Below are 55433 nucleotides of genomic sequence, written 5' to 3' on the forward strand. Positions count from 1 at the left end.
GCTTCAGCGTGAAAGAATCGTGTTATGATCGTACCCTCAGAAAAATGAGCCGCAGCCGGGTCGAAGGCTCATTTTTCTGAGGGTACGATCATGCAATATGACACCGGCAAACACTGCGTCTTCTATCACCGCTACCACATCGTCTGGTCGACCAAATACCGTTACAAGGTGCTGACCGGGGCATTGCGACTGCGGGTGCGCGACATCTGCCGGCAGGTGTGCCGCGAGAACGAGGTCGACATCTTGCGCGGGGTGCTGTCGAGCGATCACGTCCACATGTTCGTCTCGGTGCCGCCGAAGCTCGCGATCGCGGATCTGGTGCGCAAGATGAAGGGCCGTTCGTCCCACAAGGTGCAACGGGAGTTTCCAGCCATCCGAAAGCGCTACTGGGGCTGCCGGTTTTGGGGGCGAGGGTACTTTTCAACCACTAACGGTGCCATCACCGAAGACATCGTACTTCAGTACCTGGAACAGCACATCGCTGATCCTACCGGCGCCAGCCGGTAGTCGTTCAGTTAAACGCGGTCGCCTCGTCTGACGCTTGACCTTACCGCCTGTGACGCCTAAGACAGCACAAGCCGCCGTCCGGTGGTCCTGAAATCCCCATATGATCCGTCCCTGGCCCTCACGGGTCCCGGCACCAATCGAGGCCTGTCATGTCCGAAGACCGTTTGAATCTCGCCGAACTCAAGGCGATGACCGCCAAGGACCTGCTCAACATCGCCGAAGAGCTGGAGATCGAGAACGCCTCGACCATGCGCAAGGGCGAGATGATGTTCTCGATCCTCAAGGAACGTGCCGAGGAAGGATGGGTGATCTTCGGCGACGGCGTACTCGAAGTGCTTCAGGACGGCTTTGGCTTCCTGCGCTCGCTCGAGGCCAACTACCTTCCCGGGCCCGACGATATCTACGTCTCGCCCGACATGATCCGGCAATTCTCGTTGCGCACCGGCGATACGATCGAGGGCGAGATTCGTCAGCCAGACGACACAGAGCGGTATTTCGCGCTTACTTCCGTCACCCAGATCAACTTCCAGGATCCGGATCGCGCGCGCCACAAGATCGCGTTTGAAAACCTCACGCCGCTCTACCCCGATGAACGGCTTCGGATGGAGATCGAGGATCCCACGATCAAGGACCGTTCCGCGCGGCTCATCGACCTTGTCGCGCCCATCGGCAAGGGGCAGCGCTCGCTGATCGTGGCGCCGCCGCGCACGGGTAAAACGGTGCTGTTGCAGAACATCGCCAACAGCATCGCGCATAACCATCCCGAGTGCTACCTCATCGTGCTGTTGATCGATGAACGACCCGAAGAGGTCACTGACATGCAGCGCTCGGTCAAGGGTGAGGTCATCAGTTCGACCTTCGACGAACCCGCCACGCGCCACGTTGCTGTCTCCGACATGGTCATCGAAAAGGCCAAGCGCCTTGTCGAGCACAAGCGCGATGTGGTCATCCTGCTCGATTCGATTACGCGCCTCGGCCGCGCCTTCAACACGGTCGTGCCGTCCTCGGGCAAGGTGCTCACCGGTGGTGTCGACGCCAACGCCCTGCAACGGCCCAAGCGGTTCTTTGGTGCGGCGCGCAATATCGAGGAGGGCGGATCGCTCACCATCGTTGCCACCGCCCTGATCGAGACCGGCAGCCGCATGGACGAGGTGATCTTCGAGGAATTCAAGGGCACCGGCAACTCCGAGATCGTGCTCGACCGCAAGGTGGCCGACAAGCGCGTGTTCCCGGCGATCGACATCCTCAAGTCCGGCACGCGCAAGGAAGAGCTGCTTATCGACAAGCTTGAGCTGCAAAAGACCTTCGTCCTGCGCCGTATCCTCAACCCGATGGGCACCACCGACGCGGTAGAGTTCCTGCTCGGCAAGCTCAAGCAGACCAAGTCGAATGCCGAATTCTTCGATTCGATGAATACCTGAGCATAGGCACGTCATCGCGATGGAGACGATCTTTGCCCTCTCCACGGCCCCCGGGAAGTCGGGTATCGCGGTCATTCGTCTCTCCGGCCCAGAGGTCGCATCCGCCGCGCGCGCGGTCTGCGGCGGGCTGCCCGTCCCCCGGCAGGCGAGCTTGCGCGTGCTGCGCGATCAGGACGGGGCGCGGCTGGACGAGGCGGTTGTGCTCTACTTTCCCGAAGGCGCGAGTTTCACTGGCGAGTCGGTGCTCGAGTTTCAGACGCATGGCAGCGCCGCAGTCATTTCTGCCTTGCTGCGCCATCTTGGCGCCCTGCCCGGTCTGCGCGCCGCGGATCCCGGAGAGTTCACGCGCCGCGCGCTGTCCAACGGTCGCCTCGACCTGACGCAGGTCGAGGCGTTGGCCGATCTTCTGGACTCGGAAACCGAGGCGCAGCGGCGCCAGGCGATGCGCGTATTCTCCGGCTCCCTCGGTAAGAAATGCGCCGAGTGGCGCGCGGCCCTGGTCCGGGCGCTGGCGCTTCTGGAGGTGACCATCGACTTCGCCGACGAGGAAGTGCCCGTCGATGTCTTTCCCGAGATACGGACGTTGCTCGCCTCGGTCAAATCCGGCCTCGACGCGGAAATTTCCGGCTTCGCCGTGGCCGAGCGTATCCGCTCCGGCTTCGAGGTGGCAATCCTCGGCGCGCCGAATGCTGGCAAGTCGACCTTGCTCAACACGCTTGCCGGGCGCGAGGCGGCGATCACCTCCGAGCATGCCGGCACCACCCGTGACGTGATCGAGGTGCGAATGGATCTCGGCGGCCTGCCTGTTACGCTTCTCGACACGGCCGGTCTTCGCGAGACCGCCGATGCGGTGGAATCCATCGGCATCGCCCGCGCCCGTGACCGCGCCGCCGCCGCCGATCTGCGGGTGTTTCTCGACGACGGCACCCACGATTTCGATGACTTGCGACAGGCGGATGACATTACCTTGCGGGCCAAGGCCGATCTCGCCCCCGGAGAGGGTGAGGGCGTATCCGGCCTCACCGGGCTGGGCGTGGATCGCCTCGTCGCCCGCGTTGCCGAAACCCTCGGGGCGAGGGCGCAAGGCGGCGGCATGGCCATCCGCGCGCGCCACGAATCGGCCATGCGCAGCGGCAGCGCGGCGCTCGACGCGGCGCTCCTTGCTCTTGACGGGGGCGAGACCGCGACCGATATCGCTGCCGAAGAGGTTCACGCCGCTGTCCGCGCGCTCGATTCTCTGGTAGGACGCATCGGTGTGGAGACGGTGCTCGGCGAGATTTTCGCGAGCTTCTGCCTTGGCAAGTGAGAGGTGTTTCACGTGAAACAATTCGATGTGCTCGTCATCGGTGGCGGACATGCCGGCGCGGATGCCGCCGACGCCGCGGCCCGGATGGGCGCGCGCACCGCCCTTGTCACCCTGTCGCGCGACGGGATCGGCGTGATGTCCTGCAACCCGGCCATCGGCGGCCTCGGCAAGGGCCACCTCGTGCGCGAGATCGACGCGCTTGATGGCGTGATGGGCCGCGTCGCGGATCGCGCCGGGATCCAGTTTCGCCTGCTCAACCGCCGCAAGGGCCCCGCCGTCCAGGGCCCCCGCGCGCAAGCTGACCGGCGCATCTACCGCGAGGAGATGCAGCGCGCCCTCGCCAGCCGGAACGACCTCGAGATCATCGAGGGCGAGGCCGCGGATTTCCGAATGAACGGCGACACCGTCACCGGCGTGATCCTCGCCGACGGCAGCGAGATCGCGGCGCGTGCCGTGATCCTCACCACGGGCACCTTCCTGCGCGGCGTCATCCACATCGGCGATGTCGCGCGCCCTGGCGGCCGCATGGGCGATCCGCCCAGCCTCCGCCTTGCCCAGCGCATGGACAGCTTCGGCCTTCCCCTCGGGCGGCTCAAGACCGGCACCCCGCCACGCCTCGACGGGCGCAGCATCAACTGGGACGGCCTCGACATGCAGCCCCCGGATGACGACCCGGTGATGTTCTCCTTCCTCTCCGACGCGCCCACGGCGCGGCAGGTTTCCTGCGGCATCACCCATACCAATGCCCGCACCCACGACATCATCCGCGACAATCTCGACCGCTCGGCCATGTATGGCGGGCATATCGACGGCATCGGCCCCCGCTATTGCCCCTCGATCGAGGACAAGATCGTACGTTTCGCTGACAAGACATCGCACCAGATTTTCCTCGAACCAGAGAGCCTTTCCGATTCGGTAATCTACCCGAACGGTATTTCCACTTCGTTACCGGTCGAGGTGCAGGAGGCGTATGTGCGCTCCATCGCCGGGCTGGAAAACGCTGAAATCCTTCAGCCCGGCTATGCCATCGAGTACGACTACGTCGACCCCCGGGCGCTCGACCACCGCCTCGCGCTGCGCGACGTGCCGGGGCTCTTTCTTGCCGGGCAGATCAACGGCACCACCGGCTACGAAGAGGCCGCGGCACAAGGGCTCGTTGCCGGGCTCAACGCCGCGCGGTTCGCGCGCGAGGAAGAGCCCGTCACCTTCAGCCGCACCGACAGCTATATCGGCGTGATGATCGACGATCTCACCACCCGCGGCGTGACCGAGCCCTACCGCATGTTCACCTCGCGCGCCGAGTTTCGCCTGTCGCTGCGCGCCGACAATGCCGACCAGCGGCTGACATCGCTCGGGATCGACGCCGGGTGCGTGGGCGAGGATCGCCGCCGGGCATTCGAGGACAAGATGAGCCGTCTCGACGCCGCGCGCAGCCTTCTCGACGCCGAGAGCTACACCCCCCGTGACCTCTCTTCCGCCGGGATCGCGGTCAACCAGGACGGCACGCGCCGCAACGGGATGCAGGTTCTCGCCTTCCCCGGTACCGAGATGGCCGACCTCGCGCCCCTCACCCCGGCCCTCGCCGATATCGCCCCCGACATCGCCGCCCAGCTCAAGAAGGACGCGACCTACGCCAATTACATCGCCCGACAGGCCCGCGACGTGGAAATACTGCGCCGGGACGAGGGCGTGGCCATCCCCGACGGGCTCGACTACGGCGGAATCGACGGCCTCTCCAACGAGCTCAAGGCCAAGCTTTCCGCCGCGCGCCCCGAAACGCTCGCCCAGGCGGCGCGCATCGACGGCATGACGCCTGCGGCGCTCGCGCTGATCCTCGTCTGCCTGCGCCGGGGCGAGCAGGCACAGAGCGCATGATCCTCCGGGATGTTTCACGTGAAACAAGGGAGCGGTTAGACCTCTACGCCACGCTCATTGAAAAGTGGAACCCGCGCATAAACCTCGTGTCGCGCGCCTCCCTTCCCCATCTGCAAGCCCGCCATTTTGAGGATTCCGCGCAGCTTCACGCCCTCGCCCCGACTCCCGTCGCCCATTGGGCCGATCTTGGCTCCGGTGGCGGCTTTCCGGGGCTCGTGATCGCCATCCTCGCGCACGAGACCGGCTCCCCCGCCCGCGTCACCCTCGTCGAATCGGACGCGCGCAAATCCGCCTTCCTGCGCACCGTGATTCGCGAGACAGGGATCGCTGCCACCGTTCGCACCGAGCGAATCGAGAAGATGGACCCGCTCGCCGCCGATGTGCTCAGCGCCCGCGCGCTCGCCGACCTCTCTGCGCTTCTTGGCTACGCCGCGCGTCATCTCGCCCCCGGCGGCACGGCGCTCTTTCCCAAGGGGGCAACATGGCGGCAAGAGCTGACAGAGGCGCAAAGCAAGTGGCATTTTACCTCCCGGGTTGATAAAAGCAGGACAGACCCCGAAGCCGTCATCCTGCGCGTCACAGGAGTATCCCGTGCCTGATTCCAGCCCGATTACCGCCCCCCGCATCATCGCGGTCGCCAATCAAAAGGGCGGCGTGGGCAAGACCACGACAACCATCAATCTTGGCGCCGCGCTCGCGGATTCCGGTGCGCGCGTGCTGATCGTCGATCTCGACCCGCAGGGCAACGCGTCCACCGGGCTCGGGATCGAGGCCAGCGCGCGCGATATCACCACCTACGATTTCCTGCTCGACGAGGCCACGCTCGACGAGGCCGTGCAGCCCACCAATCATGACCGGCTGTCGATCATCCCCGCCACTGTCGACCTGTCCTCGGCGGATATAGAGCTTTTCTCCAATGAAAAGCGCAGCTTCCTGCTGCACGATGCGCTGCGCCAGCCGGGGATGGAGGCGCTCGCCCCCGATTACGTGCTGATCGACTGCCCGCCCTCGCTCAACCTGCTGACGGTCAACGCGATGGTCGCGGCGCACTCGGTGTTGATCCCGCTCCAGGCCGAATTCTTCGCCCTCGAGGGCCTGTCGCAGCTCATGCTGACGATTCGCGAGGTGCGGCAAAGCGCCAATCCCGACCTGCGCATCGAGGGGGTTCTGCTGACGATGGTGGACGGGCGCAACAACCTCTCCGCACAGGTCGAGGCCGATGCCCGCGACACGCTCGGCGATCTCGTCTTTGCCACGCGCATCCCACGCAACGTCCGGGTGAGCGAGGCGCCGTCCTACGCCATGCCGGTCCTGACCTACGATAGCACCTCCAAGGGTGCGCAGGCCTACCGCGATCTCGCGGGCGAGATTGTCCGCAGGCACGCGCGCGTCGCGGCATAAGAAAAAGGAGACGAGGCGGTGAGCACGAAAAAATCCCAGCAACGCGGCCTTGGGCGCGGCCTCTCGGCGCTAATGGCCGATGTCCGCGAGACCACCGAGAGCCCCGAGAGCCAACCGCCGCAGCCCGACATGCGCGTGCCGGTGGAAAAGGTCCATCCCAATCCCGACCAGCCACGCCGCCATTTCGATGCCGACGCATTGGCCGATCTCGCGCGCTCGATCGCCGAAAAGGGCATCATCCAGCCCCTTATCGTGCGCCAGAGCCCCGGCAAGCCCGGTGAATACGAGATCGTCGCCGGCGAGCGTCGCTGGCGTGCCGCGCAAATGACCAAGCTGCACGAGGTGCCGGTCCTGTTGCGCGACTTCACCGATATCGAGGTGCTCGAGGTCGCGATCATCGAGAATATCCAGCGCGCCGATCTCAATCCGGTCGAAGAGGCGTCAGGCTACAGCCAGTTGATGACAAAGTTCGGCCACACCCAGGAAAAGCTGGCCGATGTCCTCGGCAAGAGCCGCAGCCACATTGCCAACGCCGTGCGTTTGCTCAACCTGTCCGAGGATGTGCAGGACCATCTGCGTAACGGCCGTCTGTCGGCGGGCCATGCGCGTGCGCTCATCACCGCGCCCGACGCGTCGGCCCTCGCCCGCAAGATCATCCAGAAGGGGCTTTCGGTCCGCGAAACCGAGAAACTCGCCAAGGCCGATCCCGCGCCGGGCCAGGGCGGCAAGAGCGGCAAGAGCAGCGGCAAGCCGGAAAAGGATGCCGACACCAAGGCGCTCGAATCCGATCTTTCGGCGGCGCTCTCGATGAGCGTGCGAATCGACCATACGCCGGGGCAAGAGGGCGGCGCGCTCACCATTCGCTACGCCTCGCTCGATGATCTCGATCGGTTGATGGGCCTGCTCAGCGCCTGACCGCTCAGGTCAACAAGTCACGCAGCACCGCGTTGAGCACCGGGCGCCCCGCGCCGGTGACCCGCAGCCGCGTGCCCGCAACCTCCACCATCCCGATATCCTCCAGGTGGCGCACCCGCCCGGCATCGAGCGGCGCGCCCGCCAGCGCTTCATGCCGCGCCATGTCGATCCCCTCGGTCAGCCGCAGCCCCATCAGCAGGTGCTCGACCGCCTGCTCGCTCCGGCTCAGGGGCGCGCGCAGGCTCTCGCCTGTCCCTTTCGTCACCGCGTCGCGCCACGTCCCCGGCGCACGCCAGGCCTCGGTGGCGTGCCGTTGCCCGCCGATGGTCAGCCGCCCATGCGCGCCCGGGCCGATGCCGACGTAATCGCCATAGCGCCAATACACCATGTTGTGCCGCGATTCCGCGCCGGGTTTGGCGTGGTTAGACACCTCGTAGCTCTCCAGCCCCGCCGCCCCACATATCTCCTGCGTGGCCAGATACATGTCGGCGGCGAGATCCTCCTCGGGCAGCCCGCGTAGCCGTCCGGCGGCGTAGCGCTCGCCAAATGCCGTCCCGCCCTCGATGGTGAGCTGATATAGCGACAGGTGATCCACCGCCAGATCAAGCGCCCGGCGCAGTTCTGCCTGCCAGGCGTCAAGCGTCTGATCCTGCCGCGCGTAGATCAGGTCAAAACTCGTCCGATCAAAGAATTTCCTCGCGATTTCATATGCTTGCATCGCCTCCGCCGCGCTGTGCAACCGCCCTAACCGCCGCAGGTCATCGTCGTTCAGCGCCTGCACGCCCAACGATACGCGGCTCACGCCTGCCGCGGCATAGGCCGCGAACCGCCCGGCCTCGACCGAGGTGGGGTTCGCCTCCAGCGTGATTTCCAGGTCATTGGCCACCGGCCACGCCGACCGCGTCGCCTCGATCACCGCGGCCACGGTGTCGGGCTCCATCAGGCTCGGCGTGCCGCCTCCGAAGAAGATCGAGCCCAGCACCCGATCAGGCACTAACTTGGCGTAACTCGCGATTTCTTGCAGGTAGGCGTCGCGCCACCCCGCGTGGTCGATCTCCTGCGCGACATGGCTGTTAAAGTCGCAATAGGGGCATTTCGCCTGGCAGAACGGCCAGTGCACGTAGAGGCCAAAGCCCCCTGATTGCCAGTCCTCAGCCAAAGGCGCCGTCGATCATCTTGGCAAAGGCGTCGGCGCGGTGGCTGATCCGGTTCTTTTCCCAGCGATCCATCTCGGCAAAGGTCACGTCATGCCCCTCGGGTTGAAAGATCGGGTCATAGCCATGCCCCTGCGCCCCGCGCATCGGCCAGACGATCCACCCCTCGACTGTGCCCTCGAACACCTCGTCATGCCCGTCGGGCCAGGCCAGCACCAGCGTGCAGCAAAACCGCGCCGTCCACGGCTGCGAAACACCGCTTTCGCGCAGGCGGTCATGCGCCTTGCCCATCGCCATGATGAAATCACGACCAGAGCCTGTTTCGGCCCAATCCGCCGTATAGACGCCCGGCGACCCGTCCAGCGCGTCGATCACGATCCCCGAATCGTCGGCCAGCGCCGGCAGCCCCGTGGCCTTCGCCGCCGCGTGCGCCTTGATCCGCGCGTTGCCGACAAAGGTGGTCTCGGTCTCCTCGGGCTCCGGCAGCCCACGCTCGCCCGCGCCGATCACCCGTACACCATACGGCTCTAGCAGATGCGCAATCTCCTCCAGCTTGCCGGCATTGTGTGTCGCCACCAAAAGCGTGTCGCCGTCAAACTTACGCACCGGTCGCCTCGCGCTGTTTTTCCACCAGCTCACCCACGCCCTTCCCGGCGAGGTCGAGCAGCGTACTCATCTCGTCGCGGGTGAACGTTGCGCCCTCGGCGCTCATCTGCACCTCGATCAGCCGCCCGGCCCCGGTGAGGATGAAATTGCCGTCAACGCCCGCAGCGCTGTCCTCGGGGTAATCGAGATCCAGCACCGGCTGCCCGGCATAGATGCCGCAGGACACCGCCGCCACCGGGTCGGGCAGTGGGTCGCTCACGACGTCCCCCGCCACCATCAACTTGGCCACCGCCAGCCGCAGCGCCACCCAGCCGCCGGTGATCGCGGCGCAGCGCGTCCCGCCGTCGGCCTGGATCACGTCGCAATCCACCGTGATCTGCCGCTCGCCCAGCGCCACCCGGTCGGTGCCCGCGCGCAGCGCCCGCCCGATCAGCCGCTGGATTTCCACCGTGCGCCCGCCCTGCTTGCCGACGGCGGCCTCGCGCCGCATCCGGCTCCCGGTCGAGCGCGGCAACATGCCGTATTCGGCGGTGACCCAGCCAAGCCCCGTGCCCTTGACAAAGGGCGGCACCCGGTCCTCGATCGTCGCGGTGCACAGAACATGCGTGTCGCCCATCTTCACAAGGCAAGAGCCTTCGGCATGTTTCAGAACGCCCGTTTCGATTGAAACGGGCCGCATTTCACTTAAATCTCTGCCAGAAGGCCGCATTACTGTCCCCTTGTGATGTTGGCCTCGGCATATAAGGGAGCGGTCCGTGATGGCAACCCCGATTGACCTTTGCCCCAAGCCGCCTTTAATGCCTGTTAACCATGGAAGCGCATCAAATGTCCGAGGATTCGAACCATCTGGCCCAGCTCAATGACCGCTCGCGCGAAGTATTTCGCCGCGTCGTAGAGGGCTATCTCGCCTCCGGCGACCCGGTCGGCTCGCGCACGCTCACCCGCGACTTCTCCGAGAAGGTAAGCGCGGCGACCATCCGCAACGTGATGCAGGATCTCGAATACATGGGCCTTCTGGGCAGCCCCCATATCAGCGCCGGGCGCGTCCCCACGCAGGAAGGGCTGCGCATGTTCGTCGATGGCCTGCTCGAAGTGGGCGGGCTCGAGGATACCGACCGCGCGCTGATCGATTCGACCATCGCCAGCAATTCCCGCGACGTCACCGGGCTGCTCGACAGCATCGGCTCGGCGCTTTCGGGTGTCACGCGCGGCGCCTCGCTGGTGCTGGCGCCCAAGCACGAGGCCCCGATCAAGCATATCGAGTTCGTCAGCCTCGCCCATGACCGCGCGCTCGCGGTGCTGGTGTTTTCCGATGGGCAGGTCGAGAACCGCGTCTTTACCCCGCCCCCAGGCCAGACCCCGAGCTCGATGCGCGAGGCAGCCAATTTTCTCAATTCGCTGGTCGAGGGCAGGACGCTCTCGGACATGCAGCGCCGCATCACCACGGAAATCGCCGCCCGGCGGCAGGAAATCGACGCGCTCGCCCATGCCTTTGTCGAGAGCGGCCTCGCCGTGTGGGCGAGCGAGGGCGAGCACCACGAGCGTCTGATCGTGCGTGGCCGCGCCAATCTCATCGACGCCGATGTCGACGAGGCCGATCTCGAGCGTATCCGCGTCCTCTTCGACGACCTCGAGCGCAAGCGCGACATCGCCGAATTCCTCGAACGCGCAGACGAGGGCGAGGGCGTGCGCATTTTTATCGGCTCAGAGAACAAACTTTTCTCACTTTCGGGTTCCTCTTTGGTTGTCTCTCCATATATGAACGCTGACCGTAAGATCATTGGCGCGGTGGGCGTAATCGGCCCGACGCGCCTTAACTACGGGCGCATTGTGCCGATCGTGGACTACACGGCACAGCTCGTGGGCAGGCTGATCTCCGACCGGAGCGAGAGGTAAGACATGGCAGAGCCGAAAGAACAGGGTTTCCTGGACGATATCGAAGAGGCCGCCGCCGAAGAGCGGGATGCGGCGGACACGGAAGTATCGCCGCAGGAGGCCGAAATCGACGCCCTGCGCGCAGAGCGCGACGCGCTTCAGGACAAGTTCATGCGCGCGCTCGCCGATGCCGAGAATTCGCGCAAGCGGTCTGAAAAGGACCGGCGCGAGGCCGAGAATTACGGCGGCTCCCGGCTCGCCCGCGACATGCTGCCGGTGCATGACAATCTCAAGCGCGCGCTTGAGACCATCACCGAGGATCAGCGCGCCGCTTCCGGCGCCCTTGTCGAGGGGATCGAGCTGACGCTGCGCGAATTGCTCAACGTGTTCGCCAAGCACGGTATCACCGTGATCGACCCGCAAGTGGGCGAACGCTTCGATCCGCAGCACCACGAGGCGATGTTCGAGGCCCCCCTGCCCGGCACCAGGGCCGGCGAGATCATCCAGGTCTCGGCGCAGGGCTTCATGCTGCACGACCGCATCCTGCGCCCCGCGCAGGTGGGCGTCTCGTCGAACAAGGGCTGATCGTAGGGCGGGGTTTACCCCGCCGTCCCGGACAAGTCCTTCAATTCATAAATCAAATCCAGCGCCTCGCGCGGGCTGAGCGTGTCGGGCAGCACCTCGGCCAGCCGCGCCTCTACCTCCGAAGCACGCGGCGCGGGGGCCGCGCTCGGCGGTGTCGCCGCAAACAGCGGCAGGTCGTCGATCAGCGCCTGCCGCGCCGCGCCGCCCTCGCGCTCGCCCTTTTCCAGCGCGTCGAGCACCACCCGCGCGCGCTCCACCACCGTCTCTGGCAGTCCCGCCAGCCGCGCCACCTGCACGCCATAGCTGCGATCCGCCGCGCCGCGCCGCACCTCGTGCAGGAAAATCACCTCACCGCCATGCTCCTTGACGCTGACCGTGGCATTGGCCACCCGGTCCAGCCGCTCGCTCAGCCGCGTCATCTCGTGGTAATGCGTGGCAAACAGCGCGCGACACCCATTCACCTCGTGCAGATGCTCCATCACCGCCCAGGCAATCGACAGCCCGTCATATGTCGCCGTGCCGCGCCCGATCTCGTCGAGGATCACCAGCGCATGCGCGTCCGCCTGGTTGAGGATCGCCGCGGTCTCGACCATCTCCACCATGAAGGTCGAGCGCCCCCGCGCCAGGTCGTCCGACGCCCCCACCCGGCTGAATAGCTGGCTGACGATCCCGATATGCGCCGCCCGCGCGGGCACATAGCTGCCCATCTGCGCCAGGAGCGCGATCAGCGCGTTCTGCCGCAGAAAAGTGGATTTTCCGGCCATGTTCGGCCCGGTCAGCAGCCAGATATCGCTCTCGCCCCCGAGGTCGCAATCATTGGCGATGAACGGCGCGCCACCCTCGCCGCGCAGGGCGCGTTCCACCACCGGGTGCCGCCCGCCCTCGATATGCAGCGCGCGGCTGTCGTCCACCCGTGGCGCGCACCAGTCCTCGGCCACCGCGATCTCTGCCAGCGCGGCCGCAAGGTCGATCTCCGCAAGCCCCGCCGCCGCCTCGCCCAGCGGTCCGGCCTGTGCCAGAATCTCCGCCTTCAGGCCATCATAGAGCCGCTTCTCGATCTCGATCGCCCGCCCTCCCGCGTTCAGGATACGGCTCTCGGTCTCGCTCAGCTCCGGCGTGGTAAAGCGCAACTGGTTGGCCGTGGTCTGGCGATGCTTGAACGTCTCGTTGAGCGGACCGGCCAGCATCTTCTCGGCATGCGTCGCCGTCACCTCGATGAAATAGCCCAGCACGTTGTTGTGCTTGATCTTGAGCGAGGCGATCCCCGTCTCCCTGACATACTCTCCCTGCATACGCGCGATCACCCCGCGCCCCTCGTCGCGCAGCTGCCGCACCTCGTCCAGCTCGTCATCGAACCCGGCAGCGATAAACCCGCCATCGCGCGCCAGCAGCGGCGGCTCGGCCACCAGCGCCCGGTCGAGCAGGTCGCGCAGCGTATCGTGACCTGTGAGAGCCGCCACCGCCTCTTGCAGCCGCCCGGGCAGATCGTGACCGTCCAGCCGCGCCGCGATCTCCCCGGCCTGTGCCAGCGCATCGCGCACCGCCGTCAGGTCGCGCGGCCCGCCCCGGTCAATCCCGAGCCGTGACAGCGCCCGGTCGAGATCGGGCACCTTGCGCAGATCACCGCGCAGATCGTCCCGTAATCGGGACTGTTCCACCATGAATCCCACGCAATCGAGCCGCGCCTGTACCTCGTCAAGCCCCCGGCTCGGGCTCGACAGCCGCCGCTCAAGCAGCCGTCCGCCCCCCGCCGTCACCGTCCGGTCGATCGTGGCAAGCAGCGATCCTGCGCGCCGCCCGTCGGGCCCGTGGGTCAGCTCCAGGCTGCGCCGCGTCGCCGCGTCGATCTGCATCGCCGACCCCTGCGCCTCGCGCACCGGTGGGCGCAAGAGCGGCAGCTTGCCCCGCTGCGTGATCTCCAGCCATTCGACGATTGCCCCCATCGCGGCGATCTCGGGCCGGGAGAACGCGCCATAGGCGTCGAGCGTGCCCACCCCGTAGAGCGCACAAAGCCGCGCCTCGGCTCCCGCGCTGTCAAATGCCGCCGCCCCCAGCGTGGTAAGCGCCGCGCCTGATTCAGACACTATTTCGGCGTAATCCGCCTCCTGCCCCTGCATCACGACAAGCTCGCGCGGCCCCAGCCGCGCCAGTTCAGCCGCCAGCCGCGCACGTCCCAGCCCCATGACGTGAAACGCGCCGGTAGAGATATCCACCCACGCCAGCGCCCCTTCGCCCCGCACCTCGGCAAAGGCCGCGAGAAAATTGTGCCGCCGCGCGTCAAGCAGGCTCTCCTCGGTCAGCGTGCCGGGCGTGACCAGCCGCACCACCTCGCGCCGCACCACCGATTTTGAGCCGCGCTTCTTGGCCTCCGCCGGGTCTTCCATCTGCTCGGCGATGGCCACGCGAAACCCCTTGCGGATGAGCGACAAAAGATACCCTTCGGCGGAATGCACCGGCACCCCGCACATGGCGATATCCTCGCCCAGGTGCTTGCCCCGCTTGGTCAGCGCGATATCCAGCGCCTCGGCCGCCGCCGCCGCGTCGTCAAAGAACAACTCGTAGAAATCACCCATCCGGTAGAACAAGAGCGCATCCGCATGCTGCGCCTTGATCTCCAGGTATTGCGCCATCATCGGCGTTACTGTCGCGTCGGTCCCGCTCAATGCTGCCCCCTGTCGTTGGCGCAGACCTTACAAACCCCCCGGTTCGCGCGAAAGCCCCTTCCGCCTTTCGGTTGAGGCCGGGGATATCTATCGTTCTGGCATGCCTAGCGAGAGCCTCGCTCTCAGCAGCAAAGTTGACCACTACTCACGCCGGAAACGTAGTCCCACGAAGCAAGAAAAAGAGGCGCGTTCTGAGGAACCCGCCTCCCAGAACGCGCGTAGCTGGGTTTCGGTTGTTTCCAGGTCATTTTTGACAACAGAAAACTTGAACATCTCCAAAGGATGATAATCAGCCTTTTCTCTCTTATTCTTGAGTGTAATGAAAAGCTTCGAAAAACGAACGATCTCCAAAGAGAAATGCTTGTCTTGGGTTACGGCACGACAACGCTTTTCTGCATACCCGTGGTCGAGCTGACGATAGAGATTGGTATACGTTTCGATAAACGCCTCGCTGTCCGGGATTGCACCAAGCGGTTCAACAAGAGCCTCGCAAACGGCATGAAACATAGCGTAGTAAAGATCGCTCGTCGCTCGCCGCAGGTTCGCCTCGTTCCTGGCGTCTGTTTCAGCGATCCGTGCCCGAGCCACGAGCAGGAGTTGGTCACTCAGCCGCGGTGGGGACAAGGTCGTCGTCTGCCATGAAGTCGATCACCGGAACAGGTAGCTCATCAGAGCGTCCGACTGGCCATACCGCATCTGTTACGCGCGCCATCTCGTCAACCGTGATACCCTTTTGAGCGTCATATGTGACTTGAATCCAAATCACTGGAGCGCCATCAGCGTTCGGCTTAAAAATGCACGAAACATCGCGCACCCGCGAGGACCCGAGGACATCACGAACGGCATGAGCAATCTTTTCTGAACTAAGTGAACGAGATTGTTCCATAACAATATAGAATCACAAACGCCAACGCATTGGAATCCCTTGTAACAAAGAGTCATCATCCGTTCTGCGAACCTGGTGGTTTCTCCGAACGCGAAAGCCCCTTCCGCCTTTCGGTTGAGGCAAGGCCCGTCCCCCGCTATTGAAGATCGAACATCTCCGAAAAGGCCGTCCCATGACCAACCCCAAATATACCCGCGAAGAGGCGCTCGCCTTTCACCTCGAGCCGACCCCCGGCAAGTTCGAGATCCAGCCCACCGTGCCAATGACCACGCAGCGCGACCTCAGCCTCGCCTATTCCCCCGGTGTGGCCGTCCCCTGCGAAGAGATCGCCGCCAATCCCGAGCTTGCCTATGACTACACCAACAAGGGCAACCTCGTCGCCGTCATCTCCAACGGCACCGCGGTGCTCGGCCTTGGCAATCTCGGCGCGTTGGGCAGCAAGCCGGTGATGGAGGGCAAGGCGGTGCTGTTCAAGCGCTTCGCCGACGTCAATTCCATCGACATCGAGCTCGACACCGAGGACCCGGATGCCTTCATCAACGCGGTGCGCTTGATGGGGCCCACCTTTGGCGGTATCAACCTCGAGGATATCAAGGCGCCCGAATGTTTCATCATCGAGCAACAGCTCAAGGCGGTGATGGATATCCCGGTGTTCCACGACGATCAGCACGGCACCGCGGTGATCTGCGCCGCCGGGCTCATCAACGCGCTGCATTTGTCGGCGAAAAAGATCGAGGATGTGCGCATCGTGCTCAACGGTGCGGGGGCGGCGGGCATCGCCTGCCTCGAATTGCTGAAATCAATGGGCGCGCGGCACGAAAACTGCATCATGTGCGACACCAAGGGCGTGATTTACCAGGGCCGCACAGAGGGCATGAACCAGTGGAAATCCGCCCACGCGGTCAAGACCGGGCTGCGCACCCTAGAAGAGGCGATGAAGGACGCGGACGTGTTCCTCGGCGTGTCGGCCAAGGGCGCGGTGACGCAGGACATGGTCGCCTCGATGGCCGACAACCCGGTGATCTTCGCCATGGCCAACCCCGATCCCGAGATCACCCCCGAAGACGCCCATGCCGTGCGTCCCGATGCGATCGTGGCCACCGGACGGTCGGATTATCCCAACCAGGTCAACAACGTGCTGGGATTCCCCTATCTCTTCCGCGGCGCGCTCGATGTCCATGCCCGCGCCATCAACGACGAGATGAAGATCGCCTGCGCCGAGGCGCTCGCCCGGCTCGCCCGGCTCGATGTGCCCGACGAGGTGGCGATGGCCTACGGGCGCAAGCTCGCCTTCGGGCGCGATTACATCATCCCCACACCGTTCGATCCGCGGCTCATCCACACCATCCCGCCCGCAGTGGCCCGCGCCGGGATGGAGACGGGGGCCGCCCGCCGCCCGATCGTCGACATGGACGCCTACGAGCTGTCGCTCAAGTCGCGCATGGACCCGACCGCCAACATCCTGCGCGGCATCAACGCCCGGGCCCGGCGCGCGCAGGCGCGGATGATCTTTGCCGAGGGTGACGATGCGCGCGTTCTGCGCGCCGCCGTGCAGTATCAGCGCACCGGCCTCGGCAAGGCGCTCGTGGTGGGCCGCGACGACGACGTCAAGGCCAAGCTCGACGCCATCGGCATGGCCGACGCGGTGCGCGAGCTCGAGGTCGTGAACGCCGCCAAGACCGACCGGCTCGACGAGTACAAGGCGTTCCTCTACGCGCGCCTGCAACGCAAGGGCTTCGACCGGCAGGATGTCCACCGCCTCGCCGCGCGCGACCGGCACGTGTTCGCCTCGCTGATGCTCGCCCACGGGCATGGCGACGCGCTGGTGACCGGGGCCACCCGAAAATCCGCGCATATCCTCGAACGAATCAACCACGTCTTCGACGCCGAAGCCGAGCATGGCGCGGTGGGCGTGACCGCGCTCTTGCACAAGGGGCGGATCGTGCTCATCGCCGACACCCTGGTGCACGAATGGCCCGACGAGGAGGATCTCGCCACCATCGCCACCCGCGGTGCCGACGTCGCGCGCCATCTCGGGCTCGATCCCCGCGTGGCCTTTGTCAGCTTCTCCACCTTCGGCTACCCGCATTCCGAGCGCGCCGAGAAAATGCACCGCGCTCCGCGCGTGCTGGAACGGCGCGGCGTCGATTTCGAATTCGAGGGCGAGATGACCGTCGATGTGGCGCTCAATGCCCGCGCGCAAGAGAATTACCCGTTCCAGCGCCTCTCGGGGCCCGCCAACGTGCTCGTGGTGCCCGCGCGCCATTCGGCCTCGATCTCGGTCAAGCTGATGCAAGAGATGGCCGGGGCCACGGTGATCGGCCCGATCCTTTCGGGCGTCGGCGCCTCGATCCAGATCTGCTCGTCCAACTTCACGTCCAACGACATCCTCAACATGGCGGTGCTGGCGGCGTGCAAGGTGGGCTGACGCAGCGCGTGCCGCGATGCTTGGCGAATGGATATTTCGGGCAAGATGAAGCCCGGTCAGGACGCCCCGGCAAACGGGGCCGCCTCGCCCCACAGCGCCCGCACCCGCGCATCGCGCCCGCAGGCCCGGCGGTAGAGCTTGTAGGCGCTCGCCTTGGTCCGGGGTCCGAACCGGGTGAGGATGATGTCGCCGCTCTTGTAGTAATCCTGGTGATAGGCCTCTGCCGGCCAGAACCTGCCGAGGTCGCGCACCGGCGTTACGATCTCGCGCCCGAGGTCGTGGGCCGCCGCCTCGATTGCTGCCTCGGCAAGCGCTTTTTCCGCCGGATCAGTGACGAAAATCGCCGTGGTATAGCTCCCTCCCCGGTCGCAGAACTGTCCGCCTGCATCGGTCGGGTCGATCGAGCGCAGGAACAGGTGCACCAACGCCTGCCGCGTCACCTGCGCCGGGTCGAACGCGATCCGCACCGCCTCCAGATGCCCGGTGCCGCCGCGCGTCACTTCGCGGTAGGTCGGGTTCTCGACCGTTCCCCCGGCAAAGCCCGACTCGGCCCCGAGCACGCCGGCGACCTTCTCGAAATCCGCCTCGACGCACCAGAAACAGCCGCCCGCGACCACCAGCGTCTCGCGCTCCGACGCCTCGGCGCCCTTGCCCTGCAGGCACAGCGCCGCCGCGATCAGCAACGCCAGCATCCCCGCCTTGAGTTCCCGTATTCCGATGATCATGACCACACCCTCCTTGCCGCGCCCAAGCATGCCGCGCCGCCCCGTCATGACCAAGCGACAAGGCCGTGACCTCACGCCTTGTTGAGCGTCGTTTCACCCTTGGCCCCCTCCCGCGCCCCCGCTACCCTCGCCGGGAAAGGAGCGCGCCATGACAGATCAGCAAACCACCCACGCCGCCGAGGAGGATGCCCGCAACGCCGATATCCGCATCTGGCTCGATGGCCGCATCGTGCCGAGGGCGCAGGCGCTGGTCAGCGTCTATGACAGCGGCTTCATGCTGGGCGACGGGGTGTGGGAGGGGCTGCGCCTCTACAACGGCACCTGGGCCTTTGCCGATGAACACCTGGATCGCCTGTTCGAGGCGGCGCGCGCCATCGACCTCGACATCGGCATGACGCGGCAAGACCTGTTTCAGGCCGTGTTAGAGACACAAGCAGCCAATGATATGACCACCGATGCCCATGCCCGCCTGATGGTGACGCGGGGGATCAAGACGCGCCCCTTCCAGCATCCGTCGCTCTCGCGCCAGGGCCCCACCATCGCCATCATCATGGAGCATTCCACCCCCGCCATCGCCCGCCCCATCCGGCTCGCCACCGTGCCGCATATCCGTGGCCTGCCAATGACGCAGGACCCCAAGCTCAATTCGCATTCCAAGCTCAATTGCATCCTCGCTTGCATCGCTGCGGAAAAGGCCGGGGCCGACGAGGCGTTGATGCTCGATATCCACGGCTTCGTGAACACCACCAATGCCTGCAACTTCTTCATCGTCCGCCGCGGCGAGGTCTGGACCTCGACGGGCGATTACTGCATGAACGGCATCACCCGGGCCAAGGTGATCGACCTCTGCCGCGCGGATGGCATCCCGGTGTATGAGAAGAATTTCTCACTGGTCGAGACCTACGGCGCTGACGAGGCGTTCCTCACCGGCACCTTCGGCGCGCAGACCCCGGTCGGCGAGATCGACGGCCGCGTGATCGGCGACGGGGTGCAGGGCCCTGTCACGACCCGTATCCAGGACTTCTACAAGGCACTGATCCGGCGCGAAACGGCTTAAAGAGGGCGCAGCAGCATCGCCTTCTCCCGCGCCGCGACGATCCCCTTGAGACCCCCCGGAACCTCCGCATCGGCCAGCACCTCGATCACATACCGCGCCCCGTGACAGCGCGCCACCTCCTCCTCGGTGATGGAAAACGGCGGGCCCTCCATCTCCGCCTGGTCGTACTCGAACGTTACCAGCAGTTGCGGCGCGACGGCGGTGATCCCGGCCAGGTGCGCGGCATAGCGGCGGCGCATCCCCTCGGGCAGCGCCACCAGCGCCGCCCGGTCATAGACCGCGTCCACCGGGCCGAGCACGTCCGCCGTGATCTCGAAAATGTCGCCCGCGAAAATGTCGATCCCGTCGGCGGAATAGCGGCGATGCGATCCCGTCGCCGTCACCTCCGGCGTCACCCCCATTTCGGCGAACAGGTCGCGCACCGCGATCTCGCTCAGCTCCGCCCCCGCCACGCGATAGCCCTGTGACAAAAGCCATGGAATATCAACGGCCTTGCCACAGAGGGGCAGAAAGATGCGCTGCCCCGGTTTGAGCCCGAGCGCCGCGATATGCGCCTCCAGCATCCGGTTGACGCGGCCCTCGTGAAAGCCAAGCCGCCCCTCTTGCCACCTGTCATGCCAGAATTGCGCGTCCATCGCCCGTGCCCCCTGTATCGTCTGCCCCGATGTGGTAGCAGAGTTGCGGGCAAAGCCAAGCGCTTGTCGCTCACAAGCCGGGGAGCAAGGGGAGGGCCGGGAATGCACATCGCCATGTGGTCGGGGCCGCGCAATCTGTCCACCGCGATGATGTACGCCTTCGCCGCGCGCGGCGATTGCGCCGTGGTGGACGAGCCGTTCTATGCCGCCTACCTCGCGAAAACCGGCCTCGATCATCCGATGCGTGACGCGATTCTCGCGGCGCAGCCGCAGGACCCGACCGCGGTGGTCGAGCGGCTTTTAGGCCCTGTTCCAGCCCAAAAGCCGCATTTCTACCAAAAGCACATGGCCCAGCACATGATCCCGGGCATCCCCCGCGACTGGGTTCTTGACGTCGTGAACGTGTTTCTCATCCGTCACCCCGCACGCGTCGCTGCCAGTTTCTCGGCCAAGTACGACAACCCCACCCTCGCCGATATCGGCTTTGTTCAGCAGGTCGAACTTTACGAGCAACTGGTGGCAGAGGGGCAGTCGCCGGTGGTGATCGATTCCGCTGATATCCGGCGCGATCCGTCAACCATGTTGCAACGGCTTTGTGCCGCCATCGGCCTCGACTGGACGCCCGCGATGCTCACCTGGCCGCGCGGCGGCCACCCCGATGATGGGGTCTGGGCCGCGCATTGGTATGGGGCCGTCCATGACAGCACCGGCTTCGCCCCCGCCGAGGGGCCGCCGCCCGCGCTCGACGGGCCGCGCGCCGCACTGGCCGAGGCGGCGAGGCCCGCCTACGAGCGGCTGCGCGCCGTGGCGCTCCCGCCCGGGTAAACAAATCCTTGCGCCACCGTGCCGGGCGCGCCGCGAACCTCCCGGTTCACGCCTTGAACCTTGCGGTTCGACTCAACCCTTCAGCCGCCGGTTCCGCGCCGCGAGCAGTTTCAGCCGCAGCGCGTTGAGCTGGATGAACCCGGCGGCATCCTTCTGGTCATAGGCCCCGGCATCCTCCTCGAACGTCACATGCGCCTCCGAGTAGAGGCTGTGATCCGACCACCGCCCGACGGTCGTGGCCGATCCCTTGTAGAGCTTCAACCGCACCGTGCCGCACACATGATGTTGCGAGTGATCAATCGCCGCCTGCAACATTTCGCGTTCAGGGCTGAACCAGAAGCCGTTATAGATCAGCTCCGCATAGCGCGGCATGAGCGAGTCCTTGAGATGCCCGGCGCCGCTGTCGAGCGTGATCTGCTCGATCCCGCGATGCGCCTCGAGCAGCACGGTGCCGCCCGGCGTCTCGTAAATGCCGCGCGATTTCATCCCGACAAAGCGGTTCTCCACGAAATCGAGCCGCCCAATACCATGCTTTCCACCCAATTCATTGAGCTTTGTCAATATGTTAGCCGGGCTCATCGGCGTGCCGTCGATGGCCACCGCATCGCCCTTGTCAAACGTGATCTCGATGAACTCCGGGGTGTCCGGCGCGTCCTCGGGGCTTACCGTGCGCTGATAGACATAGTCGGGCGCCGCCTCTGCCGGGTCTTCGAGCACCTTGCCCTCGCTCGAGGTGTGCAGCAAGTTCGCATCCACCGAAAACGGCGCCTCGCCACGCTTGTCCCTGGCGATCGGGATCTGGTTTTTCTCTGCGAAATCAAGCAGTCGCGTGCGGCTCGTCAGGTCCCATTCCCGCCACGGCGCGATCACCTTGATATCGGGGTTGAGCGCATAGGCCGCCAATTCGAACCGCACCTGGTCGTTGCCCTTGCCGGTCGCGCCGTGCGCCACGGCATCGGCCCCGATCTCGTCCGCGATCTCGACAAGACGCTTTGAAATCAAGGGTCTGGCGATCGAGGTGCCAAGCAGGTATTGCCCCTCGTAGAGCGCGTTGGCGCGGAACATCGGAAACACGAAATCGCGGACGAACTCCTCGCGCACATCCTCGATGAAGATGTTTTCTTCTTTGATTCCAAGGAGTTTCGCCTTTTCCCGCGCGGGCTCCAGCTCTTCGCCCTGGCCCAGGTCGGCGGTAAAGGTGACCACCTCGCAGCCATATTCCGTCTGCAGCCATTTCAGGATGATCGAGGTATCGAGACCCCCGGAATAGGCCAGAACAACTTTCTTCGGCGCGGACATCATGCTTCCCCCTTCGCGGATTTCCCGCGCGATTAGCGGGTTTTGCGGGGCGGGGCAAGCCAGCCCCTTGCCAGCCGCCCGCGATTGCGTCACTGACACGGCCATGTCCGATTTCCGCGATACCGCCCGCGCCGCCGAGGCCGCCATGCGCGCCGTCTTTCCGCCGACGCCCCTGCAGCGCAACGACCACCTGTCCGAGCGTTACGAGGCCGACATCTGGCTCAAGCGCGAGGATCTCAGCCCGGTGCGCTCCTACAAGCTGCGCGGTGCCTTCAACGCCATGCGCCACGTGCTCTCGGCGCGGCCCGATACCGCGCAGTTCGTCTGCGCGAGCGCCGGTAATCACGCGCAGGGCGTGGCCTATATGTGCCGCCATTTCGGGGTTCGTGGCGTGATCTTCATGCCGGTGACGACACCGCAGCAAAAGATTGGAAAGACAGAGAAATTTGGCGGCGATGCCGTTACCATCCGGCTCACCGGCGACTATTTCGACGACACGCTCGCCGCCGCGCAGGACTATTGCGCGCAGGTGGGCGGGCATTTCCTTGCGCCGTTCGACGACGAGGATGTGATCGCCGGGCAGGCCAGCGTCGCGGTCGAGATAGAGACGCAGATGGAGCGGTTGCCCGATCACATGGTGCTGCCCGTGGGCGGCGGCGGGCTGTCCTCGGGCGTCTATAGCTATTTCGGTGACCGCGTACCGCTCACCCTGGTAGAGCCCGCCGGCGGGGCCTGTCTCGCCGCGGCGGTTGCGGCGGGGGTGCCGGTGCGGCTGGATCAGGTTAATACCTTCGCCGACGGGGCCGCCGTGGCGCAGATCGGCGCGCGTCCCTTCTCGCGCCTTGCCCCGCATGACGGCTTTGGCCTGATCGCTGTCGCCGAGGACCGGCTGTGCACCACCATGCTCGAAATGCTCAATGTCGAGGGCATCGTGCTCGAGCCCGCCGGGGCGCTGTCGGTCGATGCGCTCAAGGACGTGGGCGGCCAGATTCGGGGCAAGACCGTGGTTTGCGTCACCTCCGGCGGCAATTTCGATTTCGAGCGCCTGCCCGAGGTCAAGGAGCGCGCGCAACGCTTCTCGGGGCTCAAGAAATACTTCATCCTTCGCATGCCGCAACGCCCCGGCGCGCTGCGCGATTTTCTCGAGGTTCTTGGCCCGGATGATGACATCGCGCGCTTCGAATACCTCAAGAAATCCGCGCGCAATTTCGGCTCGGTCCTCATCGGGATAGAAACGACGCGGCCCGAAAATTTCGATGCGTTCATCGCGCGCCTCGACCAAACAGGGTTTGCGTATCGCGACATCACCCGTGACGAGGTGCTTGCCGAGTTCCTCATCTAGGCGGCGATTCCCTCCGCGATCCCGGCAAGAAACGCGGCTTTCGATGCCTCATATCCCGAAACGATCCTGGGGATATCGACGCTGTCACGCGCGCCCGCGCGCGATTTCGCCTCGCCATCGGCACACAGGTTGGCAAGTGCCTTAAAGCCGAGATTGAGCGCGCTGCCCTTCAAAAAATGCAACTGTGCCTCGAGATCATCCTCTGTCGTGGCGGTACTTAGCACCGCGAGCGCCGTCTCCACTTCCTCCAGAAACAGGTCGAGCACCTCCTCGAAGGCGTCGGCACCGATCTCTTCCCGCAGTTCCCGCACGCGAATCCAGTCTATCATGTCAGCCTCTCCCGCATTTCTGCCAGTCTCCGCACGAGGTCTTCAGAACGTGTTAACGTCGATGGGAAAATACCAGAAACTTTTATCATTCACGGGATGTAAACGCTCGTGCGGCGACCGTGTGCGCGAAACGAGTGATGGTGAGAGCGGTGCGCGGCGCAAGCATGACCAAGGATGAGGCAGCCGCCAGTACCGATGCGCGGCGCGTTCTTGTCGTGGATGACAGCCGGGCGCAGCGGCGCATTCTCGGCAGTTACCTGCGGCAATGGGGCTATGTCGTCGAAGAGGCCGAAAGCGGTGGCGAAGCGATCGACATCTGTCATCGCAATCTTCCCGAACTCGTGGTCAGCGACTGGATGATGCCGGGGATGAGCGGCCCGGAATTTTGTCGTGCCGTTCGCGGGATGAACAACGACAATTATGTCTACTTCATCCTCCTCACCTCCAAGAGCGGCAAGGAAGAGATCGCGCTCGGCCTCGATGCCGGGGCCGACGATTTCCTCACCAAGCCGGTCAATTCCGCAGAACTGCGCGCGCGCATGGCCGCCGGGATGCGCATCCTTGACATGGAGCACGAGCTTCTTGCCAAGAACCGGCTCGTCAGGGCCACGCTCGACGAATTGCAGGCACTCTACGATTCGCTCGACAACGACCTTGTCGAGGCCAACAAGCTGCAACAGTCGCTGCTCAGCGAACGCTACCGCGATCTCGGCCCGGCAGAGGTCTCTCTCTCGCTACATTCCTCGGGCCATGTCGGGGGCGATCTCGTGGGCATGTTCCCGATATCCGACAGCCGTGTTGGTCTCTACGGGCTCGACGTGTCCGGCCACGGGATCAGCTCGGCGCTGATGACCGCGCGGCTCGCCGGCTATCTCTCGGCCACCGTGCCCGAGCACAACCTCGCGCTGCACGAGATCGCGCCGGGGCGCTTCGCCGCGCGCCCCCCGGCCGAGACGGTGTCGCGGCTCAACCATGTCTTTCTCTCTGATCTCGAGACCGAGCATTACTTCACCATTGCGCTCGCCGATGTCGATCTCGCGACGGGCCGGGTGATCCTTGCGCAGGCCGGGCATCCACACCCGGCCGTGCAGCGCGCCGACGGGTCGGTCGAGTTCGTGGGCGAGGGTGGCCTGCCCGTGGGGCTCATCGAGGGGGCGAGCTTCGACCAGGTAGAGTTCACGCTGGCACCTGGCGACCGGCTGCTCATTCATTCAGACGGGATCACTGAATGTGCCGACCCGGATGGGTGCATGCTCGGTGACACTGGCCTTGCCGCGATCATGCGTCACCTGCGCCAGACACATGGCCCGGCCTTTCTCGAATCGCTCATGTGGAAGCTGTCCGATCACGCAGGCGAGGCGCGCTTTACCGATGATATCTCGGCGGTTCTGCTGGAATTCAGGCCCATGCCCCAGTCCGGCTGACAAAGTGGCGATCCCCGGCGTTGCCAAGCTCGCGCGCGGCGCGCGCGGGCGTGATCCACAGCGCCCGGTGCCCCGGCTCCGATGGCGGACCCAGCCGGCGCACCGGGCAGGCGCGATAAATCACGCAGAGCTTTTCCGCCCAGAGATCGTAGTCCGGCATGTAGGTGAACCGGCGAAACGCCCCGATCCGCCGCGGTCGTGCAATCAGCCAGCCGGTTTCCTCCCACACCTCGCGATAGAGCGCCCGCAGGGGTGATTCGCCCGGGTCGATACCACCCCCGGGCAATTGCAGCTCGGGCACCGGCATCGCCTGATGCGTCACCAGAAGCCGCCCGCCCCGCGGCAGCACGGCATAGACGCCGGGGCGGAGCCGATAGCGGATACCGGGCTGCGGGGGCTCTCCGAATCGCCGTGTCATGCCGTCTCCTTCACGCCCGCCTTGTCCTGCCCTGCCCGTCGCGATATGCCCAAACCGCGCAGCGAAGGAAAGCCCATGACGCTTGGACAGAGGTTAGCGTGGGACGACACGGTCCTGCCGTTCCAGCTAGATCACGCGGATATCCGGGGCCGGGTCGCGCGGCTCGACGGTGTTCTCGACGCGATCCTGAAACAGCACGACTACCCGCCCCCCGTCGAGGCCCTGATCGCCGAGATGGCGCTCCTGACGGCGCTCATTGGTCAGACGATAAAGCTGCGCTGGAAGCTCTCGCTCCAGCTTCAGAGCAAGGGCGGGGTCCGCCGCATCGCCAGCGATTATTTCGCCCCCACCCGCGAGGGCGAACCGGCCCGCATGCGTGCCTATGCCAGCTTCGACCCGGACAGGATCGGCGACGGCGACGCCTTCGCGCAACTGGACGAGGGTTATTTCGCCGTGCTCCTCGATCAGGGCCAGGGCACGACGCCCTACCAGGGCATCACCCCGATCGCCGGAAAGGCGCTGCGCAACTGCGCCGAGGCCTATTTCGCGCAATCAGAGCAATTGCCCACGCGGTTCGCACTCAGCTTCGGCAGGTCCACCGAGCAAGGCGGTGCCGAGCATTGGCGCGCGGGCGGCGTGATGCTGCAACACATGCCCAAGGCCTCGCCCTTCGCCAAGGACGGCGGCTCGGGCAAGGGCGGGCTCCTCGCCGCGCGCGACATCGTGCACGGCGACGATGCCGAGAACTGGGGCCGCGCCAATCACCTTCTCGATACGGTCGAGACGCTGGAACTGATCGGTCCGTCCGTCTCGCCGGCCGACCTGCTGGTGCGGCTCTTCCACGAGGAAGGCCCCCGCGTGTTCGAGACGCAGCCCGTGCGTTTCGGTTGCACCTGCTCCGAGGAGCGGGTGCGCAACAGCCTGTCGATATACTCGGCTCGCGACATCGCCAGCATGACCACCGCAGAGGGAATCGTCACCGCCGATTGCCAGTTCTGCGGGGCGCATTACCGGCTCGCTCCTGAAACCCTCGGCTTTGATGCCCCGGAGGCCCCGGGTGACACCGAGTGATCCCCTCACCCGCATTCTGAACGCGGCGGACACGCCGCGAGCGGGGTCGTCCGATTACGACCTCAACCGCGGAATCACGCTCCCCGAGGGGCGAAAGCTGCGGCCCGCGGCCGTGCTCGTCGCTGTCGAGACGGGCGGCGATGCACCGCGTGTGATCCTGACCACGCGCTCTTCGGCGCTACGGCACCATCCAGGCCAGATCGCTTTTCCCGGCGGCAAGCAGGACGAGGGCGATGCTGACCTGCACGCCACCGCCCTGCGCGAGGCGCGCGAGGAAATCGGTCTCACCCCGGACGCCGTCGAGATTCTCGCCGACCTGCCTCGCCACGAGACCGTCACAGGTTTCGATGTCATGCCGGTGCTTGCCCGTGTCTCCACCCCTTTCAGCCCCGTGGCCGAGCCGGGCGAGGTGGCCGAGGTGTTCGCTGTCCCGCTTGCGCATGTTCTCGACCCTGCGCGTTTTCGCGTCGAGCAGCGCCGCTGGAAAGGGACGTGGCGGCGCTATTACACGGTGCCTTACGGACCGTATTACATCTGGGGCGCGACCGCCCGCATCCTGCGGGTGATGGCCGACATGGCGGGACGGCCATGAGGATCGAGGATGACTGGATCGTGCGCCCTGAGACACGCGCGGTGTTTGACGCGCTGTCCGCTGGCGGCCACAGGGCGCTGTTCGTCGGTGGCTGCGTGCGCAACGCGCTTCTCGGTGTGCCGGTGGGCGATATCGACATCGCCACAGACGCGCATCCCGAAACGGTGATGACGCTGGCGCACGAGGCGGGGCTCAAGCCGGTTCCGACCGGGATCGACCACGGCACGATCACCGTGGTCTCGGGCGGGCTGCCGCATGAGGTCACCACCTTTCGCACCGATATAGAGACGTATGGACGTCACGCGCAGGTCGCCTTTGGCCATAGCATCGAGGCTGACGCACGCCGCCGCGATTTCACCATGAACGCGCTCTATGCCGAGTGCGATGGCCATGTGCTCGACCCGCTTGGCGGGCTGCCCGACCTGCGCGCGCGCCGCGTGCGGTTCATCGACGACCCGGCACAGCGCATTCGCGAGGATACCTTGCGCATCCTGCGATTCTTCCGCTTTCACGCCTGCTACGGCGATCCGCAGGGTGGCCTCGATCCTGACGGGCTCGCTGCCTGCGCCGCCGCCCGCGACAGCCTTGCCGCCCTCTCGCGAGAGCGGGTCGGGGCCGAGATGCGCAAGCTGCTGGCCGCCCCCGATCCAGCGCCCTCGGTTGCGGCGATGCAGGCCGCGGGCGTGCTCGGGGCGATCCTGCCGGGGGCCGACGCGGCGGCACTTGCCCCGCTCGTCCACCTCGAGGCGGAAACGGAGACGGCCCCCGACGCCCTCCGCCGTCTTGCCGCGCTGGGCGGCGAGGATGCGTCAGAACGGCTGCGCCTCTCGCGCGCCGAAGGCCGACGGCTGTCCCGCCTGCGCGACGGGATCGAGAGCGGCATGTCCACCGCCGAGATCGGCTATCGCTTCGGGGCCGGGGAGGGGGCCGATATCGTGCTCCTGCGTGCGGCGCTCCTTGGCTCCCCGCTTGCGCCGGACGCACTCGACGACATCAGGCGCGGCGCGGCGGCGGTGTGCCCGGTCCGCGCCGCCGACCTGATGCCAGAGCATTCCGGCGCCGACCTCGGCCGCCGCCTGTCCGAGATCGAGGCTCGCTGGATCGCCTCGGGCTTTACCCTGCGCCGCGAGGACCTGCTGTGAGCACGCACCGCATCCTGCGGCTCGGCGTGCGGGGCGACGGCGTGGCCGACGGACCGCTCTTCGCGGAGCGCACCCTGCCGGGCGAGGAGGTGAGCGGCACGCCCGATGGCCAGCGCCTCACCGATATCCGCATCCTCACGCCCTCGTCCGATCGCGTCCGTGCCCCTTGCCGCCATTTCGCGCAATGCGGCGGCTGCCAGCTTCAGCACGCCTCTGACGGCTTCGTGGCGGAGTGGAAGGCAGAGCAGGTGCGCGCCGCCCTGCGCGGGCGCGGTATCGAGGCCGAGATCGCTCCCGTTCTGACCTCGCCCCCCGCTTCGCGCCGCCGCGCGGTTCTGGCGGCGCGGCGCACGAAATCCGGCGCGCTGGCGGGCTTTCACGCGCGGGCCAGCGATCAGGTGGTCGAGGTGCCCGACTGCCACCTGCTTCACCGCGATCTCATGCCCGCGCTTGCCGCTGCCCGCGATCTCGCGCTCACCGGGACGAGCCGCAAGGCCGAAATCGCGGTCACGGCGACGCTGTCGCGTGCCGGTCTCGATCTGGCGGTCGCGGGCGGCAAGCCGCTCGACGGGCCCTTGCGCCTGTCGCTCGCCGCGCTGGCCGAGCGGCATGATCTGGCGCGGCTGGCCTGGGAGGACGAAACTGTGCTCACCCGCCGCGCGCCGGTGCACGATTTTGCCGGGGTGCCGGTTGTGCCCCCGCCCGGCGCCTTTCTTCAGGCGACAGCCGAGGGCGAATCGGCGCTGGTGGCCGAGGTGCTGGCGCTTCTCGACGGGGCGCGCCGCGTGGCCGATCTCTTTGCGGGCTGCGGCACCTTCACTTTTCCACTGGCGCGGCGCGCGGCGGTGCACGCGGTCGAGGGCGCGCCCGGGATGATCGCCGCGCTCGATCACGCCGCGCGCCACGCGCAGGGGCTGCGGCCCGTCACCCACGAGGTGCGCGACCTCTTTCGCCGCCCGCTCGATGCGCAGGATTTGGCTCAGTTTGACGCCGTGGTGATCGACCCTCCGCGCGCCGGGGCCGAGGCGCAGATCGCCGAACTGGCGCGTTCGGGCGTGCCGCTCATTGCCCATGTCTCCTGCAACCCGATGACGTTTGCCCGCGATGCCGGTGCGCTGTTGGCGGCGGGGTATCGAATGGGGCCGGTGCGCGTGGTCGATCAGTTCCGCTGGTCGGCGCATGTCGAGTTGGTCGCGGGCTTTCATCTGCACTGACGCGATACCGACACGATACCGACACGATACAGCTAGGCAATTTTTGACGAATCCGGTATATTCAGAAAAAAATCCAGAGGTCGGCAGTGTGGGCAAACCCATGAATATCACCAGACGTTTCACCCTTCTCGCCGGTGCCGCCGCGCTTGCAGGATGCGCCGGGCCATCGAAGTTTCGCACCTATCGCGGCCCCGAGGTCACCCGCGTCATCGTCGACAAGGGCGCGCGCGAAATGTTCCTTTTGCATCAAGGCAGTACGCTGAAACGCTACAAGATCGACCTGGGCTTTGCGCCCGACGGTCACAAGCAGTTCGAGGGCGACGGCAAGACGCCGGAGGGCGATTATCTCATCGACCGGCGCAACCCCGACAGCGCCTATCACCTCTCGCTCGGCATCTCCTATCCCAACGAGGCGGACATCGCCTATGCCCGTGAGCTCGGCAAGTCCCCGGGGGGCGACATCTTCATTCACGGCGAGGCGACGACGTTCGCATTTCTCAAGTCGGATTGGACCGCAGGCTGCATCTCGGTCAAGAATCGCGAGATAGAGGATATCTACGCCATGGTCCGCAACGGCACGCCGATCACCCTATATGGATGATCAGGCCCCTAGTGTCAGCGTCCACCACAGCTTGCCGCCCCGATCCTGGTGCCAGGCAAAGCCCATTCGGCGTGCCTCGGGCGAAAGTATGACGCGGCGCGTGACATCGTCCTCCATCCAGGCGGCGAGGGTTTGGAGCTCGCTCTCGTAGGTCTCCGAGATCGTCTCGCCGATGAATTCTCCCTGGTAGCCGACGCGCTTTACCCGGTCGAGCGGTGAAGAGCCGTCGGAGCCGAAATGCCACGGGCGCTCCTGCACCGACATGTCGCGGGAATGGGTCGCGGCGGCGGCGGTCAGCTTGTCATCGAGAACGAGCGGGCTGACACCGGCGGCCTCGCGCAGGGAATTGACCGCATCCAGCATCCGGAACCGGATCTCGCGGGTATCGCCCAGCGATATCCGGTAGACCCGCGGCAGCGGCTTGCCGTCGGGCCCCATCTGAGGTGGCGACGGCGGCGCAGCGCAGGCCGACAGCGCCAGAACGGAGACCATAAGAAGAGCGAATACGCGTATCATGTTGCTGTGCCACCCGAGCCTGTTACGAAAACCTGCTTTAGCCCGCCCTGCACGATTTTTCAAACCGGCATGAGCCTGATATAGCATCTTCGCGCTTGTTTGATTTGCGACTGCGTCCTGAAAGCCATATATTATGCGCCAAGGTGACAAGGCAGGTGGAGTGAAAACGATGTCGTCATACATCCCGGAAAAGATGAAGCGGCGCGCATTTCTCGCCGGCAGCGCGGCAATGATCGGCGCGCCCGCGCTGGCCCAGAATGTCGATGGTGATGGTACGGTCGAAATTGAGAGCGAGGTCACAGAGTCGGTACGGCGCAACATCTCGGCGTTCCGCATGCTCGACTGGAAGCCTTATTTCTCTAACCTCCGGAATGGCGCGATCTTGTGCGACACCGATTCGCGGGCGGTGCATTACTGGGACGAGGACGGCGAGACTTACAAGCTTTACCCGTCCTCCGTGCCGCTGACGGACGAGTTGACCCGTCGAGGACGCACACGAGTTGTGCGCAAGGTCGTAGGGCCGAGTTGGCGGCCCACGCCGTCGATGCTCAAGCGTAACCCCGACTGGCCCGCCTACGTTCCGCCGGGGCCCGACAACCCGCTGGGTACCCACGCGCTCTATCTGAGCTGGACCTACTACCGAATCCACGGCACGCATGACACGCGCAAGATTGGGCGGCGATCATCGAACGGGTGCATCGGGCTTTATAACGAGCACATCCAGGAGCTGTTCGCGCTCACCAAGGTCGGCACGCAGGTGTTGCTTATTTGACAAAATCGCGGCGGCAAATGTGCATCAAGTGGCAAGTTGAGTTTGCATTCTTCACGATTTGCTGATTAGAAAAAGTTACGAGGTAAGTCTTGGGCGCTTGGTCGTTTCTGTGATGACCAAGCCCGCATCTGGAGGATTATGATGAAAAAACTCGTTCTCGCTGCTGCCTTTTCCGCCGCTGCATCCACAGGTTTCGCTGGAAACCTGGAAGAGCCTGTGGTCGAGGCTCCGGTCATCGTCGAAGAAACCAACGCCAGCTCGTCTGCTGCCGCTGTTTGGGTGCCGCTGGTGCTTCTGGCAATCGTCGCCGCGGTTGTCATCGCCGACTGATCCGGTCTTTCGTAACAAGAGAAAAGGCAGCGCTTCGGTGCTGCCTTTTTTCATGTCCGCATTCCGCCAGTGACGTTCAATCGAGCCAACCGGCGAGATTCTTTTCCACGATGGCCGACAGGGCCGTTATATGCGCCTCGTCATCGTTGAGGCACGGGATATAGGTGAATTCCTCGCCGCCCGCCTCCTCGAAGCTTTCGCGGATTTCCTCGTTGATCTCTTCCAGCGTCTCGATGCAATCGGCGGAAAAGGCAGGAGCCATTACCGCGATGCGCTTCTTGCCGTCCTCGCGCGCGAGGCGGGCAACCTCGTTCACCGTGTAGGGTTTGAGCCATTCCTCCGGGCCAAAGACCGACTGGAACGTGGTCGTGATTTCCGTCTGCTCCCAGCCGAGACGCTCGCGCAAGAGCCGCGTCGTCTTCTGGCACTGGCAGTGATACGGGTCTCCCTGCATCAGGTATCGCTTGGGCATCCCGTGATAGGACACAACCAGAATCTCCGGCCGCGTCTCCGCCACTGCATAGGCGCGCTCCACCGACTGCGCGAGCGCCTCGATATAGAGGGGATGCTCGAAATACGGCTCGACCACCCGCGCCACCGGCTGCCATGTTTCCCGCATCAGCGCGCGGAAGAATTGATCGTTGGCCGTGGCCGAGGTGGCGCCCGCGTAATGCGGATAGAGCGGGAAGAACAGGATGCGGGTGCAACCCGCCTCGGTCAGCGCGCGCACCTTGGATTTCGTGGACGGGCTGCCATAGCGCATGCAGAAATCGACCATCACGTCGTCGCCATACCGCGTCTTCATTGCATGCGCGAGCTTCTCGGTCTGATCGCGCGTGATGGTCATCAGTGGGCTCTCGCCCTTCTCCTCGTTCCAGATCGACTTGTAGGCGGCGCCCGAGGTGAAGGGTCGCTTGCTGAGGATGACAAGCTGCAACAGCGGCTGCCATTTCCACGGCGCGTAGTCGATCACACGGCGATCCGAAAGAAACTCGTTGAGATAGCGGCGCATCGGCCAATAGCTGTAGTGATCCGGCGTGCCGAGATTGGCCAGGAGAATGCCGGTCTTGGCGCGTGGCACCTTGGGGTGGTCGGCGGGGGCGTGGCTGGGTCGCGTCGCGTCGCGGTTGGCATCGAGCATGGCGCAGAGGTTCCTTTGCACGGATCACCGCTGACATAATGGTTACGCGAGCGAGGTCAATCTTCGAGGGGATTTTCCCGTGTTTCCAGCGCATCCGCCAGCCGCGCGGCGGCCGACCCGGGGCGCAGCGGCTGCGGCTGGCTCGGGTCCGGGGCCCAGCCGGTCAGAAAGACCATCTCGGCGCTGGCGCGGACCCCGCCCTCGGGATGGGCGAAGTCCCGCGCGTAGATGTCGCGAGCCCGTGCCAGTACGTCGCGCCGCAGCGCGCCACGCGGGCGCGCGTCCATCGCGTTGGTCTCGCCCATGGCGCGCAGCTCGCGCATGAGCGCGAGCGCGTCCGCATAGCGCAGGTCGAGCGGCAGCCTGTCGGCCACCGGCAGCGCGAACCCGGCGCGCTGCAACAACGCGCCGAGATCGCGGATATCCCCCATCGGCAGGACGCGCGGCGACAGCCCCCCGGTCACGTCCGCCTCGGCCTGCGCAAGCGCGGCGCGCAATTCCTGCAGGCTGCCCCCGCCGAACAGCACCGCGAGCATGAGCCCGTCCGGGCAGAGCGCGCGGCGCGCCTGCACGAGTTGACCCACCGGGTCGTCCGCCCAGTGCAGGCACAACGCATGGATCACCAGATCATGCGCCCCGGGCCGCAGTGTCAGCGTCTCGTCATCCGCGACCACGGTCGCATCGGGATGCCGCGCCCGCCAGAAATCCGGAAAACCGGTGATGAGGGCCGGAGCCGTAAAGGATCTGTTAACCATCCGCAGCCGATCCTCGATCTCCTCGGCGGCAAGCTCGTGCAGGAATGTCTCGGGTGCACGCAGCGCACGGGCGCGCTGGCGCAAGAGGGCGGGGCGGTCGGTCAGCTTGGCTTGGCTCATGGGGGGAAAATAGAATGGCGCACCCGGCTTTACAAATGGCAGTTCGTCTCGTCTATCCGCCGCGCTGCACGTTGTGCGGCGTGGCGGTGGATGATGCGTTTGGCCTGTGCGGGGCGTGCTGGCGTGACACGCCGTTCATCACTGGGCTGGTATGCGACCTGTGCGGTGCGCCGCTGCCCGGCGATGCGGGCGTGGATACGGAGCACTGCGACGATTGCCTTGTCAGCGCGCGGCCCTGGACGCGCGGGCGGGCGGCGCTGCGCTATGACGCGAACGGGCGGCGTCTGACGCTGGCGCTCAAGCATGGCGACCGGCACGACGTGGCCCATCCCGCTGGCAAATGGCTCGCGCGGAGCGCGCAGCCGATGCTCTTGCCCGGCATGGTGATCGCGCCGGTGCCGCTGCATTGGACACGGTTGCTCACGCGGCGATTCAACCAGTCGGCGCTGCTGTCGCATGCGCTTGCGCGGGAAACCGGGCTGACAAATGTGCCCGATCTCTTGTTCCGGCAGCGGCGGACGCGGAGCCTCAAGGGGCTCGACCGGGCCGCACGCCACGCGACGCTCGACGGCGCGATCCGCCCCAACCCGCGCCATGCCGATGCGATGCGCGGCGCGCGCGTGCTTCTGGTGGATGACGTGATGACATCGGGGGCAACCTTCTCGGCGGCGGCACAGGCGTGTTTCGCGGCCGGGGCGGATGACGTGTGCATTCTCGCACTGGCGCGCGCTGTCAGGGATGCCTAAGTTCCTGTCAGAACAGGACAGGACGACACAGGACGACACATGCCCCAGATCGAGATATACACCTCACCGCTTTGTGGCTTCTGCCATGCTGCCAAGCGGCTCCTGAAACAGAAGGGAGCCGCCTTCTCAGAAATCAACGTGCTTGCACAACCCAAGCGCAAGGCCGAGATGATGGGCCGCGCGAGCGGTCGCCACACTGTGCCGCAAATCTTTATTGGCGAGACCCATGTCGGCGGCTGCGATGAGCTTTATGCGCTCGATCGTGCGGGCAAGCTCGACACGCTTTTGCAGGGGTGAGCCATGCGCGCCGCGCTTCTACAACTCACGTCGAGCGATGATCCCGTTGATAACCTCGCCGTGGTGCGTGCGTGGATGGAGGACGCGGCGGCGGACGGGGCAGAGATCATTCTGACGCCGGAGGTGACGAATTGCATCTCGACCAGCCGCACCCATCAACGGGCGGTCCTGAACCACGAATCGGACGACCCCACGCTGGCCACGCTGCGCGCAGAGGCGGAACGGCTCGGGGTCTGGCTGCTCATCGGCTCTCTCGCGCTCAAGACCGATGATCCCGACGGGCGCTTTGCCAACCGGTCTTTCCTCATCGGGGACGATGGCGCGATCCGCGCACGTTATGACAAGATTCATATGTTCGACGTGGATGTGAGCCCCGAGGAGACGTATCGCGAATCCGACGGCTTTCGCCCCGGCACCCGCGCGGTGCTGTCTGACACGCCCTGGGGCAAGATGGGGTTGAGCATCTGTTACGACGTGCGGTTTCCCCACCTCTATCGCGGGTTGGCGCAGGCGGGGGCCGAGATCCTGACCGTCCCGGCGGCGTTTTCCCATGTAACCGGCGCCGCCCATTGGCAAAGTCTGCTGCGTGCGCGTGCCATCGAGACCGGGTGTTTCGTGCTCGCGCCCGCGCAGACCGGCACCCACACGGCCAGCCGGGGGCAGGCGCGGCGCACTCACGGGCACAGTCTTGTGATCGGTCCGTGGGGCGAGGTGATCGCCGATGGTGGCACCGAGGCGGGGATCATCACGGTTGATCTCGACCTCTCGGAGGTGGCACAAGCTCGCAGGCGCGTGCCGTCGCTGCGCCATGACCGGGATTTCGATGGCCCCTGAATGGAAGAAACGCAGAGCAATTCCCTCGCGGTCGCGCTTTTCAGCGAGATCCTGACGAACGATCAACTGATTCGCTCGCGGCTTAGCCGTGTTCTGCCCAAGGGAATGGAAATCTCGCATTTCGCGGTGCTCAACCACCTTGCCCGCACCGGCGAAGAGCGGAGCCCGGCGCAACTGGCCAAGAGCTTTCACGTCACTCGCGGCGCCATGACCAACACGTTGTCCAAGCTAGAGTGGGCGGGGTACGTCCATATCCGCCCCGACTGGGAGGATGCGCGTCGCAAGATGGTCTCGATCAGCCGCCCCGGGCGCATGGCGCGTGACGCCGCCCTATCGGCCATTACCCCGATGGTGTCGGACCTGATTGCCGATCTTGGTGAGGATCGCGTGCGTTCGAGCCTGCCGGTACTGCGTGAGTTGCGCGCCAAGCTGGAGGGCTGAATGCCGGGCCCCGCGACGCGGGGGCCCGGCGTGCGCGGCTCAGGCGTCGGAGGTCTGGGATTGCGCAGCCTGCCTGCGCGCGATTTCCTGCCGGTAAAGCTGTACGAAATCTATGCTTTCGAGGTTGAGCGGCGGGAATCCGCCGTCGCGGGTCACGTCGCTGACGATGCGGCGCATGAACGGGAACATCTGGCGCGGACACTCGATCAGCAGGTAGGGATGGATTTGGTCGTCGGGCACGCCCTCGATGTGGAACACGCCGACATACTCCATCTCCATGACGAACAGCACCTCCTCGCTTTCCTTGTTCCGCGAGGTGATGTTAAGCTTGCACGCCACCTCGTACTGATGCTCGGTGGATCGCTTCTTGGCATCGAGATTGACCGACACCTGCACATCGGGCTGGACCTCGCCGCCGGTGCCCCGCTGTGCAAGTACGTTCTCAAACGAGAGATCGCGCACGAACTGCGTGAGAATCTGCATCCGCATATGCGGTGCCGTTGCACTGTCGGCTGTCTGTTGGTCGGCGCCGTTATCCTGATCGGCCATCGGTGTCTCCTGGTGAAAATTGGCTGCGGCAGTGCTTAGCAGGCGGTTGTATCGGCCTCAATGCCTTGTCCAGCGAGAGGTACCGCGCTCGGCCGGGTCGATGGTTTCGTAGTCGCCTTCGATGATGTCGGGCCGGGCCGGGGTGCCGCCATCGCCACCGCGCGTGCCGTGAACCACGATCCGCTCGCGTATCCGGGCAAAGACGAAGTTGCGCACCGGCGGCAGCAGCAATGCAAAGCCGACCGCATCGGTAAAGAACCCCGGCGTCAGCAGCAGCGCCCCGGCAAACAGTATCATCGCGCCATGCACCAGCGGCGCCGACGGATCACCATGTCCGTCAAGCGCGGCGCGCAGCCGGTTCATCTCGGCCAACCCTTGCCTGCGCAAGAGCGCGGTGCCGATCACGGCGGTCAGCACCACGACCGCCAGCGTCGGCCACAGACCGATTGCCCCGCCAACTTCGATGAACAGCGCGATCTCGATCAGCGGCACGGCGATGAACGCAATCAGAAGCCACATTGGCACACCCCTTCCTTTCAAGAGCCTTGTGGTGGACTTGGCCCCTTGCGTCACCTACATAAGGACGCAAGAGACAGCCTGCCATGCCCCGCACGACAAGAGGTGCTCATGAATTCGCCGATCCTGCAATTGCTAGTGCTCGCTGGCATCGCCATTTTTCTCATCCTTCGGCTGAAGAGCGTTCTCGGCACGCGGGACGGCTTTGAGGGCTCCCCGCGCACCAAACCCGTCGAAAAGGCCGCCGAGAGGCATGGGTTCGAGGTCATCGAAGGTGGCCCTGACCGTGACATCACCGACAACGTCCCCGAAGATTCCGACGCCGCCGCCGCGCTGGCCGAGATGAAGCGCATCGAACCTGATTTCGGCGTGACCGATTTTCTTCAAGGCGCGCGCGGTGCCTACGAGATGATTCTCATGGCCTTCGAGCGAGGCACGCTCGACGAGGTAACGCCCTTCCTGTCGCCCGATGTCTACGAAGCCTTTGCCGAGGTCGTGGACGCGCGCCAGCAACAGGGGCTGACGGTTGAGGCGGAATTCATCGGCACCCGACATATATCCATCGCCGATGCCCGCTTTGACACCGACGCCCGCCGCGCCGAAATCGACGTGCACTATGTCGGTGAGCTCATCACCGTGGTGCGCAACGCCAACGGCGAGATTGTCGAGGGCGAGCCGGGGCGTAGCAAGCGGCAGAAGGACAGTTGGACCTACGAGCGCATCATGGGTGCGGGTGATCCAAACTGGCGGCTCGTCGCAACGGGCGAATGACCGGGGCGCTTCGCGCGATACTTCTCATGCTGGCGCTGTCGTCGGCCGGTCCGGCCACGGCGGCGGATATCCGCCACGAGGTCGCCGATTTTTCCGACCTGCCGCGATGGCCCAATGACGATCACGCCGCCGCGCTGTCGGTGTTTCTCGAGACATGCCCCGACATGACGGGGGCGGATTGGCAGGCGCTCTGCGCGCTGGCGCAGACGGGACCAGAACCGCGCACCTTCTTCGAGCTGTTCTTCCGTCCCGTCCTCATCAGCGATGGCAGGTCGGCATTGTTCACCGGCTATTTCGAGCCCGAGCTCTCCGGCTCCCTTCGTCCTGACGCGCGCTATCGCCATCCCGTCTACCGGATGCCACCAGAGGCGCGGGACGCGAGCGTCTGGCTCTCGCGCCGCGAGATTCTCTCCAGCAACGTGATGGCAGGGCGGGGCCTCGAGATCGCCTGGGTGGATGACCCGGTGGAGCTGTTCTTTCTCCAGATCCAGGGATCGGGACGCATTCGCCTGCCCGACGGACGCGTGATCCGGGTGGGATATGCGGGGTCGAACGGCCATCCTTACCGCTCCATCGGGGTCGAGCTCGTGCAGCGGGGTATCTACAAGGCCCACCAGGTATCGGCGCAAGTCATCAAGAACTGGGTGCGGCGCAATTCCGTCGCCGGCAAGGAGCTGCTTTTTCACAACCCCTCCTACGTGTTCTTTCGCCGGATCGACGAAGTGCCGCCCGAGCGCGGCCCCTTGGGCGCGATGAATCGCTCGGTGACACCGGGGCGCACGATCGCGATCGATCCGGGCCATGTGCCCCTGGGCGCGCCGGTCTGGATCGAAAAGGATGGGCGCGACCCAATGCACCGCCTGATGATCGCGCAGGATACGGGCTCGGCCATCAACGGGCCGCAACGCGCGGACATCTTCTTCGGTACCGGCGACGCGGCGGGCCGACGGGCCGGAAAGCTGCGCGATGGCGGGCGGATGCTGGTGCTCATGCCGATCCAGCGGGCCTATGCCATGCTCACGGACCCGTTCCAATGACCCGCAAGCGTCAATTGCGTCCCGACGAGATGGCGCTCTGGCAAGAGGTCGCGCGCCGTACCGAGCCGCTCGGCCGAAGGCGCAAGCAGACGACGATGACGCCCGCCAACTCGCCGAAGACGGCTAACCCGCCTCCCGAGGAGAGCCTCTCCCTCCCTCTATTCCGCCTGGGCGCGGCGGCGCAGGGCGACGACTCGCGTCACGATGTTCTGCCGGGTATCGCCGAGAGGATTGCCTCGGCGCCCGTGGCGATGGATCGCAAGTCTTTCCAACGGCTCAAGCGGGGCAAGCTCAGCCCCGAGGCCAAGCTCGACCTGCACGGCATGACCCTCGATCAGGCGCATGGCGCGCTCGTCGGCTTCATGCTGCGCGCGCATGGCGCGGGCAAGCGGCTGGTGCTCGTCGTTACCGGCAAGGGCAAGGATCGCGATAGTGGCGGGCCGATCCCGGTGCGCCACGGCGTGCTGCGCCATAACGTGCCGCAATGGCTGCGCCTTCCGCCGCTCGGGCCGCTGGTGTTGCAGGTGACCGAGGCGCATATCCGCCACGGTGGGGGCGGGGCCTATTACGTCTATCTACGGCGTCGGCGCTAGCGCCGGTCGCGCGCGGGCCACGCCGATCATCATCATCACCGTGGTAAAGGCGAAATAGCCGGCGATGACGACGAACTGCGCTTCGATCCCGATCCCGAGGTCGATCGCCAGCCCGGTTATACCCGGTCCAAGCGCGGTGCCGAACACCATAATCGCCGCTGCCATCGCCTTGATCCGTCCCATATTGGCGCTGCCGTAGAATTCCGCCCAGAACGCGTTGGGCACGATGCTATTGGCCCCCGTGGTCAGCGCCAGCATGACAAACCCTGCCAGAAGCACGAGCGGCCCCTCAGAAACCGAGAACAACAGGAACGCGGCGATCATCGGGATCTGGATGAACGGCAGCACCCGCGCCGTGCCCAGCCGGTCGAGGGCGAGGCCCGACAGCATCATCGCACCGACCGCGACCGCCGTATAAACAGGAAACATCGCGACCAGTTCCACATGCGAGACCTGCTTGACCTCGGCGATATGCACCTGGTGAAAGAAGAACGCCGTGTTGAAGGCCGAGGGCCCAAGCAGCGCTGGGACCATGAACCAGAACAGGAAGTGCCCCAGCGCCTGCCCCCGCGTCCAGTGCCGCCCGTCCATCCCGAGCGACTGGCTGGTCTGCGCCCAGCTTTGCGGTGTGCGTTCGCGCCGCAGCAATAGCAGCAGGAACGGGACGCCAAGGATCGCGATCGCCGCCGCCACGATCCAAAGGCTGCGCCAGTCATGCGCGATGAGCAGCGACGCGAATGTCAGCGGCAGGATCGCCTCGCCGAGCGCGTTGCCCAGCGTCGCCACCGACAGCGCCTTGCCCCGGCTGGCCACGAACCAGCGCGCCATCGCCACCACGGCGAGGTGGCTCATCATCCCCTGCCCGGTAAAGCGCAGCGCGAACACGATCACCGGCAAAAGCCACCACACCGGGTTAAGTGCCATCGCGAGACAGGCGAGCATCATCGCGACAAGCACTATGGGCGCAAGAACGCGCACGCGAAACAGGTCCGTCAGCCCCCCGGCCCAGACCATCGCCAGCGCCGAGGCGGTAGTGCCGAGGCTATAGATACCGCCCCACTGCCCGTGGCTGAGATCGAACACGCCCCTGATTTCTCCGGCAAAAACCGAGATGAAATAGGTTTGACCAAAGCTCGACAGAAAGGTGAGCAGCACCCCCGCCGTGAGCCACGGCGCGTTGTCGCGGAGAAATGCGAGAATCGGCATGAGGTTTCGTCGCGCGAAATTCCGGGGAAGGAAAGTGGAAACTGCCGCTGATCCGCCGCTGCAGGTCGCCACTGCCCGTGATGAGTCGCAACAGGGGCGCGGGACACGGACGAATCTGATAGCGTCCCGCCACAGCGCAAATTCCGGAGGCCCCATGCCCCGCCAGACCCGCCTTATTCTATGCCCCGTCAACCTGCGTCACGTGAAGGTTGAGTACAACGCCTATAGCGAGGCCGTGGAAATGGCGCAGCGGCGCGGGGCCAAGCTCATCGTGGCCACCGTCGCGCCCGAGATCGAGCGCAACATGAACATCTATAATTCAGACGTTTACTGGGGTGAGGAGCTCAAGAAATTCGTGGCTGCCCATCCCGCTGAAGGCGTCGATGTCGAATTGATCGTGCGCAAGGGCGCGGTGCACCGCCAGATCGTCAAACTCGCCGACGAGCGCAAGGTCGATCTGATCGTGATGGAATCCGCCAACCCCAAGGTGCAGGACTACCTGCTCGGGACCACGGCGAGCCACGTCGTGACGCATGCCGAATGCTCGGTCTACGTGGTGCGCAGCTAACCGCGCAGCGTGCCGTCCAGAACGTATCTCAGGATATCGACGACCTGCTCTGGCTCCCGCGCCACGGCGAGCGCGGCGGCGTCCACCTCCTTGAGCGCGTGGTCGTGCTCGGGCGGTTGCAGCACGATCAGCGACTTGCCAAGCGCCGCGGCATAGCCCGCGTCAAAGGCGGCGTTCCACTGCTTGTACTTGTCGCCGAAGCGGACCACCACGATATCGGCCTCCGCGATCCCCTTGCGCGTGCGGATGGCGTTGACCATCGCGCCCTTGTGATCGTGCCAGTACTTGTCCGCCTCGTCCCCGAGGATCGCGACCCCGCAATCGTCGCTCGCCGCATGATCTGTCACCGGGCTCGAAAACTCGACATCGAGCTCCTTGGCCCCGGCGATGATCCGGTCGCGCCAGTCGGTGTGGATCTCGCCCGAAAGATAGATTCTCAGCATCTGTTCCTCCCCTTGTCAGCCGCGTAGCACGCCGCCCGTGGCTTTCTGCACCTTCTCGACGATCCGGGCCGAAACCGCTTCGATCTCGGCCTCGGTGAGCGTCTTCTCACGCGGCTGCATCCGTACCGTCACGGCGAGCGATTTCTTGCCTTCGCCCAGGCTGCCGCCGATGAATTCGTCAAAAACACGCACACGCTCGATGAGCGCCTTGTCTGCGCCTGTTGCGGCATTGACCAGCGTCGCCGCCTCGATCCCGGCGTCCACCACGAAGGCGAAGTCGCGTTCGACGGCCTGAAGATCGCTGACCCCAAGCGCACCGCGTGAGGCTGATGTGTTGCGCGGCAGCGGGATTTCTTGCGGGTAGAGCGTGTAGGCGACGACTGGCCCCTTCACGTCTAGCGCGCGCAGAACGCGCGGGTGCAACTCGCCGAACACGCCCAGCACCTTTTTAGGCCCGAGGCAGATCATGCCGTGCCGCCCCGGGTGCCACCAGTCGCCCGCCCCGCGCAGGATCTGCACCTTGGCCGGTGCGCCCATGCCCGCGAGGATCGCTTCGGCATCGGCCTTGGCGTCGTAGAGGTCGGCGGCGCGCGCGCCGCCATGTACGTCCTTGGGACTGGTCTGGCCCACGAGGATTCCGCTCACCAGCAGGCCCTGTTCGTCCGGCTCGCCGCCATGAAAGACGTGTCCCACCTCGAACAGTGCCATGTCCATGATCCCGCGCGCCTGGTTGCGCGCCGCCGCCTGCAACAGGCCGGGCAGCAATGCCGGGCGCAAATGGCTCATCTCGGAACTGATCGGGTTGGCGAGCCGGCTGGCGTCATCACCCCCGCCGAAGAGCGCCGCTGCCTCACGGTCGATGAAGCTGTAGGTAACGCATTCGTTGTAACCGAGCGCCGCCGCGCTGCGCCGCGCGATCTGTGTACGCTTCTGCATCGGGCTGAGGATCGGCTTGGGCACGCCCGGCTGCACCCGGGCCATCGGTCGTCCCTCGAGCCGCGTGAGCGACGCGATCCGTGCCACCTCCTCGACGAGGTCCACCTCGCCCATAATGTCGGGCCGCCAGCTCGGCACATGCGCCATGCTGCCTTCGAGCCGAAAGCCGAGCGCCGTCAGGGTTTGGCGTTGATCACTTTCGGGGATCTCCATGCCGACGAGCGAGCGCACCCGCGCGGGATCGAGCCGGTAGGCGCGGGCCGTGTCTGGCACCTTTCCAGCCACCACCCTGTTGGAAGGGGTGCCACCGCACAGATCGAGGATCATCTGGGTTGCGAGATCCAGTCCCTCCATGTTGAAGGCCGGGTCGATGCCGCGCTCGTTGCGATAGCGCGCGTCGGAATTGATCCGCAGCGCGCGGCCGGTCATCGCGATCTGGATATGGTCCCAAACCGCTGCCTCGAGAAACACATTGACCGTCTCGCCCGTGCAACCGGTCGCCAGCCCGCCCATGATACCGCCGATGCTCTCGATGCCGGTGTCGTCCGAGATCACCACCTGGCCAGGGCCAAAGGTATACTCCTTCTCGTCGAGGCCGGTCAGCGTTTCGCCACCCTTGGTGCGATGCACCCGCAGATTGCCCGCCATCTTGTCCGCATCAAAGACGTGGAGCGGGCGGTTGCGGTCATAGGTAAAGAAATTGGTGATATCGACCAGCGCCGAGATGGGCCGCAGCCCGATGGCGCGCAGACGGTCCTGAAGCCAGGCGGGCGAGGGCCGGTTCTGCACCCCTCGGATGAGACGCCCGGCAAAGACGTGACAGCCACCCTCGGCCGTGTCCTCGTCGATGGTGATGCCGATGGGGCAGGTGAACTGCCCCTCGATATCCGCCGTCGCGGCGGGCCGCAGCGTGCCAAGACCCCGCGCCGCCAGATCGCGCGCAATCCCCCGCACGCCGAGCGCGTCGGGCCGGTTCGGCGTGATGGCGATCTCGATCACCGGGTCCACCTTGGCCGGGTCGTTTGCCGCCAGCCAGTCGGTAAAGCGCTCGCCTATCTCGCCCGAGGGCAGTTCGATAATGCCTTCATGCTCGTCCGAGAGCTCCATCTCGCGCTCCGAGCACATCATGCCGTGGCTCTCGATGCCGCGGATCTTGCCCACGCCGATGGTGGTGTCGATGCCCGGCACGTAGACGCCGGGACTGGCGATGACCACGGTAATGCCCTCGCGCGCGTTGGGCGCACCACAGATGATCTGCGTCTCGCCTGCAGCGGTCGCCACCTGGCAGACCCGTAGCTTGTCTGCATCGGGATGCTTCTCGGCGCTGATCACCTTGCCGATGGTGAAATCGCGCAGCCGTGCTGCCGGGTCGCTCACGCTTTCCACCTCGAGGCCGAGATCGGTCAGCGTCTCGACGATCTCGTCCACGGTCGCCGTGGTGTCGAGGTGATCTTTTAGCCAGGACAGTGTGAATTTCATGGATCTTTCCGCCTGCAATGCCGGGTTACTCCGCGCTTTAGCGGATATGGCGGGCATGGAAAACCCCGCTTCGCGGCGGGGCTTTCCTCTTGCGTCGGTGGTGGGCGGGTTCAGCTTGTCCAGCGCCCCGAGAAGTCAAAGGCGTTGTCGTATCCGAAGAGCGCGACCGCGCCCCCGGTATGCAGGAACACCACGCGCTCGCCCTTCTTGAAATGACCTTTGCGGATCAGGTCGATGAAGCCCGCCGCGCCCTTGGCCGAATAGACCGGGTCGAGCAGGATCGCCTCGAGTTCCGCGAACATGCGGATCGCCTCGATACCGCTTTCGGTGGGGATGCCATAGCCTTCGCCCACGTAATCGGTATTGGCGACCACGTCCTCGCGATTGACCACGCCCGGACAGCCCAGCTTTTCCGCCGTCGCACACGCGAGGTTATAGACGTTCTCCTCCTGCTTGGGCTTGGGCGCGCGCACCCCGATGCCAAGGAGCGGGATTTGCGCGTTCATCGCCTTCAGTCCCGTAATCAGCCCCGCCTGCGTACCGGCGCTGCCGGTGGCGTGAACGATGTGATCGACCCTGAGGCCCCGGTCATTGAACTGCCCCAGCATCTCGAACGCGCAGTTGACATAGCCGAGCGCGCCGGTGGGGTTCGACCCGCCGCCGGGGATAGTATAAACCGTCCGCCCTTCGGCGCGGAAACGCTCGGCCACCTTCTCCATCTCGGCATTCATGTCGCCGCCGCCGGGTCGCTTCTCGGTCGTGGCACCGTGCAGATGATCGAGCAGGACATTGCCGTTGTTATTGTAGTTGGCGTTGTTCGAGCCGGTCCGGTCCTCCAGCAGGATATGGCAATCCATTCCCATCTTGGCGGCGAAGGCGGCGGTCTGGCGGGCATGGTTGGATTGCGTGGCACCCTGGGTCATCACCATGTCGGCGCCCTGCGCCTCGGCCTCGGCCATCAGGAACTCGAGCTTGCGGGTCTTGTTGCCCCCGGTGCTGAGACCCGTGCAATCGTCGCGCTTGATCCAGATTTCCGGGCCGCTCAGCTCGGCGCTCAGCCGGTCGAGCCGTTCGAGCGGCGTGGGCAGGTGCGCGAGAAAGTGGCGGGGAAAGCGGGCGAGATGCATGGCGGCCTCCAGGTAATATGCGTTTGAGGGATATTATGGCGTGACATTTTGCTCGTCCAATGCCAATCCTGCCAAGGATTATGCGAGATATGCAATATGCGTCTGGAGTGGCTTGATGATATCCTCGCCGTGGCCGATGCCGGATCACTGGCGCGCGCCGCCGAGTTGCGCCATGTCAGCCAGCCGGCGCTCACCCGACGGCTGCGTGTAATAGAGGCTGCGCTCGGCGTGCCGTTGTTCGAACGCCGGCACAAGCCGCTGACGCTCCTGCCCGAGATCGTGCCCCACCTGCCTGCGATGCGCAGCCTCGCGGCGCAACTGCGACAGTTGCGCGACGGGTTGGCACAGAGCGGCGGCGCGCGGGGCCTGACGCTGGCTTGCCAGCACGCGATCACCACCACCCATTCCCCGGCCATCGTCGCCGCGCTGACCGAGGGACAGGCGCGGCCCGTGCGCGTGCGCTCGGAGAACCGCGAGGATTGCCTGCTGCGGCTCCTCGCCGCCGAGGCCGATCTTGCCGTGGTCTACGACGTGCCCCAGATCGCGCCGCTCGCCCTCGGCGGCGCGTTCGAGCGCGTGTCGCTCGGCCCCGAGCGGCTCATCCCGGTGGCTGCACCCGGCCTGCTTACCGGCAGTGACCTTCCCTATATCGGCTATCCCGGCGATGTCTTTCTCGGGCAGGTGATGGACCGGGCGCTTCTGCCGCGGATAGGGCCGGACCGACGGTTGCGCCGCTGCGCCGAGACGGCGCTCACGCTTGCCGCGCACGAATATGCTCGGCGGGGGATCGGGGTGGCGTGGCTGCCCGAATCCATGGCACGCGAAGACCTGTTGGCGGGTCGGCTCGTGCATCTCGGTCGCGACGTTCCGGCGCTGGACATGGAGATATGGATGATCCGCCTGCCCGGCATCGAGGGCAGCGGCTGGGAGGACGACTGGCAGAGGCTGGCCGACACGCTCAGTCTTGCACCCACGGCACCGCTTTGATTTAAGCGTCGCGTTGCCCAGCCCGGAGGCCGCCCGATGGTCGATATCGCCACCCGTGTCTACAACCACCGCTGGAAGATGGATCCCATCGTCCGCTCGCTCATCGATACCGATTTCTACAAGCTGCTGATGTGCCAGACGGTGCGCCGGAACAGGCCCGACACGAACGTGACCTTCTCGCTTATCAACCGCACCACCTCGGTCCGGCTTGCCGATCTCGTGGACGAGGGCGAATTGCGCGAACAACTGGATCACATCCGCACCCTGTCGCTCTCGCGCGGTGAGAGCACGTGGATGCGAGGCAATACCTTCTATGGCAAACGCCAGATGTTCACACCCGAGTTCATGGACTGGTTCGAGGGGTTGCGTCTGCCGCCCTATCACCTCGAGCGGCGCGACGGTCAGTACGAACTCACCTTCGAGGGCAAGTGGCCCGAGGTCATGCTGTGGGAAATCCCCGCGCTCGCCGTGCTGATGGAGCTGCGCGTTCGTCCGGTGCTCAGCGACATGAAGAAATTCGAGCTTCAGGTGCTCTATGCCCGCGCCATGACCAAACTGTGGGAAAAGGTCGAACTCCTGCGCCCTCTCGAGGGCCTCCGCATCGCCGATTTTGGCACGCGGCGGCGGCATTCCTTTCTCTGGCAGGACTGGTGCGTGCAGGCCATGCGCGAGGGGCTTGGCGACGGCTTCGTCGGCACCTCGAACTGCTTGATCGCCAAGAATCGCGATCTTGAGGCGATCGGCACCAACGCGCACGAATTGCCGATGGTTTATGCCGCGCTTGCAGAGACCGACGCCGAGCTTGCCCGCGCACCCTACAAGGTGCTCGCCGACTGGCACGAGGAGCACGATGGCAACCTTCGCATCATCCTGCCCGACACGTTCGGCACCGAGGGATTCCTGCGGCACGCGCCTGATTGGCTCGCAGGCTGGACGGGTATCCGTATCGATTCCGGCCAGCCCGAAGAGGCGGCAGAGGCCGCGATCGACTGGTGGAAAGCGCATGGCGAAGACCCCCGCGACAAGATGATCATCTTCTCCGACGGGCTGGACGTGGCACGCATTTCCGAACTTCACCAGCGTTTCGCGGGTCGGGTGCGCACATCTTTCGGCTGGGGCACGCTGCTTACCAACGATTTTCGGGGTCTCACCCGTGGCGACGCGCTCGCGCCCTTCTCGCTTGTCTGCAAGGCCGTTTCTGCCGAGGGGCACCCGACCGTGAAGCTATCGGACAATCCCCGCAAGGCGATGGGACCGCCGGACGAGATTGCCCGCTATCGCCGGGTCTTCGATGTCGGCGCGCAGACCGAGATCGACGTGGTCGTCTGAGCGCGCTCAGCGAACGACGAACTCGGCGTGCAGGGCGCCAGCGGCCTTTATGCTCTTGAGGATGTCGATCATGTCGCGCGGCGCGACGCCGAGCGCGTTCAGCCCGGCGATCACCTCGGCGAGCGATGTGCCCTCGGGCACCTCCGCCAGGCCGATGCCCGGCTCTTCGTCGATCTCGGCCTCGGTGCGCGGCACAACCACCGTCTCGCCCCGTGCGAACGGGTTGGGCTGGATGGCGAGCGGGGTCTCCTGGATGCGCAGGGTCAGGTTGCCCTGCGAGACCGCGACGCGCGAGATGCGCACATCTTGTCCCATCACGATGGTGCCCGATCTCTGGTCGACCACGACACGTGCCTTGCGCTGCGGCTCGACCATCAGATTCTCTACCCGACCGAGCGCGTGTGCGGGCGAGCGCGCGCGCATCTCCGTGATATCGAGCCGCACGGTGCCAGAATCGAGCATCAGCGCCACGGGTCGGCCCATGACACCGTTGATCGCGCGCTCGATTCGGGCCGCGGTGGTGAAATCCGGCTCGCGCAGCGCGAGCCGCAGGCTTTCCAACCCTGCGAAATCGAAATCCACCTCGCGCTCGACCCGAGCCCCGGAAGGGATGGTTCCCGATGTCGGCACGCCCTGCACAACGCTACCCGCCTCGCCCTCGGCAGACGCCCCACCGGCGATGATCGTGCCCTGTGCCACGGCATAGATCTGGCCGTCCGCGGCGTTGAGCGGCGTCATTACCAGCGTGCCGCCCAGCAGGCTCTTGGCATCGCCGATGGCCGAGACCGTCACGTCGATCTGGCTACCTGCGCGGGCAAACGGTGGCAGCGCCGCGGTGACGAGCACGGCGGCGACATTCTTGGGGCGGAACTGCTCGCCTGTGACATTGATCCCGAGCCGCTCGAGAATGTTGGACATGAGCTCCTCGGTGAACGGCGAATTGCGCAGGCCGTCGCCGCTTCCGTTGAGCCCGACGACAAGCCCGTAGCCAAGCAGATCGTTGCCGCGCACCCCGTCGAACTCCACAAGGTCCTTGATCCGGACCGTACCGGCGCCGGCGGCATGGACTGTCGTGAGGCACATCAGCAACAAGGCCAGGATCGTGCGCAACGGCGGCGTCATGACAGGAAACTCGCGAGATTGAGGCGCGCGGTGCGCGCGGTGATGGTATAGAGTGTCTCCAGTTGAGACTGCACCTGTTCGAGCGCCGTCGCGCTCTCGAAGATATCTACCGAGACGAGATCGTTGCGCGCTATCCCAAGGCTTGTGATCTCGGCGTCGATTCGGCTCCGGGCCTGCGCGATCCGCTCCTCGGCAAAACCGAGCTGCGCGCGCAGCCGCGTTACCCCGTCCTGCCCGGAGAGAAGCCCCGTACCCATGTCGCGGACAAGCGCGGCGCGGTCTTCGTGGCCGAGCGCGAGAGCCGGGTCGTCGAGAAGTGATAGCATCGCCGCCTGCTTGATCTGGCCTCGCAATGCGGCATCGTCTGCGTGGATGCGCAGCGCGACGGTCTCTCCCGCACCGAGCGCAAAAGCCGCCGCCGGCGCCTGTCCACCACGATAAACCACCGTGGAAAACCCGCCGCCCGGTGCATCGAAGAAGGCATCAAGCTCGCTCCGCAATGTAGTTGCGTCTGGGGCTGCCGTCAGCACCGTGCGCAGTTCCTGCAATAGCGTGTCGGTATCGGCGAGTGGCGAGCGATCAGCCAGGTCGCCGCCGAACAGGGCGCGGCCCGCCGAGGTGGTGTTGAGCGCCCCGATCATCGTCGACAGGGCGGCGCGCGCCCCCTGTGCGAGGACGGTAGATTGTATCGCTCCGCCGACCGAACCGGCTGTGAGTGCCGCTTGGGCAAGCGCCTCGCCGCTCTCCGCCACGCGGCCGAGCGCCGTCTGCATGATTTCCGCGTCCACCGAAGCGATTCGCGCCACGTCCCGATGCGTATCCGCCAGGGTGAGCGCCCGCTCGACATCCGCCAGAGGAACAAGATGGCCGGACAGGTGCCTCGCGGTGTCCGTGGTGCGGCCCGTCGACACCTCGCGGGTCAGGCGGGTCGTCTCGCGGGCAAGATGTGCGCCCTGCTGTCGCAAAACGAAGCCTTGGGCGAGATCACCGATTGATTGCAGGGCCATGTCATATCCTCAGAAGGGTTTGCATCATGTCGTCGAGCGTCTGGATCATGCGGGCATTGGCCGAGAAGGCCTGCTCCACGAGCAACAGCCGCTGCAACTCTGCATCGCTATCCACGCCGCCGCGCAGTTCCAGCTCGCGCAGTTCTCCGGCCTGTCCGGAGGCAAAGCTTGTCGTATTCTCGGCCGTCAGCCGTGCCTGCGCGACCCGGCTCGAAAGCTGGGCGGCATGACCGGAGAGATCACGCTGCATCTCGCCCGGTGCCGGTGCCTGGCGCGCCGACAGCACATTGCCGAGCGCCGCGAGATACGGGGCGTCCGCCGGGGTCCCGGGGCTCGCGGCATCCGGTCCGACGCGTAGCCGGAAGAGCGCGCCGCCACGCTCGGGATCGACCGCGGGGTTGATCGCGATCCGCCCGGCGAGCCCCGCCTCGGTCGCGGGGTCGAAGCGGGCTCCGGCATCGGTGAAGACCCCTGGTGATGGTGGCGGAGTGAGGCTCTCGACCCGCTCGACGAGGTCGCGAGCGAGCGCGTCGAGCCCGCGTTGCGCGTCGAGCCCGAGCGCGTCGCGGTTGTCGATGAGTGCCGCAAGCCGTCCGCCTGCGAGCGGGCCGCCCGTGCCGGTTGGCACCGGGTACCCGCCGATCTCGAGCCCGGAGAGGAGCCCGTTCTGCACCGTCATGTGCGCCGCCACCAGCGGTGTCGCCTCGAAGCCGATCCGCGCCGGGCGCCCGTCGAGCAGCAGCGCACCGCCGGTAGAAACCAGGGCGATCTCTCCCCGAGACCGCTCAAGTTGCCGGATGGGGACCAGTTCGGAGATCGAATCGATCGCCTGCTGCCGTCGATCCTCGAGCGATGCCGTGTCGTGGCCCGAGGATCGCGCGACGACGATTTGCGTGTTGATCTCGGCCACCCGTGCAAGGCCGGTATTGAGCCGTTCAACGGTATCGGAGATATCGGCATCGGCCCGGCTGCGCAGGGTCTCGACCTGCCGTCCCGCACCGTTCAGCGCCGCGCCGAGCGCCGTCGCCTCGTTCAGCACCGCACCCAGCCGTGTATCGTCCTCGGGCCTGGACGAGGCCGAGACGATGGCCGCCTCGAATGCGGCGAGCCGGTCCGCAATGCTGCCGCCCTCGCCCGGCAGACCCAGCGCACGCTCGACGGAGGCGGCAAAGCCAGCGCGCGTTTGTGCATCGGCCAGTGCGCTGTCGGCAAGTCGCCGATCTCCGAGAAGCACCGGATCGACGTGGCGCGTCACGCCAGTCACTTCCACACCGCCGCGTGTGCCCTGCGCCTGCAGGCCAAGCTCGCGCGGGGCATAACCGGGCGTGAGCGCATTCGCGAGATTGCCCGAGATCACGTCGGTCAACCGCGAGCTTGCGTTCAGCCCGCTCAGGGCATTGTTGAAGGCGGCGGATATGGACATCGGTCTGGTCCTTTACGCGAGGGTCGGCAATCAGCGGATGATGTTGGTCGTTTCCTGCAGCATCTCGTCGACGGTCTGGATCACGCGCGCATTGGAAGAATAGGAGCGCTGCGTCTGGATCATGTCGGTCAGCTCGCGCGCGACATCGGTGGCCGATCCCTGCCGGGAGAAGGAAATGAGATCGCCGGTCGGGCCGCCGCCGGCATCCCAGAGAAAGAAGTTGCCGCTGTCGAGGGAGGGCCGGTAGGTCTGGCGATCGAGGGCCACCATCCCATTCGGATTGGGCAGGTCGACGAGCGGAACCTGGAAGATCGTTCGTGTCACACCGGTGTCGAACGTGGCGTGGACAAACCCGTTGCCATCGACCTCGATGGACACCATGTTCCCGACGGGTGAGCCGTCCTTGGAAATGGAGAGCGGAGCGAAGCTGTCGGAGAGCTGTGTGAGTCCTTCGGTCGTGCCCGGGCGCCCGATACTGATCTCGATCGGGCCACCATCGACGGTTGCGATCAGGCTGCCCGTGGCCGGATCGTAAGCCCCGCCGCTGATAGTGGTCACTTCGAGCAGGGTGCCGCCCGCGGCTCGCGAATCGGCGAATTCGAGCTCGTACTCGCCGATGACGGCATTGCCGCTCGCCGAATCTCTGAGGGTCATGGTCCAGATATTGGACGTGCCGTTTGCCGGAATCTGCGGTGTGAAGGACGCTTGGATAGTTTCCGACCGGCCAAGATTGTCGAAATACTCGATCGACAGTTGCTGCGGGGCACCATCGGCCTCCGCGTTGGTTTCGGTCGCCGGAAGATTGACACCGAGGGTGATTGCCGTTGTCGGTTCGCTGGTCAGTTGGTTAGCATTGATCTGGACCGGAACCAGACCTTCGCTGGTGTCCCGCGGGAAAGAGGGAATCGAGCCATCGGGACTGGCGGGCCAACCAAGGAGCGTCAGGCCAGACGCCGTGACGAGCCGTCCCTCGGCATCGGTGCGAAACGATCCGGTCGTCGTAAGGAGCATCTGCGGCGTGCCGTTCGAGACCGCGACTTCGCTGCTCGACGCAACGGGTATGAAGCCGCGCCCGCGCACCGCGAGATCGGTGGGGTTGTCGGTTGTGACGAGCGAGCCGCCCTGGTCGATGAGCCGTTCCGTGGTCGCGCGCACGCCGCCCGCCGCGTAATTCCCGCCGTTGCCACTGACGACAAGCGAGTCAAAACTCGTCTCGACGCGGCGATAGCCGAAGGTCGAGGCATTGGCGATATTGTCGGAGATCGCCGCCAGGCGGGATGCGTTGGCACTGAGCCCCGCGACGCCGGCATTCAGGGAAGAGGAAATTGTCATGGGCACGCCTTTCAACTGGATCGAGCATCGTCTCGACACAGTCATAGGCGCGTTGCCTTAACATCGCGCTAATCGCTAAAATCAAGTGTTGTTAGAGAGATCGCAGGAACGTCACCTCCAGACGGTTGTTGCGCGGCGACATGGGATCCGCCGTTGCCGGAGAGCGGTCGGCATGGCCGGTGAGCCGACGCATGCGTGCGCGCGCGATTCCCGAATCCTCAATCAGAATCCGCGCCCGGTTAGCGCGTGCCGCCGACAGGTCCCAGACCGGATTCTCGACAAGGGTGACAGGCCGCGCGCGGGTATGTCCGGCGATGGCGATGTCGTTGACAATCGGAGTGGCAACCATTGCGATGACTCGCGCGATCTCGCGCAAGGTGTCGGTCGGCTCACTTTGATCAGACACGAAAAGCGTCGCGTCGCCCACGTCGAATATCTCGATGATGAGCCCCTCGTCGGTGACCCGGGTCACGATGTGGCGGAGCACGTCATCGGAGGCGAGGCTCTCGCCGCTGCGGCCCCGGAGCCGGTCGTCGATTTCGGAGAATGCGGCGGCGTCCGCTTCGGTTAACCTGACACTCGCCCCGTCGCTCATCACGCCGGTATCGCCGCGGGCCTGGTGGCTTTCGGTACTATGCAGGTTCTCCGCGCCGGTTCCGCTCTTGGCCAGGCTCTGTTCGGAGAAGATGGTATCGCCACCGAACGCGCCGCTGCCGCCGCCGGATACCCGATTTATCGGCACGGTCGGGCTAAAGTAGTCGGCGATGCCCTTGCGTTGTTTTTCGGTTGTCGCGCCAAGAAGCCACATCAGCAGGAAGAACGCCATCATCGCGGTGACGAAGTCGGCATATGCCACCTTCCAGGCACCCCCATGATGCCCGCCGCCACTGACGACCTTCTTCCGTTTGATGATGACCGGCGCCGCATTGCTGCGCGCGTCCATAACTCACCACCTGTTTCACACCCGGAACAAGGGGTAGCACATGACCGTTTAACGTGCTGTTAATTCGTCAAGTTTTACCGGTTCAGGCCAGCCCTGGCAGCCACAGCACGATCGCCGGGAACGCGACCAGAAGCGCGATAGTGACAGCGTCGGCGACAAAGAACGGTGTGACGCCGCGAAACACGTCCTGCACGCTCAGGTCGGGCCGCACGCCGGCCACCACGAAACAGTTGAGGCCGATGGGCGGGGTGATGAGGCAGAATTCGGCCATCTTCACCACGAGGATACCGAACCAGACCGCGCACATCGGCCCCGACATGCCGAAGGTGCTGTCCGCGGCAGAGACCATCGCCCCGCCGTTGAGCGCCATCACCGCCGGGTAGACCACCGGCAGCGTCAGCAGCAGCATGCCGATTGCATCCATGAACATGCCCAGCACCGCATAGGCGAGCAGGATGCAGATCAGGATCAGCATCGGCGACAGGGTGAGAGAGGTGATCCAGTCGGCGAAGGCCGACGGCAGATCGGCGAAGCCGAGAAAGCGCACATAGATCAGCACCCCCCAGATGATGGTGAAGATCATCACCGAGAGCTTGGCTGTCTCCAGCAGCGCATCCTTCAACTCCGCCCAGCGCATCCCGCGATAAACCGCCATGAGGAACACGACGAAGGCCCCGATCGCACCGCCCTCGGTGGGCGTGCCCCAGGCATCGCCGCCGAACGGGTTATAGACGAAGAAGATGATCGTCACGACGACGAAGACGATGGGCAGGGCAGGTGGCAGCGAGGCAAAGCGCTCGCGCCAGGTAAAGCCGCTCACCGGGGGGCCGAACCCCTTGATCGTCAGCGCCAGCCCGATGATGAGAAACGCATAGACAAAGGCCGAAAAGACGCCGGGAATGAAGCCCGCGAGCAAGAGCTTGCCCACGTCCTGCTCGACGATGATCGCGTAGATCACCAGGAGCGCTGATGGCGGTATGAGGCTCGCCAGGGTTCCGCCCGCCGCCACCACGCCCGCCGCGAACCGCTTGTCATAGCCGATCTTGAGCATCTCGGGAATGGCGATGCGGGCAAACACTGCCGCCGTCGCCACGCTCGCGCCGGACACGGCGGCAAACCCCGCGGTGGCAAAGACGGTCGAGACCGCGAGGCCCCCCGGCACCCAGGCGATCCAGCGCTTCGCTGCCTCGAAGAGCGCCTTGGTCAGCCCCGCGTAATAGGCGAGATAGCCGATCATGATGAAGGTGGGGATGAGGCTCAGCGCCTGCGAGCTGACCTTGGAATGCGGCACCTGACCCGCGGTCTTGACGGCAACGGTCAGCGCCCAGATGAATTCATCCCCTGCATAGCCCTTCTTGGACCAGAAAATCCAGATCAGCCCGACCACACCGGCGAGTGCTGCGGCAAAGGCCACGCGCATCCCGAGGATCACGACGACCAGCATCAGACCGGTCACAACAAGCCCGATATCGATCGGTTCCATCAGGTGGGTTCCTTATTCGTCATGGCCGCTGACATGCGCGGCCTCGCGGGCGGCCTGTGTCGCCACGTCCTCGATCAGCGGCACGGCGACCGGGCGCTCCGCCCCGGTGACAAGCGCGCGCGCAAACCCCCAGACCTGAAGCGCCAGCCGCAGCGACAGCACGCCAAAGGCAATCGGCGCGAGAATCTTGGCGGGCCAGATCGGCAGCGCGATGTCGATCGTGCTGTCGCGGCTCCACAGCGGTGCGTCCCAGTCGAAACTGCGCTCGAAATGCGCCCAGCTTCCCCAGACCAGCAGCAGCATCAGCAGCAGGACCGCCAGCGTCGTGATCAAC

Annotated in this window: 58 protein-coding genes (1 of these 58 running past the window's edge); 31 read left to right on the forward strand and 27 right to left on the reverse strand. The window is 65.4% G+C overall.

Annotated features, from left to right (window positions below):
• Positions 1-90: 90 nt before the first annotated feature.
• The 7 genes from tnpA (at position 91) to CRJ03_RS16385 (ending at position 7425) form a co-directional block, all read left to right on the forward strand.
• Positions 91-507: an IS200/IS605 family transposase gene (gene tnpA / locus CRJ03_RS16355; RefSeq protein WP_104016879.1), complete on the forward strand. Its 417-nt coding sequence runs from the start codon at positions 91-93 to the stop codon at positions 505-507.
• Positions 508-656: 149 nt separating this feature from the next.
• Positions 657-1928, forward strand: coding sequence for a transcription termination factor Rho (gene rho / locus CRJ03_RS16360; protein ID WP_206018388.1), 1272 nt, complete (start codon positions 657-659; stop codon positions 1926-1928).
• A 19-nt stretch (positions 1929-1947) separates the two neighbouring features.
• The gene (gene mnmE / locus CRJ03_RS16365) at positions 1948-3234 is read left to right on the forward strand and encodes a tRNA uridine-5-carboxymethylaminomethyl(34) synthesis GTPase MnmE (RefSeq protein WP_104019950.1); all 1287 of its coding nucleotides are present in this window, start codon (positions 1948-1950) and stop codon (positions 3232-3234) included.
• 3 nt (positions 3235-3237) lie between these two features.
• Complete coding sequence (mnmG, locus tag CRJ03_RS16370; protein ID WP_104019951.1) at positions 3238-5109, forward strand: tRNA uridine-5-carboxymethylaminomethyl(34) synthesis enzyme MnmG; 1872 nt, start codon at positions 3238-3240, stop codon at positions 5107-5109.
• Positions 5106-5708, forward strand: a complete 603-nt coding sequence (gene rsmG / locus CRJ03_RS16375; RefSeq protein ID WP_104019952.1) for a 16S rRNA (guanine(527)-N(7))-methyltransferase RsmG — start codon at positions 5106-5108, stop codon at positions 5706-5708. The genes mnmG and rsmG overlap by 4 nt, the downstream gene beginning before the upstream one ends.
• The gene (locus tag CRJ03_RS16380) at positions 5701-6510 is read left to right on the forward strand and encodes a ParA family protein (protein ID WP_104019953.1); all 810 of its coding nucleotides are present in this window, start codon (positions 5701-5703) and stop codon (positions 6508-6510) included. Before rsmG ends, CRJ03_RS16380 begins: the two co-directional genes overlap by 8 nt.
• Before the next feature lie 72 nt (positions 6511-6582).
• Positions 6583-7425 (forward strand): ParB/RepB/Spo0J family partition protein, encoded by an 843-nt coding sequence (locus tag CRJ03_RS16385; protein ID WP_104020172.1) that lies wholly within the window; start codon positions 6583-6585, stop codon positions 7423-7425.
• Between the two features lie 4 nt (positions 7426-7429).
• On the opposite strand, the gene hemW is transcribed toward CRJ03_RS16385, so the two are convergent.
• From hemW to rph, 3 genes are read right to left on the reverse strand one after another with little or no spacing between them, the layout of a single operon-like run.
• Positions 7430-8584 (reverse strand): radical SAM family heme chaperone HemW, encoded by a 1155-nt coding sequence (gene hemW, locus CRJ03_RS16390; protein WP_104019954.1) that lies wholly within the window; start codon positions 8582-8584, stop codon positions 7430-7432.
• Positions 8577-9185, reverse strand: coding sequence for an RdgB/HAM1 family non-canonical purine NTP pyrophosphatase (rdgB, locus tag CRJ03_RS16395; RefSeq protein WP_104019955.1), 609 nt, complete (start codon positions 9183-9185; stop codon positions 8577-8579). Before rdgB ends, hemW begins: the two co-directional genes overlap by 8 nt.
• Positions 9178-9894, reverse strand: coding sequence for a ribonuclease PH (gene rph / locus CRJ03_RS16400; protein WP_104019956.1), 717 nt, complete (start codon positions 9892-9894; stop codon positions 9178-9180). Before rph ends, rdgB begins: the two co-directional genes overlap by 8 nt.
• 101 nt (positions 9895-9995) lie before the next feature.
• On the opposite strand from rph, the gene hrcA reads away from it, so the two are divergent.
• Entirely contained in the window at positions 9996-11081 is a 1086-nt protein-coding gene (gene hrcA / locus CRJ03_RS16405; protein ID WP_439126645.1) for a heat-inducible transcriptional repressor HrcA, read from the forward strand.
• A 3-nt stretch (positions 11082-11084) separates the two neighbouring features.
• A complete protein-coding gene (locus tag CRJ03_RS16410) occupies positions 11085-11645 on the forward strand; it encodes a nucleotide exchange factor GrpE (protein ID WP_104019957.1) in 561 nt (186 codons plus the stop codon).
• 14 nt (positions 11646-11659) lie between these two features.
• Here the strand turns inward: CRJ03_RS16410 and mutS are convergent, their stop codons facing one another.
• From mutS to CRJ03_RS20165, 3 genes are all read right to left on the reverse strand, one after another.
• Positions 11660-14278 (reverse strand): DNA mismatch repair protein MutS, encoded by a 2619-nt coding sequence (mutS, locus tag CRJ03_RS16415; protein WP_104020174.1) that lies wholly within the window; start codon positions 14276-14278, stop codon positions 11660-11662.
• A gap of 171 nt (positions 14279-14449) precedes the next feature.
• A complete protein-coding gene (locus CRJ03_RS16420; protein WP_129590305.1) occupies positions 14450-14896 on the reverse strand; it encodes a hypothetical protein in 447 nt (148 codons plus the stop codon).
• 13 nt (positions 14897-14909) lie between these two features.
• A complete protein-coding gene (locus CRJ03_RS20165; RefSeq protein WP_129590306.1) occupies positions 14910-15194 on the reverse strand; it encodes a hypothetical protein in 285 nt (94 codons plus the stop codon).
• A 172-nt stretch (positions 15195-15366) separates the two neighbouring features.
• On the opposite strand from CRJ03_RS20165, the gene CRJ03_RS16425 reads away from it, so the two are divergent.
• Complete coding sequence (locus CRJ03_RS16425) at positions 15367-17622, forward strand: NADP-dependent malic enzyme (protein WP_104019959.1); 2256 nt, start codon at positions 15367-15369, stop codon at positions 17620-17622.
• A 56-nt stretch (positions 17623-17678) separates the two neighbouring features.
• On the opposite strand, the gene msrA is transcribed toward CRJ03_RS16425, so the two are convergent.
• A complete protein-coding gene (msrA, locus tag CRJ03_RS16430) occupies positions 17679-18347 on the reverse strand; it encodes a peptide-methionine (S)-S-oxide reductase MsrA (protein ID WP_104020175.1) in 669 nt (222 codons plus the stop codon).
• A gap of 148 nt (positions 18348-18495) precedes the next feature.
• Between msrA and CRJ03_RS16435 the strand changes: the two genes are divergently transcribed.
• Positions 18496-19404, forward strand: a complete 909-nt coding sequence (locus CRJ03_RS16435) for a D-amino acid aminotransferase (protein WP_104019960.1) — start codon at positions 18496-18498, stop codon at positions 19402-19404.
• Here the strand turns inward: CRJ03_RS16435 and tmpT are convergent.
• Positions 19401-20039 carry a thiopurine S-methyltransferase gene (tmpT, locus tag CRJ03_RS16440; protein ID WP_104019961.1) on the reverse strand — a complete coding sequence of 213 codons (639 nt, stop codon included), beginning with the start codon at positions 20037-20039 and terminating at the stop codon, positions 19401-19403. The two genes, CRJ03_RS16435 and tmpT, sit on opposite strands and share 4 nt — an antisense overlap.
• Before the next feature lie 102 nt (positions 20040-20141).
• On the opposite strand from tmpT, the gene CRJ03_RS16445 reads away from it, so the two are divergent.
• Entirely contained in the window at positions 20142-20864 is a 723-nt protein-coding gene (locus CRJ03_RS16445) for a sulfotransferase-like domain-containing protein (protein ID WP_104019962.1), read from the forward strand.
• A gap of 72 nt (positions 20865-20936) precedes the next feature.
• Here CRJ03_RS16445 and CRJ03_RS16450 read toward each other — a convergent pair whose 3' ends face one another.
• A complete protein-coding gene (locus CRJ03_RS16450; RefSeq protein WP_104020176.1) occupies positions 20937-22163 on the reverse strand; it encodes an argininosuccinate synthase in 1227 nt (408 codons plus the stop codon).
• 103 nt (positions 22164-22266) lie between these two features.
• On the opposite strand from CRJ03_RS16450, the gene ilvA reads away from it, so the two are divergent.
• Positions 22267-23505 carry a threonine ammonia-lyase IlvA gene (ilvA, locus tag CRJ03_RS16455; protein WP_104019963.1) on the forward strand — a complete coding sequence of 413 codons (1239 nt, stop codon included), beginning with the start codon at positions 22267-22269 and terminating at the stop codon, positions 23503-23505.
• Here ilvA and CRJ03_RS16460 read toward each other — a convergent pair.
• Positions 23502-23834, reverse strand: a complete 333-nt coding sequence (locus CRJ03_RS16460; RefSeq protein ID WP_104019964.1) for an Hpt domain-containing protein — start codon at positions 23832-23834, stop codon at positions 23502-23504. The genes ilvA and CRJ03_RS16460 overlap by 4 nt on opposite strands.
• 164 nt (positions 23835-23998) lie before the next feature.
• On the opposite strand from CRJ03_RS16460, the gene CRJ03_RS16465 reads away from it, so the two are divergent.
• Complete coding sequence (locus CRJ03_RS16465; RefSeq protein ID WP_104020177.1) at positions 23999-25258, forward strand: PP2C family protein-serine/threonine phosphatase; 1260 nt, start codon at positions 23999-24001, stop codon at positions 25256-25258.
• On the opposite strand, the gene CRJ03_RS16470 is transcribed toward CRJ03_RS16465, so the two are convergent.
• The gene (locus CRJ03_RS16470; RefSeq protein ID WP_104019965.1) at positions 25233-25676 is read right to left on the reverse strand and encodes an NUDIX hydrolase; all 444 of its coding nucleotides are present in this window, start codon (positions 25674-25676) and stop codon (positions 25233-25235) included. The two genes, CRJ03_RS16465 and CRJ03_RS16470, sit on opposite strands and share 26 nt — an antisense overlap.
• 75 nt (positions 25677-25751) lie before the next feature.
• Between CRJ03_RS16470 and hslO the strand changes: the two genes are divergently transcribed.
• The 5 genes from hslO (at position 25752) to CRJ03_RS16495 (ending at position 30296) form a co-directional block, all read left to right on the forward strand.
• On the forward strand, positions 25752-26747 hold the full coding sequence (gene hslO, locus CRJ03_RS16475; RefSeq protein ID WP_104019966.1) for an Hsp33 family molecular chaperone HslO: 996 nt from the start codon (positions 25752-25754) through the stop codon (positions 26745-26747).
• Positions 26716-27339 (forward strand): CoA pyrophosphatase, encoded by a 624-nt coding sequence (locus tag CRJ03_RS16480; protein ID WP_104019967.1) that lies wholly within the window; start codon positions 26716-26718, stop codon positions 27337-27339. The genes hslO and CRJ03_RS16480 overlap by 32 nt, the downstream gene beginning before the upstream one ends.
• Positions 27336-28481, forward strand: a complete 1146-nt coding sequence (locus CRJ03_RS16485) for a CCA tRNA nucleotidyltransferase (RefSeq protein WP_104019968.1) — start codon at positions 27336-27338, stop codon at positions 28479-28481. Before CRJ03_RS16480 ends, CRJ03_RS16485 begins: the two co-directional genes overlap by 4 nt.
• Complete coding sequence (locus tag CRJ03_RS16490; RefSeq protein ID WP_104019969.1) at positions 28478-29695, forward strand: class I SAM-dependent RNA methyltransferase; 1218 nt, start codon at positions 28478-28480, stop codon at positions 29693-29695. Before CRJ03_RS16485 ends, CRJ03_RS16490 begins: the two co-directional genes overlap by 4 nt.
• 100 nt (positions 29696-29795) lie before the next feature.
• Positions 29796-30296: a L,D-transpeptidase family protein gene (locus tag CRJ03_RS16495; RefSeq protein WP_104019970.1), complete on the forward strand. Its 501-nt coding sequence runs from the start codon at positions 29796-29798 to the stop codon at positions 30294-30296.
• Here the strand turns inward: CRJ03_RS16495 and dalA are convergent, their stop codons facing one another.
• Positions 30297-30812: a divisome-associated lipoprotein DalA gene (gene dalA / locus CRJ03_RS16500; RefSeq protein ID WP_104019971.1), complete on the reverse strand. Its 516-nt coding sequence runs from the start codon at positions 30810-30812 to the stop codon at positions 30297-30299.
• Positions 30813-30981: 169 nt separating this feature from the next.
• Between dalA and CRJ03_RS16505 the strand changes: the two genes are divergently transcribed.
• Positions 30982-31584: a L,D-transpeptidase gene (locus tag CRJ03_RS16505; RefSeq protein ID WP_104020178.1), complete on the forward strand. Its 603-nt coding sequence runs from the start codon at positions 30982-30984 to the stop codon at positions 31582-31584.
• A gap of 141 nt (positions 31585-31725) precedes the next feature.
• Positions 31726-31914, forward strand: a complete 189-nt coding sequence (locus CRJ03_RS16510) for a hypothetical protein (protein WP_104020179.1) — start codon at positions 31726-31728, stop codon at positions 31912-31914.
• Positions 31915-31990: 76 nt separating this feature from the next.
• On the opposite strand, the gene hemH is transcribed toward CRJ03_RS16510, so the two are convergent.
• Both hemH and CRJ03_RS16520 read right to left on the reverse strand, forming a co-directional pair.
• Positions 31991-33055, reverse strand: coding sequence for a ferrochelatase (gene hemH, locus CRJ03_RS16515; protein ID WP_104019972.1), 1065 nt, complete (start codon positions 33053-33055; stop codon positions 31991-31993).
• 56 nt (positions 33056-33111) lie between these two features.
• Positions 33112-33930 (reverse strand): methyltransferase domain-containing protein, encoded by an 819-nt coding sequence (locus CRJ03_RS16520; RefSeq protein ID WP_104019973.1) that lies wholly within the window; start codon positions 33928-33930, stop codon positions 33112-33114.
• A 35-nt stretch (positions 33931-33965) separates the two neighbouring features.
• Here CRJ03_RS16520 and CRJ03_RS16525 point away from each other — a divergent pair, with 35 nt between their 5' ends.
• From CRJ03_RS16525 to CRJ03_RS16540, 4 genes are read left to right on the forward strand one after another with little or no spacing between them, the layout of a single operon-like run.
• Positions 33966-34676 carry a double zinc ribbon domain-containing protein gene (locus CRJ03_RS16525; protein ID WP_240611705.1) on the forward strand — a complete coding sequence of 237 codons (711 nt, stop codon included), beginning with the start codon at positions 33966-33968 and terminating at the stop codon, positions 34674-34676.
• A 39-nt stretch (positions 34677-34715) separates the two neighbouring features.
• A complete protein-coding gene (gene grxC / locus CRJ03_RS16530) occupies positions 34716-34973 on the forward strand; it encodes a glutaredoxin 3 (protein WP_104019975.1) in 258 nt (85 codons plus the stop codon).
• Positions 34974-34976: 3 nt separating this feature from the next.
• A complete protein-coding gene (locus CRJ03_RS16535; protein WP_104019976.1) occupies positions 34977-35807 on the forward strand; it encodes a carbon-nitrogen hydrolase family protein in 831 nt (276 codons plus the stop codon).
• Complete coding sequence (locus CRJ03_RS16540) at positions 35808-36248, forward strand: MarR family winged helix-turn-helix transcriptional regulator (protein WP_104019977.1); 441 nt, start codon at positions 35808-35810, stop codon at positions 36246-36248.
• Between the two features lie 39 nt (positions 36249-36287).
• On the opposite strand, the gene secB is transcribed toward CRJ03_RS16540, so the two are convergent.
• Both secB and CRJ03_RS16550 read right to left on the reverse strand, forming a co-directional pair.
• Positions 36288-36797 carry a protein-export chaperone SecB gene (gene secB / locus CRJ03_RS16545; protein WP_104019978.1) on the reverse strand — a complete coding sequence of 170 codons (510 nt, stop codon included), beginning with the start codon at positions 36795-36797 and terminating at the stop codon, positions 36288-36290.
• Positions 36798-36854: 57 nt separating this feature from the next.
• Positions 36855-37316 carry an FxsA family protein gene (locus tag CRJ03_RS16550; protein ID WP_104019979.1) on the reverse strand — a complete coding sequence of 154 codons (462 nt, stop codon included), beginning with the start codon at positions 37314-37316 and terminating at the stop codon, positions 36855-36857.
• A 108-nt stretch (positions 37317-37424) separates the two neighbouring features.
• On the opposite strand from CRJ03_RS16550, the gene CRJ03_RS16555 reads away from it, so the two are divergent.
• From CRJ03_RS16555 to CRJ03_RS16565, 3 genes are read left to right on the forward strand one after another with little or no spacing between them, the layout of a single operon-like run.
• The gene (locus CRJ03_RS16555; RefSeq protein ID WP_104019980.1) at positions 37425-38084 is read left to right on the forward strand and encodes a Tim44/TimA family putative adaptor protein; all 660 of its coding nucleotides are present in this window, start codon (positions 37425-37427) and stop codon (positions 38082-38084) included.
• Complete coding sequence (mltA, locus tag CRJ03_RS16560; RefSeq protein WP_104019981.1) at positions 38081-39121, forward strand: murein transglycosylase A; 1041 nt, start codon at positions 38081-38083, stop codon at positions 39119-39121. Before CRJ03_RS16555 ends, mltA begins: the two co-directional genes overlap by 4 nt.
• Positions 39118-39714: a Smr/MutS family protein gene (locus CRJ03_RS16565; protein ID WP_104019982.1), complete on the forward strand. Its 597-nt coding sequence runs from the start codon at positions 39118-39120 to the stop codon at positions 39712-39714. Before mltA ends, CRJ03_RS16565 begins: the two co-directional genes overlap by 4 nt.
• On the opposite strand, the gene CRJ03_RS16570 is transcribed toward CRJ03_RS16565, so the two are convergent.
• A complete protein-coding gene (locus CRJ03_RS16570; RefSeq protein ID WP_206018389.1) occupies positions 39697-40920 on the reverse strand; it encodes an MFS transporter in 1224 nt (407 codons plus the stop codon). The genes CRJ03_RS16565 and CRJ03_RS16570 overlap by 18 nt on opposite strands.
• 154 nt (positions 40921-41074) lie before the next feature.
• Between CRJ03_RS16570 and CRJ03_RS16575 the strand changes: the two genes are divergently transcribed.
• Entirely contained in the window at positions 41075-41488 is a 414-nt protein-coding gene (locus CRJ03_RS16575) for a universal stress protein (protein ID WP_104019983.1), read from the forward strand.
• Here CRJ03_RS16575 and CRJ03_RS16580 read toward each other — a convergent pair.
• The 3 genes from CRJ03_RS16580 to cuyA form a co-directional block, all read right to left on the reverse strand.
• Positions 41485-41931, reverse strand: a complete 447-nt coding sequence (locus CRJ03_RS16580) for a YtoQ family protein (protein ID WP_104019984.1) — start codon at positions 41929-41931, stop codon at positions 41485-41487. The genes CRJ03_RS16575 and CRJ03_RS16580 overlap by 4 nt on opposite strands.
• A 15-nt stretch (positions 41932-41946) precedes the next feature.
• Positions 41947-44346, reverse strand: coding sequence for a phenylalanine--tRNA ligase subunit beta (gene pheT, locus CRJ03_RS16585; RefSeq protein ID WP_104019985.1), 2400 nt, complete (start codon positions 44344-44346; stop codon positions 41947-41949).
• A gap of 110 nt (positions 44347-44456) precedes the next feature.
• Positions 44457-45473: a D-cysteate sulfo-lyase gene (cuyA, locus tag CRJ03_RS16590; protein WP_104019986.1), complete on the reverse strand. Its 1017-nt coding sequence runs from the start codon at positions 45471-45473 to the stop codon at positions 44457-44459.
• Between the two features lie 96 nt (positions 45474-45569).
• Here cuyA and CRJ03_RS16595 point away from each other — a divergent pair, with 96 nt between their 5' ends.
• Both CRJ03_RS16595 and pncB read left to right on the forward strand, forming a co-directional pair.
• Entirely contained in the window at positions 45570-46460 is an 891-nt protein-coding gene (locus CRJ03_RS16595; protein WP_104019987.1) for a LysR family transcriptional regulator, read from the forward strand.
• Between the two features lie 36 nt (positions 46461-46496).
• Positions 46497-47789, forward strand: coding sequence for a nicotinate phosphoribosyltransferase (pncB, locus tag CRJ03_RS16600; protein ID WP_104019988.1), 1293 nt, complete (start codon positions 46497-46499; stop codon positions 47787-47789).
• A gap of 6 nt (positions 47790-47795) precedes the next feature.
• Here pncB and CRJ03_RS16605 read toward each other — a convergent pair whose 3' ends face one another.
• The 7 genes from CRJ03_RS16605 to CRJ03_RS16635 all read right to left on the reverse strand — a co-directional run.
• Positions 47796-48911, reverse strand: coding sequence for a flagellar basal body P-ring protein FlgI (locus CRJ03_RS16605; protein WP_104019989.1), 1116 nt, complete (start codon positions 48909-48911; stop codon positions 47796-47798).
• On the reverse strand, positions 48908-49918 hold the full coding sequence (locus CRJ03_RS16610) for a flagellin (RefSeq protein WP_104019990.1): 1011 nt from the start codon (positions 49916-49918) through the stop codon (positions 48908-48910). The genes CRJ03_RS16605 and CRJ03_RS16610 overlap by 4 nt, the downstream gene beginning before the upstream one ends.
• Position 49919: 1 nt before the next feature.
• Positions 49920-51341, reverse strand: coding sequence for a flagellar hook-associated protein FlgK (gene flgK, locus CRJ03_RS16615; RefSeq protein ID WP_104019991.1), 1422 nt, complete (start codon positions 51339-51341; stop codon positions 49920-49922).
• Between the two features lie 30 nt (positions 51342-51371).
• Positions 51372-52673: a flagellar hook protein FlgE gene (locus CRJ03_RS16620; protein ID WP_104019992.1), complete on the reverse strand. Its 1302-nt coding sequence runs from the start codon at positions 52671-52673 to the stop codon at positions 51372-51374.
• Between the two features lie 91 nt (positions 52674-52764).
• Positions 52765-53616: a flagellar motor protein MotB gene (locus CRJ03_RS16625; RefSeq protein ID WP_104019993.1), complete on the reverse strand. Its 852-nt coding sequence runs from the start codon at positions 53614-53616 to the stop codon at positions 52765-52767.
• An 82-nt stretch (positions 53617-53698) separates the two neighbouring features.
• The gene (locus CRJ03_RS16630; protein ID WP_104019994.1) at positions 53699-55099 is read right to left on the reverse strand and encodes a TRAP transporter large permease; all 1401 of its coding nucleotides are present in this window, start codon (positions 55097-55099) and stop codon (positions 53699-53701) included.
• Positions 55100-55111: 12 nt separating this feature from the next.
• A protein-coding gene (locus CRJ03_RS16635; protein ID WP_104019995.1) for a TRAP transporter small permease subunit crosses the window boundary here: on the reverse strand, positions 55112-55433 show its 3' portion. 311 nt of this gene lie beyond the right edge of the window; 322 of the gene's 633 nt are visible here — the last part of the coding sequence; the start codon falls outside the window, past its right edge — the gene reads right to left on this strand; it ends in the stop codon at positions 55112-55114.

The sequence above is a fragment of the Roseovarius nitratireducens genome, assembly GCF_002925845.1.
Lineage (GTDB): Bacteria > Pseudomonadota > Alphaproteobacteria > Rhodobacterales > Rhodobacteraceae > Roseovarius > Roseovarius nitratireducens.

Coding starts and splice junctions, on each gene's coding strand:
- pncB (WP_104019988.1), top strand. CDS start 46,497: ATGGTCGATATCGCCACCCGTGTCTACAACCACCGCTGGAAGATGGAT.
- CRJ03_RS16505 (WP_104020178.1), top strand. CDS start 30,982: ATGTCGTCATACATCCCGGAAAAGATGAAGCGGCGCGCATTTCTCGCC.
- hslO (WP_104019966.1), top strand. CDS start 25,752: ATGACGCTTGGACAGAGGTTAGCGTGGGACGACACGGTCCTGCCGTTC.
- CRJ03_RS16485 (WP_104019968.1), top strand. CDS start 27,336: ATGAGGATCGAGGATGACTGGATCGTGCGCCCTGAGACACGCGCGGTG.
- CRJ03_RS16465 (WP_104020177.1), top strand. CDS start 23,999: ATGACCAAGGATGAGGCAGCCGCCAGTACCGATGCGCGGCGCGTTCTT.
- CRJ03_RS16480 (WP_104019967.1), top strand. CDS start 26,716: ATGCCCCGGAGGCCCCGGGTGACACCGAGTGATCCCCTCACCCGCATT.
- dalA (WP_104019971.1), bottom strand. CDS start 30,812: ATGATACGCGTATTCGCTCTTCTTATGGTCTCCGTTCTGGCGCTGTCG.
- hrcA (WP_439126645.1), top strand. CDS start 9,996: ATGGAAGCGCATCAAATGTCCGAGGATTCGAACCATCTGGCCCAGCTC.
- CRJ03_RS16580 (WP_104019984.1), bottom strand. CDS start 41,931: ATGCTGAGAATCTATCTTTCGGGCGAGATCCACACCGACTGGCGCGAC.
- CRJ03_RS20165 (WP_129590306.1), bottom strand. CDS start 15,194: ATGGAACAATCTCGTTCACTTAGTTCAGAAAAGATTGCTCATGCCGTT.
- CRJ03_RS16470 (WP_104019965.1), bottom strand. CDS start 25,676: ATGACACGGCGATTCGGAGAGCCCCCGCAGCCCGGTATCCGCTATCGG.
- CRJ03_RS16565 (WP_104019982.1), top strand. CDS start 39,118: ATGACCCGCAAGCGTCAATTGCGTCCCGACGAGATGGCGCTCTGGCAA.
- CRJ03_RS16570 (WP_206018389.1), bottom strand. CDS start 40,920: ATGCCGATTCTCGCATTTCTCCGCGACAACGCGCCGTGGCTCACGGCG.
- hemH (WP_104019972.1), bottom strand. CDS start 33,055: ATGCTCGATGCCAACCGCGACGCGACGCGACCCAGCCACGCCCCCGCC.
- cuyA (WP_104019986.1), bottom strand. CDS start 45,473: ATGCATCTCGCCCGCTTTCCCCGCCACTTTCTCGCGCACCTGCCCACG.
- CRJ03_RS16630 (WP_104019994.1), bottom strand. CDS start 55,099: ATGGAACCGATCGATATCGGGCTTGTTGTGACCGGTCTGATGCTGGTC.
- CRJ03_RS16595 (WP_104019987.1), top strand. CDS start 45,570: ATGCGTCTGGAGTGGCTTGATGATATCCTCGCCGTGGCCGATGCCGGA.
- ilvA (WP_104019963.1), top strand. CDS start 22,267: ATGTCCGATTTCCGCGATACCGCCCGCGCCGCCGAGGCCGCCATGCGC.
- CRJ03_RS16435 (WP_104019960.1), top strand. CDS start 18,496: ATGACAGATCAGCAAACCACCCACGCCGCCGAGGAGGATGCCCGCAAC.
- pheT (WP_104019985.1), bottom strand. CDS start 44,346: ATGAAATTCACACTGTCCTGGCTAAAAGATCACCTCGACACCACGGCG.
- CRJ03_RS16575 (WP_104019983.1), top strand. CDS start 41,075: ATGCCCCGCCAGACCCGCCTTATTCTATGCCCCGTCAACCTGCGTCAC.
- CRJ03_RS16495 (WP_104019970.1), top strand. CDS start 29,796: ATGAATATCACCAGACGTTTCACCCTTCTCGCCGGTGCCGCCGCGCTT.
- rph (WP_104019956.1), bottom strand. CDS start 9,894: ATGCGGCCTTCTGGCAGAGATTTAAGTGAAATGCGGCCCGTTTCAATC.
- CRJ03_RS16510 (WP_104020179.1), top strand. CDS start 31,726: ATGAAAAAACTCGTTCTCGCTGCTGCCTTTTCCGCCGCTGCATCCACA.
- CRJ03_RS16450 (WP_104020176.1), bottom strand. CDS start 22,163: ATGTCCGCGCCGAAGAAAGTTGTTCTGGCCTATTCCGGGGGTCTCGAT.
- CRJ03_RS16525 (WP_240611705.1), top strand. CDS start 33,966: ATGGCAGTTCGTCTCGTCTATCCGCCGCGCTGCACGTTGTGCGGCGTG.
- mutS (WP_104020174.1), bottom strand. CDS start 14,278: ATGATGGCGCAATACCTGGAGATCAAGGCGCAGCATGCGGATGCGCTC.
- flgK (WP_104019991.1), bottom strand. CDS start 51,341: ATGTCCATATCCGCCGCCTTCAACAATGCCCTGAGCGGGCTGAACGCA.
- rho (WP_206018388.1), top strand. CDS start 657: ATGTCCGAAGACCGTTTGAATCTCGCCGAACTCAAGGCGATGACCGCC.
- grxC (WP_104019975.1), top strand. CDS start 34,716: ATGCCCCAGATCGAGATATACACCTCACCGCTTTGTGGCTTCTGCCAT.
- CRJ03_RS16540 (WP_104019977.1), top strand. CDS start 35,808: ATGGAAGAAACGCAGAGCAATTCCCTCGCGGTCGCGCTTTTCAGCGAG.
- CRJ03_RS16610 (WP_104019990.1), bottom strand. CDS start 49,918: ATGGCCCTGCAATCAATCGGTGATCTCGCCCAAGGCTTCGTTTTGCGA.
- CRJ03_RS16385 (WP_104020172.1), top strand. CDS start 6,583: ATGGCCGATGTCCGCGAGACCACCGAGAGCCCCGAGAGCCAACCGCCG.
- mltA (WP_104019981.1), top strand. CDS start 38,081: ATGACCGGGGCGCTTCGCGCGATACTTCTCATGCTGGCGCTGTCGTCG.
- tmpT (WP_104019961.1), bottom strand. CDS start 20,039: ATGGACGCGCAATTCTGGCATGACAGGTGGCAAGAGGGGCGGCTTGGC.
- CRJ03_RS16425 (WP_104019959.1), top strand. CDS start 15,367: ATGACCAACCCCAAATATACCCGCGAAGAGGCGCTCGCCTTTCACCTC.
- tnpA (WP_104016879.1), top strand. CDS start 91: ATGCAATATGACACCGGCAAACACTGCGTCTTCTATCACCGCTACCAC.
- CRJ03_RS16535 (WP_104019976.1), top strand. CDS start 34,977: ATGCGCGCCGCGCTTCTACAACTCACGTCGAGCGATGATCCCGTTGAT.
- secB (WP_104019978.1), bottom strand. CDS start 36,797: ATGGCCGATCAGGATAACGGCGCCGACCAACAGACAGCCGACAGTGCA.
- CRJ03_RS16550 (WP_104019979.1), bottom strand. CDS start 37,316: ATGTGGCTTCTGATTGCGTTCATCGCCGTGCCGCTGATCGAGATCGCG.
- CRJ03_RS16620 (WP_104019992.1), bottom strand. CDS start 52,673: ATGACAATTTCCTCTTCCCTGAATGCCGGCGTCGCGGGGCTCAGTGCC.
- CRJ03_RS16445 (WP_104019962.1), top strand. CDS start 20,142: ATGCACATCGCCATGTGGTCGGGGCCGCGCAATCTGTCCACCGCGATG.
- CRJ03_RS16520 (WP_104019973.1), bottom strand. CDS start 33,930: ATGAGCCAAGCCAAGCTGACCGACCGCCCCGCCCTCTTGCGCCAGCGC.
- CRJ03_RS16625 (WP_104019993.1), bottom strand. CDS start 53,616: ATGGACGCGCGCAGCAATGCGGCGCCGGTCATCATCAAACGGAAGAAG.
- msrA (WP_104020175.1), bottom strand. CDS start 18,347: ATGATCATCGGAATACGGGAACTCAAGGCGGGGATGCTGGCGTTGCTG.
- CRJ03_RS16555 (WP_104019980.1), top strand. CDS start 37,425: ATGAATTCGCCGATCCTGCAATTGCTAGTGCTCGCTGGCATCGCCATT.
- CRJ03_RS16460 (WP_104019964.1), bottom strand. CDS start 23,834: ATGATAGACTGGATTCGCGTGCGGGAACTGCGGGAAGAGATCGGTGCC.
- CRJ03_RS16605 (WP_104019989.1), bottom strand. CDS start 48,911: ATGACGCCGCCGTTGCGCACGATCCTGGCCTTGTTGCTGATGTGCCTC.
- mnmE (WP_104019950.1), top strand. CDS start 1,948: ATGGAGACGATCTTTGCCCTCTCCACGGCCCCCGGGAAGTCGGGTATC.
- CRJ03_RS16410 (WP_104019957.1), top strand. CDS start 11,085: ATGGCAGAGCCGAAAGAACAGGGTTTCCTGGACGATATCGAAGAGGCC.
- rsmG (WP_104019952.1), top strand. CDS start 5,106: ATGATCCTCCGGGATGTTTCACGTGAAACAAGGGAGCGGTTAGACCTC.